The 52,449-nt window shown below is 36.7% G+C and carries 56 protein-coding genes and 1 other RNA gene; 50 read left to right on the forward strand and 7 right to left on the reverse strand.

The genetic code is table 11. From position 1 onward, the window contains the following. Positions 1-163 precede the first annotated feature (163 nt). The 42 genes from rny to V6C17_RS12830 all read left to right on the forward strand — a co-directional run bounded on the left by rny (position 164) and on the right by V6C17_RS12830 (position 38,157). A complete protein-coding gene (gene rny / locus V6C17_RS12625; RefSeq protein WP_442891496.1) occupies positions 164-1,690 on the forward strand; it encodes a ribonuclease Y in 1,527 nt (508 codons plus the stop codon). Positions 1,691-1,887: 197 nt separating this feature from the next. Continuing rightward, positions 1,888-2,406: a hypothetical protein gene (locus V6C17_RS12630; RefSeq protein ID WP_333522933.1), complete on the forward strand. Its 519-nt coding sequence runs from the start codon at positions 1,888-1,890 to the stop codon at positions 2,404-2,406. An 82-nt stretch (positions 2,407-2,488) separates the two neighbouring features. After that, positions 2,489-3,268: a TIGR00282 family metallophosphoesterase gene (locus tag V6C17_RS12635; protein WP_333522934.1), complete on the forward strand. Its 780-nt coding sequence runs from the start codon at positions 2,489-2,491 to the stop codon at positions 3,266-3,268. A 115-nt stretch (positions 3,269-3,383) separates the two neighbouring features. Then, entirely contained in the window at positions 3,384-3,644 is a 261-nt protein-coding gene (locus tag V6C17_RS12640; protein ID WP_054260323.1) for a stage V sporulation protein S, read from the forward strand. A gap of 93 nt (positions 3,645-3,737) precedes the next feature. Further along, a complete protein-coding gene (locus tag V6C17_RS12645) occupies positions 3,738-5,225 on the forward strand; it encodes a leucyl aminopeptidase (RefSeq protein WP_333522935.1) in 1,488 nt (495 codons plus the stop codon). A gap of 4 nt (positions 5,226-5,229) precedes the next feature. After that, positions 5,230-6,045, forward strand: a complete 816-nt coding sequence (locus V6C17_RS12650; protein ID WP_333522936.1) for a PHP domain-containing protein — start codon at positions 5,230-5,232, stop codon at positions 6,043-6,045. A gap of 67 nt (positions 6,046-6,112) precedes the next feature. Beyond that, positions 6,113-6,382: a translation initiation factor 2 gene (locus V6C17_RS12655; protein ID WP_333522937.1), complete on the forward strand. Its 270-nt coding sequence runs from the start codon at positions 6,113-6,115 to the stop codon at positions 6,380-6,382. 112 nt (positions 6,383-6,494) lie between these two features. Next, positions 6,495-7,325: an Asp23/Gls24 family envelope stress response protein gene (locus V6C17_RS12660; protein WP_333522938.1), complete on the forward strand. Its 831-nt coding sequence runs from the start codon at positions 6,495-6,497 to the stop codon at positions 7,323-7,325. A 13-nt stretch (positions 7,326-7,338) separates the two neighbouring features. Then, a complete protein-coding gene (locus V6C17_RS12665) occupies positions 7,339-7,695 on the forward strand; it encodes a DUF3870 domain-containing protein (RefSeq protein WP_333522939.1) in 357 nt (118 codons plus the stop codon). Then, the gene (locus V6C17_RS12670; protein WP_333522940.1) at positions 7,688-8,044 is read left to right on the forward strand and encodes a sulfite exporter TauE/SafE family protein; all 357 of its coding nucleotides are present in this window, start codon (positions 7,688-7,690) and stop codon (positions 8,042-8,044) included. The genes V6C17_RS12665 and V6C17_RS12670 overlap by 8 nt, the downstream gene beginning before the upstream one ends. Then, complete coding sequence (locus V6C17_RS12675; protein WP_333522941.1) at positions 8,041-8,436, forward strand: sulfite exporter TauE/SafE family protein; 396 nt, start codon at positions 8,041-8,043, stop codon at positions 8,434-8,436. Before V6C17_RS12670 ends, V6C17_RS12675 begins: the two co-directional genes overlap by 4 nt. A 67-nt stretch (positions 8,437-8,503) precedes the next feature. Continuing rightward, positions 8,504-8,671 (forward strand): hypothetical protein, encoded by a 168-nt coding sequence (locus tag V6C17_RS12680; RefSeq protein WP_333522942.1) that lies wholly within the window; start codon positions 8,504-8,506, stop codon positions 8,669-8,671. A gap of 115 nt (positions 8,672-8,786) precedes the next feature. Then, the gene (miaB, locus tag V6C17_RS12685) at positions 8,787-10,145 is read left to right on the forward strand and encodes a tRNA (N6-isopentenyl adenosine(37)-C2)-methylthiotransferase MiaB (RefSeq protein WP_333522943.1); all 1,359 of its coding nucleotides are present in this window, start codon (positions 8,787-8,789) and stop codon (positions 10,143-10,145) included. A 38-nt stretch (positions 10,146-10,183) separates the two neighbouring features. After that, positions 10,184-12,781: a DNA mismatch repair protein MutS gene (mutS, locus tag V6C17_RS12690; protein ID WP_333522944.1), complete on the forward strand. Its 2,598-nt coding sequence runs from the start codon at positions 10,184-10,186 to the stop codon at positions 12,779-12,781. Next, complete coding sequence (mutL, locus tag V6C17_RS12695; RefSeq protein WP_333522945.1) at positions 12,778-14,592, forward strand: DNA mismatch repair endonuclease MutL; 1,815 nt, start codon at positions 12,778-12,780, stop codon at positions 14,590-14,592. Before mutS ends, mutL begins: the two co-directional genes overlap by 4 nt. A gap of 27 nt (positions 14,593-14,619) precedes the next feature. Further along, on the forward strand, positions 14,620-15,417 hold the full coding sequence (locus V6C17_RS12700) for a class I SAM-dependent methyltransferase (protein ID WP_333522946.1): 798 nt from the start codon (positions 14,620-14,622) through the stop codon (positions 15,415-15,417). Further along, positions 15,405-16,343 carry a tRNA (adenosine(37)-N6)-dimethylallyltransferase MiaA gene (gene miaA, locus V6C17_RS12705; RefSeq protein ID WP_333522947.1) on the forward strand — a complete coding sequence of 313 codons (939 nt, stop codon included), beginning with the start codon at positions 15,405-15,407 and terminating at the stop codon, positions 16,341-16,343. The genes V6C17_RS12700 and miaA overlap by 13 nt, the downstream gene beginning before the upstream one ends. Before the next feature lie 45 nt (positions 16,344-16,388). Beyond that, positions 16,389-16,646 carry an RNA chaperone Hfq gene (gene hfq / locus V6C17_RS12710; RefSeq protein WP_333522948.1) on the forward strand — a complete coding sequence of 86 codons (258 nt, stop codon included), beginning with the start codon at positions 16,389-16,391 and terminating at the stop codon, positions 16,644-16,646. A gap of 110 nt (positions 16,647-16,756) precedes the next feature. Beyond that, positions 16,757-16,932, forward strand: a non-coding RNA gene (gene ssrS, locus V6C17_RS12715) — 6S RNA. A 113-nt stretch (positions 16,933-17,045) separates the two neighbouring features. Next, the gene (locus tag V6C17_RS12720; RefSeq protein WP_333522949.1) at positions 17,046-17,816 is read left to right on the forward strand and encodes a histidinol phosphate phosphatase; all 771 of its coding nucleotides are present in this window, start codon (positions 17,046-17,048) and stop codon (positions 17,814-17,816) included. 150 nt (positions 17,817-17,966) lie between these two features. Then, positions 17,967-18,578 (forward strand): AAA family ATPase, encoded by a 612-nt coding sequence (locus tag V6C17_RS12725; RefSeq protein ID WP_333522950.1) that lies wholly within the window; start codon positions 17,967-17,969, stop codon positions 18,576-18,578. A 62-nt stretch (positions 18,579-18,640) separates the two neighbouring features. Continuing rightward, entirely contained in the window at positions 18,641-18,883 is a 243-nt protein-coding gene (locus V6C17_RS12730) for a hypothetical protein (RefSeq protein ID WP_333522951.1), read from the forward strand. 254 nt (positions 18,884-19,137) lie between these two features. After that, positions 19,138-19,842, forward strand: a complete 705-nt coding sequence (locus V6C17_RS12735; protein WP_333522952.1) for a GntR family transcriptional regulator — start codon at positions 19,138-19,140, stop codon at positions 19,840-19,842. A 136-nt stretch (positions 19,843-19,978) separates the two neighbouring features. Then, entirely contained in the window at positions 19,979-20,401 is a 423-nt protein-coding gene (phnG, locus tag V6C17_RS12740) for a phosphonate C-P lyase system protein PhnG (protein ID WP_333522953.1), read from the forward strand. An 18-nt stretch (positions 20,402-20,419) separates the two neighbouring features. After that, entirely contained in the window at positions 20,420-21,013 is a 594-nt protein-coding gene (gene phnH, locus V6C17_RS12745; protein WP_333522954.1) for a phosphonate C-P lyase system protein PhnH, read from the forward strand. Positions 21,014-21,015: 2 nt separating this feature from the next. Beyond that, positions 21,016-22,134 (forward strand): carbon-phosphorus lyase complex subunit PhnI, encoded by a 1,119-nt coding sequence (locus V6C17_RS12750; RefSeq protein WP_333522955.1) that lies wholly within the window; start codon positions 21,016-21,018, stop codon positions 22,132-22,134. Next, positions 22,124-22,963 (forward strand): alpha-D-ribose 1-methylphosphonate 5-phosphate C-P-lyase PhnJ, encoded by an 840-nt coding sequence (locus V6C17_RS12755; RefSeq protein WP_333522956.1) that lies wholly within the window; start codon positions 22,124-22,126, stop codon positions 22,961-22,963. The genes V6C17_RS12750 and V6C17_RS12755 overlap by 11 nt, the downstream gene beginning before the upstream one ends. Then, positions 22,964-23,809: an ATP-binding cassette domain-containing protein gene (locus V6C17_RS12760; RefSeq protein WP_333522957.1), complete on the forward strand. Its 846-nt coding sequence runs from the start codon at positions 22,964-22,966 to the stop codon at positions 23,807-23,809. Between the two features lie 16 nt (positions 23,810-23,825). Continuing rightward, positions 23,826-25,004 carry a phosphonate metabolism protein PhnM gene (gene phnM, locus V6C17_RS12765; protein ID WP_333522958.1) on the forward strand — a complete coding sequence of 393 codons (1,179 nt, stop codon included), beginning with the start codon at positions 23,826-23,828 and terminating at the stop codon, positions 25,002-25,004. Between the two features lie 9 nt (positions 25,005-25,013). Continuing rightward, a complete protein-coding gene (locus V6C17_RS12770; RefSeq protein ID WP_333522959.1) occupies positions 25,014-25,625 on the forward strand; it encodes a hypothetical protein in 612 nt (203 codons plus the stop codon). A 4-nt stretch (positions 25,626-25,629) separates the two neighbouring features. Continuing rightward, complete coding sequence (gene phnL / locus V6C17_RS12775) at positions 25,630-26,325, forward strand: phosphonate C-P lyase system protein PhnL (protein WP_333522960.1); 696 nt, start codon at positions 25,630-25,632, stop codon at positions 26,323-26,325. 48 nt (positions 26,326-26,373) lie between these two features. Further along, complete coding sequence (locus tag V6C17_RS12780) at positions 26,374-27,420, forward strand: phosphate/phosphite/phosphonate ABC transporter substrate-binding protein (RefSeq protein ID WP_333522961.1); 1,047 nt, start codon at positions 26,374-26,376, stop codon at positions 27,418-27,420. Between the two features lie 31 nt (positions 27,421-27,451). Further along, positions 27,452-28,213, forward strand: coding sequence for a phosphonate ABC transporter ATP-binding protein (gene phnC / locus V6C17_RS12785; RefSeq protein ID WP_333522962.1), 762 nt, complete (start codon positions 27,452-27,454; stop codon positions 28,211-28,213). Positions 28,214-28,224: 11 nt separating this feature from the next. Then, positions 28,225-29,001 (forward strand): PhnE/PtxC family ABC transporter permease, encoded by a 777-nt coding sequence (locus tag V6C17_RS12790; protein ID WP_333522963.1) that lies wholly within the window; start codon positions 28,225-28,227, stop codon positions 28,999-29,001. Next, complete coding sequence (locus tag V6C17_RS12795) at positions 29,001-29,837, forward strand: PhnE/PtxC family ABC transporter permease (RefSeq protein ID WP_333522964.1); 837 nt, start codon at positions 29,001-29,003, stop codon at positions 29,835-29,837. Before V6C17_RS12790 ends, V6C17_RS12795 begins: the two co-directional genes overlap by 1 nt. A gap of 32 nt (positions 29,838-29,869) precedes the next feature. After that, positions 29,870-31,489: an inositol monophosphatase family protein gene (locus V6C17_RS12800; RefSeq protein WP_333522965.1), complete on the forward strand. Its 1,620-nt coding sequence runs from the start codon at positions 29,870-29,872 to the stop codon at positions 31,487-31,489. A 347-nt stretch (positions 31,490-31,836) separates the two neighbouring features. After that, positions 31,837-32,799 (forward strand): GNAT family N-acetyltransferase, encoded by a 963-nt coding sequence (locus V6C17_RS12805; RefSeq protein ID WP_333522986.1) that lies wholly within the window; start codon positions 31,837-31,839, stop codon positions 32,797-32,799. A gap of 317 nt (positions 32,800-33,116) precedes the next feature. Continuing rightward, positions 33,117-33,563 (forward strand): LysM peptidoglycan-binding domain-containing protein, encoded by a 447-nt coding sequence (locus tag V6C17_RS12810; protein WP_333522966.1) that lies wholly within the window; start codon positions 33,117-33,119, stop codon positions 33,561-33,563. Between the two features lie 290 nt (positions 33,564-33,853). Next, the gene (locus V6C17_RS12815) at positions 33,854-36,046 is read left to right on the forward strand and encodes a molybdopterin-containing oxidoreductase family protein (protein WP_333522967.1); all 2,193 of its coding nucleotides are present in this window, start codon (positions 33,854-33,856) and stop codon (positions 36,044-36,046) included. Beyond that, a complete protein-coding gene (locus V6C17_RS12820; protein ID WP_333522968.1) occupies positions 36,046-36,585 on the forward strand; it encodes a 4Fe-4S dicluster domain-containing protein in 540 nt (179 codons plus the stop codon). The genes V6C17_RS12815 and V6C17_RS12820 overlap by 1 nt, the downstream gene beginning before the upstream one ends. 9 nt (positions 36,586-36,594) lie before the next feature. Continuing rightward, complete coding sequence (nrfD, locus tag V6C17_RS12825) at positions 36,595-37,521, forward strand: NrfD/PsrC family molybdoenzyme membrane anchor subunit (protein WP_333522969.1); 927 nt, start codon at positions 36,595-36,597, stop codon at positions 37,519-37,521. 9 nt (positions 37,522-37,530) lie between these two features. Next, positions 37,531-38,157, forward strand: coding sequence for a TorD/DmsD family molecular chaperone (locus V6C17_RS12830; RefSeq protein WP_333522970.1), 627 nt, complete (start codon positions 37,531-37,533; stop codon positions 38,155-38,157). A gap of 75 nt (positions 38,158-38,232) precedes the next feature. Here V6C17_RS12830 and V6C17_RS12835 read toward each other — a convergent pair whose 3' ends face one another. Continuing rightward, positions 38,233-39,138 carry a hypothetical protein gene (locus V6C17_RS12835; RefSeq protein ID WP_333522971.1) on the reverse strand — a complete coding sequence of 302 codons (906 nt, stop codon included), beginning with the start codon at positions 39,136-39,138 and terminating at the stop codon, positions 38,233-38,235. A 311-nt stretch (positions 39,139-39,449) separates the two neighbouring features. Between V6C17_RS12835 and V6C17_RS12840 the strand changes: the two genes are divergently transcribed. Then, positions 39,450-40,037: a tyrosine-type recombinase/integrase gene (locus V6C17_RS12840; RefSeq protein WP_333522972.1), complete on the forward strand. Its 588-nt coding sequence runs from the start codon at positions 39,450-39,452 to the stop codon at positions 40,035-40,037. A gap of 81 nt (positions 40,038-40,118) precedes the next feature. Here the strand turns inward: V6C17_RS12840 and V6C17_RS12845 are convergent, their stop codons facing one another. From V6C17_RS12845 to V6C17_RS12860, 4 genes are all read right to left on the reverse strand, one after another. Further along, positions 40,119-41,645, reverse strand: coding sequence for a recombinase family protein (locus V6C17_RS12845; protein ID WP_333522973.1), 1,527 nt, complete (start codon positions 41,643-41,645; stop codon positions 40,119-40,121). A gap of 36 nt (positions 41,646-41,681) precedes the next feature. After that, a complete protein-coding gene (locus tag V6C17_RS12850) occupies positions 41,682-41,933 on the reverse strand; it encodes a hypothetical protein (protein ID WP_333522974.1) in 252 nt (83 codons plus the stop codon). Between the two features lie 406 nt (positions 41,934-42,339). Beyond that, positions 42,340-42,831, reverse strand: coding sequence for a relaxase/mobilization nuclease domain-containing protein (locus V6C17_RS12855; RefSeq protein ID WP_333522975.1), 492 nt, complete (start codon positions 42,829-42,831; stop codon positions 42,340-42,342). A gap of 6 nt (positions 42,832-42,837) precedes the next feature. Then, entirely contained in the window at positions 42,838-43,257 is a 420-nt protein-coding gene (locus V6C17_RS12860; protein WP_333522976.1) for a hypothetical protein, read from the reverse strand. Between the two features lie 725 nt (positions 43,258-43,982). Between V6C17_RS12860 and V6C17_RS12865 the strand changes: the two genes are divergently transcribed. Further along, complete coding sequence (locus V6C17_RS12865; RefSeq protein ID WP_333522977.1) at positions 43,983-45,989, forward strand: hypothetical protein; 2,007 nt, start codon at positions 43,983-43,985, stop codon at positions 45,987-45,989. An 80-nt stretch (positions 45,990-46,069) separates the two neighbouring features. On the opposite strand, the gene V6C17_RS12870 is transcribed toward V6C17_RS12865, so the two are convergent. Together V6C17_RS12870 and V6C17_RS12875 are read right to left on the reverse strand one after the other, a co-directional pair. Further along, the gene (locus tag V6C17_RS12870; protein ID WP_333522978.1) at positions 46,070-46,249 is read right to left on the reverse strand and encodes a helix-turn-helix domain-containing protein; all 180 of its coding nucleotides are present in this window, start codon (positions 46,247-46,249) and stop codon (positions 46,070-46,072) included. Between the two features lie 118 nt (positions 46,250-46,367). Beyond that, positions 46,368-46,547 (reverse strand): helix-turn-helix domain-containing protein, encoded by a 180-nt coding sequence (locus V6C17_RS12875; RefSeq protein WP_333522979.1) that lies wholly within the window; start codon positions 46,545-46,547, stop codon positions 46,368-46,370. A gap of 381 nt (positions 46,548-46,928) precedes the next feature. Between V6C17_RS12875 and radC the strand changes: the two genes are divergently transcribed. The 6 genes from radC to V6C17_RS12905 all read left to right on the forward strand — a co-directional run bounded on the left by radC (position 46,929) and on the right by V6C17_RS12905 (position 52,340). After that, a complete protein-coding gene (radC, locus tag V6C17_RS12880; protein WP_333522980.1) occupies positions 46,929-47,528 on the forward strand; it encodes a RadC family protein in 600 nt (199 codons plus the stop codon). Between the two features lie 402 nt (positions 47,529-47,930). After that, the gene (locus V6C17_RS12885) at positions 47,931-48,194 is read left to right on the forward strand and encodes a hypothetical protein (protein WP_333522981.1); all 264 of its coding nucleotides are present in this window, start codon (positions 47,931-47,933) and stop codon (positions 48,192-48,194) included. Positions 48,195-48,326: 132 nt separating this feature from the next. Further along, on the forward strand, positions 48,327-49,466 hold the full coding sequence (locus V6C17_RS12890; protein ID WP_333522982.1) for a hypothetical protein: 1,140 nt from the start codon (positions 48,327-48,329) through the stop codon (positions 49,464-49,466). A 269-nt stretch (positions 49,467-49,735) separates the two neighbouring features. Next, positions 49,736-49,888 (forward strand): DDE-type integrase/transposase/recombinase, encoded by a 153-nt coding sequence (locus tag V6C17_RS12895; RefSeq protein WP_442891495.1) that lies wholly within the window; start codon positions 49,736-49,738, stop codon positions 49,886-49,888. A 362-nt stretch (positions 49,889-50,250) separates the two neighbouring features. Next, complete coding sequence (locus V6C17_RS12900; RefSeq protein ID WP_333522983.1) at positions 50,251-51,501, forward strand: HNH endonuclease; 1,251 nt, start codon at positions 50,251-50,253, stop codon at positions 51,499-51,501. Between the two features lie 692 nt (positions 51,502-52,193). Beyond that, positions 52,194-52,340, forward strand: coding sequence for a hypothetical protein (locus V6C17_RS12905; RefSeq protein ID WP_333522984.1), 147 nt, complete (start codon positions 52,194-52,196; stop codon positions 52,338-52,340). Positions 52,341-52,449: the final 109 nt, after the last annotated feature.

Raw genomic sequence — 52,449 nt, forward strand, 5'->3', positions numbered from 1 at the left:
CCTTTAGGGGCTGACTGAAAAGGTTATGCGGTTGGTAGACTTTTTCAGAGAGTCTTGAGACTCAGCTAGTGTCATGCCCTTATAGGGCGTAATCAAGCCACCCGTTTTACGGGTGGGTACTGACTATAATATAAATAGAAGGAGGTGTAACATTATCTTTGAAATTATTTTAACTGCTATAGTTATTGGAATTTTGGGAGTGGGTATAGGTTACTGGATGCGTAAAAAAACTGCTGAAGCACAGATTATTTCAGCAGAAACAGCTGCTAAAAAGATAGTCGAAGAGGCTGAACGCGCAGGAGAAGCAAAAAAGAAAGAAGCTTTAGTTGAAGCAAAAGAAGATATTCATAAGCTTCGTATTGAATTAGATCGCGATACCAAAGAACGCCGTTCAGAGCTGCAACGTTTGGAACGACGTTTAGTCCAGAAAGAAGAGAACCTAGACCGAAAAATTGACTCCCTCGAGAAAAAGGAAGAAATTCTTAGCCGCAAAGAAGCTGAGTTAGATAGAAGCCAAGAAAAAATAAATGACCTTCACGCAAAACAGTTATCCGAGCTTGAAAGAATATCCGGCTTAACATCAGAAGATGCACGCAACATGCTTTTAGCAAGTGCTCAAGAAGAAATTAAACATGAGACTGCAATGATGATTAAGGAACTGGAACAGCAAGCCAAAGAGGAAGCTGATAAAAAGGCTCGTGAAATTATTTCATTGGCTATTCAACGCTGCGCAGCAGATCATGTTGCCGAGACTACCGTTTCTGTCGTAGCCTTACCTAACGACGAGATGAAAGGTAGGATAATCGGCCGCGAAGGTCGCAATATCCGTACTTTAGAAACACTTACCGGTATTGACTTAATTATTGATGATACTCCGGAAGCTGTTATCCTCTCAGGATTCGATCCTGTTCGCCGCGAAGTAGCTAGAATTGCATTAGAAAAACTAATCGCTGATGGCCGTATTCATCCAGCTCGAATCGAAGAGATGGTAGAAAAGGCCCAGAGAGAGGTAGATCAACGAATCAAGGAAGCCGGCGAACAAGCTACGTTCGAAACTGGAGTTCATGGGCTGCATCCTGAGATCATTAAACTTTTAGGGCGACTAAAATATCGCACTAGTTATGGTCAGAATGTTCTTAAACATTCTATAGAAGTAGCACATCTAGCAGGAGTAATGGCTGCTGAATTAGGTGTAGATGTTATGTTAGCCAAACGTGCTGGTTTATTGCATGATATTGGTAAAGCAGTCGATCATGAGGTCGAAGGGCCACACGTAACTATCGGTGCTGATTTAGCTAAAAAATATCGTGAATCTGCTGAAGTTATTAATGCTATCGGTGCACATCACGGGGATGAAGAGCCAAAAACCGTTCAAGCGGTGCTAGTAGCTGCGGCTGATGCTGTATCAGCGGCACGCCCTGGAGCTCGAAGAGAAAGTTTAGAAAGCTATCTTAAACGTCTAACACGATTGGAAGAAATTGCCGAATCATTTGATGGCGTAGATAAATCTTTTGCTATTCAAGCAGGTCGCGAAATACGTATAATGGTTAAGCCTGATAAAGTTGATGATTTAACTTCAGTGCGTTTAGCTCGCGATATTGTTAAAAAGATTGAAAGCGAGCTTGAATATCCTGGTCAAATTAGAGTTACTGTTATTCGAGAAACTCGCGCAGTAGACTACGCAAAATAAAAAGCTATTAGCGACCTTGTTACTTGCAAGGTCGCTTTTAATTTATTATAGATTTTATATCCAACTAAAAGCAATGAGTCATATTTATCTTCCAGTAATTTAAAAGAGGATTTATATAATATCTAGAGAATAAGTAACTTGAAATAGTACTTATCTATAATTATTATCGTTATTATTAAATTACGGATGGTGAACTCATGCCTAAATATCGACAAGACGATGACCAAGTCTCTGATGGTGTTAATTTGCTAATATCTATTCTTGTACGCTACCCTGAAATTGGAACCATCAGTTTCGATCCTAACAATGAATCACTAAAGTTAACTTTTATGCTGTCCGGAATTCCAACACAGCCTGAATTTCTCACAACTAAGAAGCTAATTTTAAGCAGTATTGCAGCTTACCATCAACTTGAAGGCTTAAACATACACATTACGGATGTTCAACTTAGTACTTATGAAAACGTTGCAATACTCAATATTTTTAGGGACGTAGCTACTCTATCTAAAAGTGAAATCGCTATGATTATCGCTCTTCTCCGTGATAAGTTTAAGGACCGGTTAGTTGCTGATCTTAATGATTCAATGTTAGAAGAAGATCTATTAATTCAGGAAGAACTTATTGATAACATGTTAGAAAACATCAAGAAACACCATGCTGCTCATTGCTTGATAGGTATTAGAGAAGATGGACGTGTACTTGTTTTTAATAAATAACTAACAAGATTTTCTAGTATAAACATTTCTAACCAGGGTAATTTAAAAATAATTACGCTGGTTTTTGTTATGGGAGGAAGTTATGAAAATATTAATTATCGGTGATATATGCGGCAGTCCAGGAAGAAAAGCTGCTGCTCATTTTATTCCATTACTTCAAAAAGAACATTCTGTGGATTTAACAATCGCAAATGGCGAGAACGCTGCTGGGGGAGTAGGAATTACAGCTTCAGTTTTTGATGAACTGCTAAGTTATAACATTGATATAGTAACATCAGGCAACCACATATGGGATAAAAAAGAGATCTTTAACTTTATTGACGGAGAATCTAGGCTTATTAGACCGGCAAACTATCCACCAGGCACTCCTGGATTAGGATATTGTTTTTTTGATAAGGATGGAATACGAATTGCTATTATTAATCTTGCTGGCAGAGCCTTTATGCCTCCGATTGATTGTCCATTCCGTGAAATTGATAACATTTTAGAAAAAGTAAAATCTCAAGCTGATATAATTATAGTTGATTTCCATGCTGAAGCAACATCTGAGAAGATGGCTTTAGGTTGGTATCTAGATGGACGAGTTTCTTGTATTGTTGGTACTCATACACATATACAAACATCCGACGAGCGTATTTTGCCTAATGGAACTGCATATATCACTGATTTAGGTATGGTTGGTCCATGGAATTCAGTGTTAGGCGTTGAGAAAGATTTAATTATAAAAAAATTTCTAACAGGCCTTCCTGTTAAATTTAACTTAGCAGATGGCCCGACTGTTTTTTCGGCAGTACTTTTGACAGTAAATGTAGATACAGGCAAAGCAGAAAGTATTACACGAATTTTTAAACATTTAAGTTGAAACTTTTTGAAATTTTTTTATATTAAAAAAAGGAATTTTTTAGGTAAATAAAGAATAACTGATACTGTAGGACTTTACGATTGCTTTTCTTAATTAAAGGAGGGTACAAAATTAAATGGAAGTCTTGAAAGTATCAGCAAAATCTAATCCTAACTCCGTAGCAGGCGCTTTGGCTGGAGTGCTAAGAGAACGCGGCGGCGCAGAAATCCAGGCCATCGGTGCAGGAGCACTTAACCAAGCGGTAAAAGCAGTAGCAATTGCAAGAGGATTTGTAGCACCACACGGTGTCGACTTAATCTGCATCCCCGCCTTTACTGACATTTTGATTGATGGCGAAGAACGAACAGCCATGAAATTAATAGTAGAACCACGATAAAACAACTAAAACCTGTTCTGAGAACAGGTTTACTTGTTTTATTTAGGTAAATATTGCATAATATATTATTAATAATATATTAGGAGTGACACTATGCTGATTGAAATATACGATGGATCAGTTTTTGAACTTTCTTGCGATACTATAATTATTGGTTTATCAGAGAAAGCTATCCACCCAGCTGATATTACTGGCATTATTGATAATAATTTAAGTGGTTTATTAAGTGAAATTAAATCTGAAAACCAAGATTATACAAATTATGGCGAAGTTAATATTCTCAGTGTTACTTCGCCTTTTAAATTTAAAAAGATACTACTAGTTGGATTAGGAAAAATTGAAGATCTTACTCTAGACAAGGTTCGTGCTTTATTTGGTCATGCTGCTCGCTTGGCCCGAAAGCAGCGTGCCCAGTCAGTCGCTGCCGTCTTACCTAATATTGAAAGCTTTGAATCTATTGATGTAGCGAAATGTGCAGTCGAAGGGATGATTCTAGGGCATTATAAGTTTCTTTACTATAAAACAACCAAAACCAACAATACAGATATTACCAAATTCACTATTATTAACACACAATCTAACGAAAATGAGCTTATGAACCAAGCCTTAGAAAACTCTAAAATAATTGCTGAAAGCGTCAATTTTGCACGAGACTTAGTAAATCATCCAGCTTGTTATATAACACCAACTAAACTTGCCAAATATGCGGCTGAAATTGCAGATGAGGATAACCTTGATTTGTCGATATTAGACCGCTCTCATATGAAACAGCTTGGCCTTGATGCGCTATTAGCTGTAGCACAGGGCAGTACCGAGAATCCACAGCTTATTGTCTTAAAGTATACCGGCGACGAAACTAGCAAAGAGTTTATCGCCTATGTTGGCAAGGGAGTGACTTTTGACAGCGGAGGCATATCTTTAAAACCAAGTGAGCGTATGGGGGAAATGAAAGGGGATATGGCAGGAGGAGCTGCTGTACTTGCTGCTATGAGAGCTATTGCTAAATTAAAGCCAATGGCAAACATAATTGCAGTTATACCGTGCGTGGAAAACATGCCTTCTGGCTGTGCCCTCAAACCTGGTGATGTTATTAAGTCAATGGCAGGTTATACTATTGAAATAATTACTACAGATGCTGAAGGTCGTCTGCTTTTAGCCGATGCTATTACTTATTGCAAAAAACTTGGCGCAACTAAAATAGTTGATGTCGCAACATTGACTGGAGCCTGTGTAGTAGCTTTAGGAAGTGTGGCTTCAGGGGTAATTACTAATAATGAAGCATGGTGCAATCAGATATTAAAATCAGCTTCATGTTGCGGCGAAAAAATGTGGCAATTACCGGCATACGATGAATATAAGGAACAAATTAAGAGCGATATAGCTGACTTGAAGAATTCGGGTGGAAGGATGGCTGGGGCGATAACTGCAGGCCTGTTTCTTGAGAAATTCGCTGATAATACTCCTTGGGCTCATATTGACATAGCCGGGACTTCTGACATTGAGTCAGATAAAGGTTATAATGTGAAAGGAGCAACTGGAGCGGCAGTTCGAACACTTATTCACCTTGCCGTTAATCAGTAAGATAATGATGAAAACAGATCTTCATATACATACAACTGCGTCCGATGGACGTTTAACTCCTTTGGAAATTTTAAACCACGCAATTGAGGTTGGCCTTAATCATATATCTATTACAGACCATGACACGGTAGATGGTCTCTTAGAGCTTCACGAACTTGGCTATTTAGCTAATAAAAAAATAACAATTATTACTGGTATAGAATTTAGTACAGATCTACCACTTAATGAAGTACATATTTTGGGCTACAATATTGATATCTTTAGTTGTGAGCTCCAGAAACAGCTTGATTTAATCATCAGAGATCGCTGGGATAGGGTCAATCGTACTATTGAAAAACTTACCGAACTCGGCTACGCTGTAGAATTTGACCGTATTGTAGAATTAGCTGGAAATACTACATCAATTGGGCGTCCGCATATAGCAAGAGCATTAGTCGAAAAAGGATATTTTCCAACTGTTACAGAAGTGTTTAATACACTTCTATATAAAAATGGTCCTGCTTATGTCCCACACTATAAACTTAGCTATACCTCAGTTATAAAACTTATCGAACAATCTGGTGGTATTTCTGTTCTAGCTCACCCGGGCTTAGTTGAGGATGATACTATTGTAGATGATATAATTAATTCAGGTATTAATGGGATTGAAGTATATCATCCACGCCATAACTCCACACAGATAGAGAAATATTTAGAATTGGCTAAAAGAAATAATCTAATAGTTACCGGCGGATCGGATTTTCACGGTATTCCATCACGTTTTCCGCATAAACTGGGTGTCTTCACATCATCTACTAATATCCTGGATTATATTGAATAATAGTTTAGTTATTTAATGCGTTAGATAAGAATATATTATGATACAGTAATTTTTCAGGAGGATGGTTATGGCAGAAGACATCAGCCTGATTACAGAACTTCGTACTCGGATAAGGGAACTAGAAGACAAAGTTGAAGCATTGCGGATTAGTCGTCGCGTACTAATGAATCTCATTGATACTTTAGAAAATGACAAACGGGAAACATTATCACAACTAGTAAATAAAAATGAAAAGTTGCAGAAGAATAATTGTAGATACGCGAAGGCAATAATGTGCCAGAATCTAAAAATTACAAAACTAGAACAAGAACTTAAAAATTTATCATCTTCTACTTGACAACACCTGCAAAGGTGTTTATTTTTATACTATTGGGAAATACAATATATGTTCGATAATTATTAATGAAGATAATAAATAACCTTTTGTAACAGGCTATAGGAGGCCAATAATGGAAGTTTTCGCATTAGTTGGACCAAGCGGCACTGGTAAAAGCCATCGGGCATTGATAGTAGCACACGAGCATAATATCGACAGTATCATTGACGATGGTATTTTAATTAAAGATAGTAAAATTATAGCTGGTCATTCTGCAAAAAAAGAGCCCAGTAAGATACAGGCTGTTAGGCGAGCAATTTTTATGCATCCTGAACATGCGGAAGAAGTAAGAGATGCAATACAAACAGTTAAACCTAATCGTATACTAGTTTTAGGTACTTCAGATAATATGGTTGAAAAAATTGTTAATATTCTTGAATTACCTCCAATAACAAAAATAATTAGAATTGAAGATATCGCAACTAAAGAGGAAATTGCCAAGGCTCGTGAAAGTAGACTTAAGGAAGGAAAACATATTATACCTGTTCCAACAATTGAATTGAAACCTCATTTCTCTGGCTATATGATTGATCCGTTAGAAATATTTTTTAAAAAGCCCCAAACGAAACGACGCAAAATTGGAGAGAAATCCATCGTCCGACCTACATTCAGTTATTATGGCAAGCTCTTAATTTCTGATGCTGCAATTGCAGCTATTGTTGATTACGTTGCGACGAATGAACTGTCTATAACTCGCACCTCTCAGATAAAAATAAAGAACTTTCAAGAAAAGGATAAGGAAAAAGGAATTTCTATAAGTTTAGACGTTACCATAAGATATGGAATTTCTATATGGGATATAGTTAGACAGACGCAAACTAGAGTCAAAGCAATGGTTGAACAAATGACTGGCTTAACCGTTAGAGAAGTAAATGTCGCAGTAAAAAGTCTAAGTATAGACTAACAGGAGGAAGGCAATGGTGGATCCCAACTTAGTATTATTCTCTGGTTATGCGAAGCTGCCTACAGGAATCACTGCGAGTGAGCTTTATAAAATTATTGGTGTAATTGTTTTAGTTAATATGGACACAGGAAAAATAGTTGAAGCTGATTGCACTTTAGCAACTCAACTTGCTAGAAAGCATGTTTCAGCTGCTTTGGTTGGTCATAATCTTACTGACGGTCCTGACCAATTGTCAAATCTTATCGATAAAATATATCAAGGCAATGCTAAAAAAGCAATAATAACAGCACTCAGAATAATTTATGATAAATATCGTAGCTACAATTCGGAAAACCACCCATATTTAGATATGGAAAAAAGCTATGAGTGAAAAGGTTAAACTATTGTTTATTGGTTTATCTGCCGGTATATTGAGTGGCTTACTTGGGGTAGGAGGAGGTATTATACTTGTACCTGCGATGACTCATTTTCTAAATCTTACTCAACATAAAGCTCACGCAACTTCGCTAGCTATAATTGTGCCTACCGCACTAATCAGTAGCATAATATACGGTCTTCATGGTAATATTCAGTTAAGAGAGGCAGTATATTTAGCTATAGGTAGTTCAGCAGGAGCGATGCTGGGTGCAAAGCTAATGACTAAGATATCGGCTAATCAGCTTAAATTAGTGTTTGGATTACTGCTCATTACTATTGGAATAAGGATGGTAATGCTTTGATTACTATACTTGTTATTATATTGACTGGACTAGCTGCTGGTGTATTGAGTGGTCTATTAGGAGTTGGCGGAGGAGTTATACTGATACCGGCAATGTACTTTATTTTAGGCATTGATCAGCATACCGCACAGGGTATTTCCTTGGTGGTGATTATTCCTACGGCATTAGCAGGAGTATGGCGCCTCCAAAAAGAAAACTTAATTGATTTTAAAATAGTAATTTATGTTTCAATTGGCGCAATCTTTGGAGCACTTATCAGTGCTAGTCTCGTTCAAACTGTTTCTACTTATTTTCTAAGAACAGGCTTTGGCCTTTTTATTATAGCTATTGGGATAAAAACATTAGTCGGTCTAATAAAATCAAAAAAGACTAGTGGCGAACAGGCGAAATAAATTACCACCAACGCATAAAATGTCTTACTTTTGATATTCTAACTCTATAACTTAATTGGAGGGCAAAATGCGCTATATAGTTATGGATACAGATGAAACTGTTTTAGTAAAAGATCTTATTTCCGGTAAATCCTTTGAATTTGACTACTTTGATGATGCAAGCGAATTCGCGCAGGCTCTAAACCAGCAATATCTTTCTAATAAACAGGATAACCACACTAGAAATACGCACTAAAGTGCGTATTTATTCATTTTCTGTATCTTATATGAACTATCGTTATTAGTCTAATATTTGTTTGTAATCCATATTTAAGATATAATACCAATAGATATTATTAGGAGAGATGATTATGACCGAAAATTTAGATACAAACAAAAAATCTAATCAATCAGAAAATAAAAAGTTTTTCACTACTATAACATACGGCTGTCAGATGAATGAAAATGATTCAGAAAGGTTATCCGGGCAGCTCAAAAGTATTGGATATGAATATTCCGATAAGTTAGATGAAGCTGATATAATACTAATTAACACTTGTTGTGTGAGAGAAAGTGCCGAAAAGAAAATATACGGCAAAATAGGTGAGCTTAAGCGCCTCAAGTCAGTAAATCCTAACCTTATAATTGGCATAACGGGCTGCATGGCTCAGAAGGATCGTGACGAACTTTTTAAAAAAGCTCCACATATTGATTTAGTTATGGGCACCCATAACGTCCATACATTAGTAGATCATATCAAAGAGATTGAAGAGTCTAAAGGTAAAGTTCTCGCAGTTTGGGACCAAGCGGAGCGTTTAGCGCCAAATGTTCCAACAGTCCGAAAAGGACAAATTTCTGCCTGGGTTCCAATTATGTACGGGTGTAATAATTTTTGCACTTACTGTATAGTTCCATATGTACGCGGTAGAGAACGCAGCCGTCCTATAAAAGATATCGTCGAGGAAATTAACCAATTAGGTGAAGAAGGATTTAAAGAAATAACACTTCTGGGTCAAAATGTAAACTCATATGGTAAAGATAGTGAAGAAGGCGATTTTGCTGACCTTCTAAAAGCTGTAGATAGTGTTAATAACATAGAACGGATTCGTTATATGACTTCACATCCAAGAGATATGAACGAAAAGGTTATCAATACCATTCGTAACAGCAAAAACATATGTGAGCAATTCCATCTTCCTATTCAATCAGGAAGCAACACGATACTAAGTCGAATGAATCGCGGCTACACCACTGAATACTATCTCGACTTAGTGCAAAAAATTCGAAGTCTAATGCCTGAAGCATCCATAACTACTGATATTATTGTAGGTTTTCCTGGGGAAACCGAAGAATTATTTGAAGAGACACTGGCATTTATCAAGAAAGTTAAGTATGATGCCGCTTATACATTTTTATACTCACAACGCTCAGGTACGCCTGCTGCAACAATGGAAGAACAAATACCTTTAGCTGTAAAGAAAGCACGTCTGCAGAAGCTAATGGAAGCGCAAAATGAAATTAGCTTGCACCTTAATAAACAGCTTGAACATCGCATTGTGGAAGTGCTCGTTGAGGGTGTTAGCAAGTCGGACGATAATAAACTAATGGGGCGGACACGCACAAACAAAATTGTAATCTGGGAAAAAGTCGGAATAGAAAAAATTGGACAACTAGTCCAGGTAGAAATAAAAACTGCCCAAACTTGGGTTCTTAAAGGTAGCTTGGTTTAGATATATAAATGTATTTTTCAGGAAGAGGAGAACAGACAATGGTTGCCAGCTGTACCCCAATGATGGCGCAATATAAAGAAATTAAAAGCAGCCACCCTAATGAAATTCTATTTTTTCGATTGGGTGACTTCTATGAAATGTTCTTTGATGATGCTGAAGTAGCATCTCGAGAGCTTGAAATTACATTAACTTCACGCGACGGCGGACAAAATAGCCGAGTACCAATGTGTGGAATACCCTATCATGCTGCTGAAAACTATATCGCAAAACTAATTAACAAGGGATTTAAAGTTGCTATCTGCGAGCAAGTGGAAGATCCTAAACAGACAAAAGGGATTGTACGCAGAGAAGTTGTAAAGGTAATTACTCCTGGCACAGTACTATCAGAAACACTCTTACCTGATAAACATAATAATTATCTGGTAGTTTTGTATGAACATAATAAAATAATTTCTATTGCGGCAACTGATATTTCAACAGGAGAATGTCTTTGGGCCCAATTTCAAGGCACTCACCGTATCCAAGCAGTCTGTGATCAGTTGTATTTACTAACACCGATTGAGCTTGTTATCGGTGGGGAGATTGAAAACATTGATGATATATATGCCTTTGTCGACAATAGACTTTCTAAATGCACAATAACTCCTTTTTCTGATTTTAACACTGAAATTATTTCCAGTTTATTAAATCAGCATTTTTCCTCGAATGTTTTGCCCGAAGAACTTAGTTCACGCACGGCTGTTGGTATATTACTGTACTATTTGCATCAGACAATCAAAACAGATTTATCACATGTAAACACTTTGGGATATATAAACTCTGCCGACAGCCTAGTATTAGACGCATCAACTCTTAGAAACTTAGAAATCACTCGAAATATGCGCGATGGCTCTAAAAAAGATACTCTATTAAGTGTTCTTGACTATACTAATACTGCAATGGGCGGACGTCTTCTACGAAAATGGCTTGAATATCCACTTCTTCAACATACCAAAATTATTAAACGACAAGAAGCGATAGCAGAGATGTTAGAAAAACCTTCTACGCGCCAAGCGTTACAAAACCTTTTGTCGTATGTGTACGACTTTGAACGAATTCTTACCAGAATAGAAGTAGGGACGGCTAACGCTCGCGATTTAATCGCTCTCAAGAACTCACTTGCTATAATACCGGCCTTACAGGATATGTTATGCCAATTTGATGCTCGCTTGACTTCTGAAATAAAGTCACTAATCAGTCCACATCAAAATATTGTTTCGTTGATTGATAGTTCAATTAACGAAACACCGCCAATTTCGCTGCGTGATGGCGGCCTAATTAAGCCTGAATATCATTCAGAATTAGATGAGCTAAGAAGTATAGCAAAAGATAGCAAACAATGGATTCAGGATTTAGAGGCAGCTGAAAGAGAGAGGACAGGAATAAAGTCCCTTAAAATTGGCTATAACAAAGTTTTTGGTTATTATATTGAGATTACTCATACTCATAGCACACTAGTTCCGAATAGCTATATTCGTAAGCAAACACTAGCAAATGCAGAGAGGTATATAATACCGGAACTAAAGGATTTTGAAACAAAAGTGTTAGGTGCACAAGAAAAAATAGTTTCTTTAGAATATCAGCTTTTCACTGATATAAGAAATATTATCAAAAGCAATATCAGAGAAATTCAATCGACTGGGCGTGGTATTGCTCATCTCGATATCATAATTAGCCTCGCTGAAGCAGCTTCACGGCATAATTACTGCAAGCCAAATATAGTGACTAATGGTCAGATATCCATTAAAGATGGCAAACACCCTGTTGTTGAACGCCTGTTAAAACGTGAATTATTTGTTCCAAATGATACATCGCTCAACCATACTGATAGTGAAATAATGATAATCACTGGACCTAATATGGCAGGAAAATCAACTTATATGCGACAAGTAGCTATATTGGTGCTAATGGCTCAAACCGGCAGTTTTATTCCGGCTCGAGAAGCAAGCATTTCACCAGTTGATCGTATTTTTACTAGAGTTGGAGCAAGTGATGATTTATCCTCTGGGCAGAGTACTTTTATGGTTGAAATGAACGAAGTCGCCCAAATATTAAAGCATGCTACGGATAGGAGTCTAATAATACTTGACGAGATTGGACGCGGCACCAGTACTTTTGATGGTATGAGTATTGCGCGCGCTGTATTGGAATATATAAAAGATCGAGTGAAAGCTAAAACACTTTTTGCAACTCATTATCACGAGCTAACAGTACTTGCAGATCACTATAAAGGTGTTCAAAATTTTAGCGTTGCAGTAAAAGAACGCGGTAAAGAGGTTGTCTTTTTGAGGCGCATCATTTCTGGAGGCGCTGATAAAAGCTATGGCATTCATGTTGCACAGTTAGCCGGTTTACCAAAAAAGCTGATTGAAAGGGCTACTGAAATTCTTGATGAATTAGAACAAACTCATTCGGTACAGCCTACTCCAAACGATGACATAAAAAACCCGAACAATGCATCTTCACTATCCTTGTTTGGATCATCATTAACTGATGAATTATTAGCAATTGATGTAATGTCTACCACACCACTTGAAGCAATAAATATATTGTTTCGTTTGCAAACCCAGGCAAAGAGGGAGGTTGGACAAGGTTGAGTATAATTAAAATTTTAGACGAGAATACCGCTAATAAGATTGCAGCCGGTGAAGTAGTCGAACGTCCGGCTTCAGTTGTTAAAGAGTTAATCGAAAATTCAATAGATGCTCATAGTGATAAAATCGAAATTGAAATAGCTGATGGCGGTATAAGCTATATACGCGTTACTGACAATGGAATTGGAATGAGCAGGGAAGACGCTAGTCGTTCTATATTACGTCATGCAACAAGTAAAATTCATAACATAGACGACTTATCTCGTATCCATACTTTAGGATTTAGAGGAGAGGCCCTCCCCACAATTGCATCGGTTTCACACTTTTCACTAACTACACGTTCTCATAATGAGAACCTTGCAGCATATGTCGAAGTCGAAGGCGGAGTAATCACTGATGAACGTGAGGCTGGCGGAAATATAGGTACTACAATAATTATCCAAAACTTATTTTTCAACACGCCAGCAAGAAAAAAATTTTTAAAAAAACCTGCATCAGAAAGTTCTCACATTCATGATATTATTGTTAAATTGGCGTTATCACATCCTAATATTGCCTTTAAACTAATTAACAATAGCCGGATCGTACTCTCTACTCCTGGAAATAACCAATTATTTGATACAATAACTAGCCTATACGGCAGCAAAGTTAGTTCAGAGCTTCTTCCAATTTATTTTTCGGAAGATGATATTGAAATATCAGGTTTTCTATCAAAACCAACAATATTAAAGAGCAGCCGTCAATGGCAAACTTATATTATTAATTCAAGAGTAGTTAATAGCCGTTCAATTGCAAAAGCCTTAGATAATGCCTATCATTCTTTGCTTCCGAAAAGCGGTTATCCTTTGGCAGTGCTTAATATTAGAGTTCCCGCCAATACTGTCGACGTCAATGTGCATCCGCAAAAAGCTGAGATAAAATTTGCCGACGAAAGTTCTGTGTTTAAAGCTGTTTATAGATCAGTTAAAGATTCACTAACTTTAACACAAACACCGAGTCAAATTGCAGCAACTGTTAGTTCTAATATTATTGCTCGTCCTATTCAGCAGCCGGCACCCAAGCCGCCCCAGGTAACTCCAAGTATTTATAGTTCTACACCGATGCAACAGCCGTTAACATCTTTTTTAGAGACTCCTATTTCGTTTACAAGTGCACAAACATTAATTAGCACTGATTCATTTGCAGATGCTTTCAATAGTCAACAAAACTCGGAGTGCAATAATGATATAGATATTGACGATTCAAATTTCGAGCTTTACCCATTAGGACAAATAAATAATTGTTATATCATTGCTTTTAATAATGACGGTCTCTACATAATCGATCAGCATGCCGCTCATGAAAGAATTCTCTATGATCGTTTATGTAAAACATCTGAACGTATTCCAGCCCAACAGCTGCTAGTTCCATTATTTTTGGATTTCGATGAGGCCGAATGTAATACTATAACTGATAACAATGAATTATTTTATGGCCTAGGATTCAGCATTGAGCTAATAGGTCCAAATACAATGAGACTAAATGAAGTTCCAGCAGACACACCTTTATCAGAAGCTGAAAGTATAGTTAGGCAAATATTAAAAGCTGTTAATGAGTTACATACACCATCAGCGCAAGAACTGCGCCATAGTTGTCTGCAGATAGCGTCTTGCCGCGCAGCTATTAAAGCTGGAGACTCTTTAAATATGAGACAAATTCAAGCATTAATTAGCGAACTATGCTCTACATCCCTTCCGTACACCTGCCCTCATGGTAGACCATCAATAGTAAAATTTAGTCCTCGCGATCTAGAAAAAATGTTTAAAAGAACTTAGAAATCTGTAATTTAATAAGGTGATTAAGTGAACTGCGTAGTTACAACAGCTAATAACCCAACCATCGAAGCCGAGTCGTTAGGTCGTAGTATTGCTGAAGAATTAGCATTACATTACGTATCCCGTAAAGGCTCTCTGGAAGCAATTAAATCTGAATATAAAACTGAAATAATCATAGTTGTAGCAAAAAACAAGATAATTGCTCATACTTCTGGCGGAGAGTTTTTTTTCCACCCCAGCATGGCAGAGCTGCGTATAAAAAATCTCATAAATGGTAAAGATGACCATATGGTAACTTCTATGGGGCTTGCTCCTGGATTATCACTACTTGACTGTACACTAGGGTTAGCAACTGATGCTATTGTTGCCAGTTACGTTTGTGGTAGCAAAGGAAAGGTCTTTGGATTAGAGGCTTCACCAATTGTTTCGTTAATTACTAGTCACGGACTTAAAAACTATTGCTTGGATAATGATGCCCTAAATTTAGCTTTACGGAGAATTAACGTAATCAACGCTGATTACCACAATTATCTTACTTCCCTGCCGGATAATTCCTTTGATATTGTCTATTTTGACCCAATGTTTCGACATCCTGTAAAAAGCAGCTCAAATATCAAGCCGCTGCGTTTTCTTGCAGATAACAGACCACTTGCGATTAAATCGCTCCAAGAAGCAAAACGTATTGCACGTAAGCGCGTAGTTATAAAGGAGACAAAGCACAGCAAGGTCTTTTCTGAATTGGGAATTAAAACCAGCATTGGTGGTAAATATAGTAGTGTACGTTATGGCGTCATTGAGACAGGGGGGGAACTATGGACAAGGTAATCTCCATACTAGGACCCACTGCTGTTGGAAAAACTAACCTTAGCATTGATTTGGCTAAAAGACTTAATACCGATATTATCTCAGGTGATTCGATGCTTGTTTACCGTGGAATGGACATTGGTACAGCCAAACCTAGTATCTTAGAACGCGCAGGCATAACACACCATTTAGTTGATATTTTAGAGCCTTATGAAGATTTTAGTGTAACTAAGTTTACGGCACTAGCCAGCAACAGCATATCTAAACTAAATTGTGACAATAAAATTCCAATACTAGCAGGTGGCACGGGTCTTTATGTAAAGGCGCTGCTAGAAGGATATAAATTCAATATCACTCCAGCAAATGATAGCTTTAGAAATAATTTGGAAAAGCTTTCTAAAGAATTTGGCAATGATCATTTACATAGCTTATTAAAGAAAGTGGATCCAATAACAGCCGAAAGACTCCACCCAAATGATACAAGACGGATTATTAGAGCTTTAGAGGTATACCATGTTGGCGGTGAAAATATATCTCAGGAGAAAACCGCTGATGATGAAAAGTTCATATATGATGCCATTGTTATTGGATTGAATATGGATCGCAAACTACTCTATGAGAGAATTAATAATAGAGTAGATATTATGGTTAATAATGGACTAATTGAAGAAGTTCAGAATCTGCTAGATAGTGGAGTCCCTGCAAGCTGTCAGGCAATGAAGGGAATTGGCTATAAAGAAATAGTGTCTTATATTAATGGGGAGGTGAATTTGACCACCGCAATTGACAATATTAAAAAAGCTACAAGACATTTTGCTAAACGTCAGCTTACCTGGTATCGCAGAATGGAATATATTGAGTGGTTTGATGTTAGTAATGTAGATCAATATGAAGATACTTTGGAAATTATTTACAGAAAGATTGCAGGAAAGTTTTGTCTTGAGTAGAATTAAAAATACAGAGAGAAGAAAATAACCGGAGGGGTTTCATTCATGACAACTAAAGTAATAAATCTACAAGATAGCTTTTTAAACCAAGTTCGCAAAGAAAATGTACCTGTAATAATTTACCTTGTTAACGGTTTCCAACTTCGCGGAGCTGTTAAGGGGTTCGATAATTTTACAGTAATTATTGAAAATGACGGCAAACAGCAGTTAGTATATAAGCACGCTATATCAACAATTACGCCCTTCCGAGCGTTAAATAATCATTACGAGAAAAGAGAAGATTCAAAAACTGAAAAGCAATAACAACTGTCCTAGGTTTAAAACCTAGGCAGTTTTACTTTGTGTTAAACTTGTTTAGAGAGTCTGTCTAACTTGATGTTTTAATACAGTTATGCTATCATAATATCACTGTAAAACTCCTGAGGGGTGCGTCATCTTTACAATGTTCAACCTACGCATTGATATAGGGAGTCCAATGTTAATGCAGCCGTCATGCCCTTTACAGGGAAGGCAAAAGCTTATCTAGGATGCCCACCTGCTCAGAGAAGCGGGTCTTGAACATTCGAAGAAACGGCACCTCGGGTCTATAATACAAACTACTTATTGTATTAACTCTCAAAGCACTCATTTTAAGTGAGTGCTTTATTGCATATAATCAAAATTAATTAAAATATGGGTAAATTAAACTAAGGAGGCTAATTTATGATTGTCGATACGCATATACACACTTTATTTTCATCCGATTCTAAAATGACAATTAATCAAGCACTACAAAAAGCTAATGAACTTGGGGTTGCTATAACTGTTACTGAGCATATGGATTTGGCCTACCCAGAACCAGACGCATTTGTCTTTGATATAACCGACTACTTTAATGAGTACGAAAAGTACCGTAGTGAGAATTTATACCTTGGTATAGAATTGGGAATGCGTCAGGATTGTATAGCTGATAATAGCACAATAGTTATGAATAATCAGTTCGACTACGTTATTGGCTCAATACACGTAATTGATAATATAGATATTTATAACGAAGATTTTTACCATATGCGAAGCAAGCAGGAAGTGTATCATCAATACTTTGACTCAATGATTTCCTGCTTAAAGACATATGATTTTATAGATTCGCTTGGTCATATTGACTATATAGCTCGTTATGCAAGATTCGAAAACCCTGAAATATATTACAATGAATATAGTGAAAAAATTGATAAAGTACTTAAAATCTTGGCACAAAACCAGAAAGCTATTGAAATAAATACACGGCGTATAGCTGACCCGGCTACACTAGAAGCCTTAATTCCGATATACAAGAGATTTTATGCTCTTGGGGGACGAATCGCTACAGCTGGTTCTGATGCTCATAAACCAGAGGATATAGGGAAAAATTTTAATATTGCTATGAACATTGCAGAAATGTGTAACCTTAAATTAGTATATTTTGAAAACCGAGTTCCACACTTTATAAAATAAAATCTTTTAGATCCGCATTGCTAAAATGCGGATTTTTCATGTTATATAGGAATTAAAAACCGTTTACTTATATTTATTCCTTTTAATAATCACCCCTCACTACACAAATGCGTATACTATATACCACCATAACCTTATGAGGTGAGAAAAATGGCTTATATTTGGCCTCAGGACGTCATTTCGGCACTAGAGCAAGGAGATATATCAGCAACTGAAGCTTTTAAAGCACTAAGAGAAATGGATAGCTTAGCTTTGCCAACTACAACTTCAGAAGGTTGTAATAACCAGAATAGAATCGATGAGATATTACGTGAATTAGATAGTTTAATCGGACTTAAGGAAGTAAAAAGGTTGGTTCGTGAGATCTATGCATTTATAGAAATCCAAAAACGACGAGAAAAAGAGCGTCTAGCAACAGAACCTCTTGTTTTGCACATGATTTTTAAAGGAAATCCAGGGACTGGTAAAACAACTGTAGCGAGAATATTAGGCAAAATACTTCGTGAAATGGGTGTATTATCTCATGGACATCTAATTGAAGTAGAAAGAGCAGATTTAGTTGGAGAATACATAGGACACACAGCACAAAAAACTCGCGAACAGTTAAAAAAGTCCTATGGGGGCATCTTGTTTATAGATGAGGCTTATTCATTAGCCCGAGGTGGCGAAAAAGATTTTGGAAAAGAATCTATTGACGTTTTGGTGATACTCTGTAAGCAAATCATTATAAAAAAAGATAAAGTTTTGAATAGAATATCTTAAACTACATACTATTATCAAGATATAAGAGATCAAGTTTAACTATGTAAGGAGTTGATGCTAACATGGAATCTTTGACTACGTTTATCACTGTTATCGACAAACTTACCGGAGAAGAGCTGCTAAACGAGGAAGACACTTCGTTTGCTTTACCTGAACACGATGAAATTAAAGAGCTTGAGGGAACTATTATTACAATCGCCGATAAAGAGTACACTATTATAGAAGCTACTACCGAGCCGAAGCTTAATAACGATTGCGATATGATCGGTGCTTATGTTTACTTACGCGTAGAGAACCATAGCTAATAGTATTTTAAAAAGCGAGTTATAGCAACTAGATTTTATAAGCAAAATTTAGTCTTGAGAAAAGAGCAAGGTTAATGTCTTGCTCTTTTTGTATCTTTAGAAATAGATCATATTATAAATAAAATATCATTAATTATTCAGTCTTTATACTAGTTAAGAATATCAACTATTTAACATTTCTATAACATTTAACCTTTAAAAAATATGATACAATTAAGACTAATATATTGCTGATTTTGTCGTGGAGGGAAATAATGATACCTGAGGATTTAATAGTCGATAAAATTATCAATGATATTACTAGAGGTACTTACAATGAGGACGAAAAACTTCCCTCTGAAAACACGCTAGCTGAAGTTATGCAGGTGCCGCGTATTATTGCTCGCAAAGCATATGAGAAGCTGGATGCAATGGGATATACTTATTCAGTTCAAGGCAAGGGACGGTATGTAAAAACTCGGCGACAGAAGATAGAGCTGGTTATATCAGGTAACGAGAGTTTTACAAGCAAAATGCTGGAAAACGGTTATGCTCTAATGACACAGCAAATTATGTTAAAAAAAATCAGCTACAATGAATATGTTTATAGAGAATTAAGGGTCGACGTAGATACTGATGTCTATAAAATTGGTAGACTGAGAATTATTGATGGTAAACCAGTAGCGCTACATATATCCTATGTATCTCAATGCCTGTTCAAAAATATTGCTACTGACGGCAAAGAGATTTTATCAATGTTTGCTTATTATAGAAAAGTTGGCTATACAAGCTTTGCTACTGGTAAAAGCATTTTAAGCATAACCTACCCTAATCATAAAGAGCGTAAACTATTACAGTGCGAGAGTCTTGTACCTTTACTGACGATTGAAACAAATTGCATGGATGATAATACCGGACAGATTTTAGAATATACAAGAATAAAATATCGTGGAGATTACTTTAAATATGTAATCTCTTGAATAAATAAGCCTTGAAGCTGTCTAATCCTCAGCTTTAAGGCTTATTTATTTAACCTGATCTTAACAAAACTTAACATATTCTTTACTTGTACTGACTTGGCAACAAGTTATACTGACATTGACAGGGGGGCAAGCCATGAACAGACGAGAAAGAACCCAAATTCTAGTAGACGGCTCACCGCAGTTAGCTAAAGAATTAGCAAGTGAGATTGAGGCAAGCTACGCCGTAAATGTTATTGAACAACCCAATAATGGCTTAGTTATGCTTAAGATGCGTGAAAATGCTAAGCGATCATTATTTTATCTAGGTGAGGTAATAGTAGTTGAAGCAAAAGTAGAAATAAACGGACACTTGGGTCTAGGGATAGTAATAGGCACAAATGAAAATCTAGCCTACTACCTGGCAGTGATTGATGCAGCCTATAATGCTGCTCTACCCGAAACGGCATGGTGGGCAAAAAAACTACAAACAGAGCGACAGCATATTAATGAAAATATTAAATTCCGTACAAGCAAAATACTCAAAACAAAAGTTAGTTTTGAGACTATGGATGAATAGAAAGTAGGTTATCGCTCAATGGAATTAGATATGACACATGACATACAAAGCGTATTTCGTAAATTACTTAACTGCATGTCAAGACCTGGTTTGATTGAGAATATCAGCACTGAAAGTCAAAAGATAGATATCAACATTGATATTAGCAGCCACTTGCTGACAGTTCTGTTTACAGTGTTGGACGGAGAGGTATCGTTTGACCTGATGGCGTTGAACGGTAACCAGCTAGTAAAAAAGATAAACCAGCTAACATATGCTAAGAACACTGCAATTCAGCAAGCTGACTATATAATAGTCACCAAGACGGCTGATCAATTAGAGCTGTTAAAAGCTTGTGGCAAAGCGAAGGTCGGTACATTAATTGATCCTCATAAATCTGCCACTTTAATTATGGAAGTCGAAGAAATTTTCGCAGCACAACAGCTTGTACTGACAGGCCCGGGAATTGAGCGGGAAAGTTACGTCAGTGTGTCAGGCAGCTTAGACTGGATTGGCAAGCGGATGGAGAAGAACATTGAGTTTCCTCTTGGCATAGACATGATTATCGTTGATGGAACAGGCAATATAATCTGCTTGCCCAGAACAACAAAGATTGCGTATCAGGGAGGGTAATAATGGGTTATGTTGCAGTAAAAGGCGGAACACTTGCCATTGATGAATCGATAAAAAGATTGAAGTTTGAACGTCTTAAGAACCAAACAGTTTTAAATGTTAAAGATATTGAAGGCGGCATGCGTGGCCTGATTGATACAGTTATGTCGGAAAGTAGTCTATATAATAGAGAAAGTGCTGCAATAGCGATTAAGCAAGCTGAAGGCAGTGTAGAAGAAGCTGTTTTCTTATTAAGGGCATATCGTTCCACTCTGCCGCGCAAACACTACTCAAACACTATTGATACACAAAATATGCATGTTGAACGACGGATATCCTCATGCTTCAAGGATATTCAAGGCGGCCAAATATTAGGAGCAGCTTACGACTATACTCATCGCTTAATAGATTTTTCACTAGATGATGAATATTTAGACGATGTAAAGGCTTGGCTGACTGAGTTTGAAGCAAGGCAGGGCGGCGTTGAACAAAGTGACATTTGCCTCAATCAATTACCTAAGGTAACGGAATATCTGCGCCAGGAAGGACTTATCAGCAGTTATGAAGATGATGACAATGAACCTGTGGATATAACAAAAAAGAATCTGGAGTTCCCGACTGTAAGGAGCGAGCGCTTGCAAATGCTGAGCCGCGGACAGACAGGTGCGGTAACATCGTTGGGATATGCTGCTTTGCGGGGCTACGGTGATTTGCATCCTACAGTTGGCGAGCTACGTGTTGGTAACGTCGAAGTATACATTGATAACCCATTAGGGGATGGCAATTATCATGATTGCTTTTATCTAGGTCAACTTCAAATAACCGAAGTCGAAACTTATGTTGCTAGAAGTACTAACAATAATACTGATAATAGTCAACTGCAATTAGAAATAGGCTATGGAGCTTGCTTCGGCCAAAATGAAACTAAGTCCATAGCCATGAGTATGTTGGATTTATGCTTGGAAACCGACAACCCTAAATATCCAACTCAGGATGAAGAGTTTGTTCTGTTCCATATTGATAGTGTTGAATCTACCGGTTTTATTTCACACTTAAAACTTCCTCATTATGTTACTTTCAAGTCAAAGCTTGATAGTGTGCGTAAAACTCGTGACAAAGAGGGAGCAGGTAATGAAGATTAAATACAACTATGCTTATTTTGACGAAGGATCAAAGCGCGAAATTCGTCGCGCAATGCTCAAGGCTGTTGCAATACCGGGATATCAGGTTCCATTTGCATCGCGTGAAATGCCAATTGGCCGTGGTTGGGGGACTGGCGGGCTGCAGTTAACTTTATCACTTATTGGCAAAGACGATACATTAAAAGTAATCGATCAAGGTTCTGATGAGTCGGTAAATGCTGTCAATATCAAAAATTTAATTGCTAAGACAACAGGTGTTGATTTAACTGATGATACTGAGTCGGCAAGTTTGATTCAATCGCGCCATCGCATACCAGAGATACCGCTTAATAGCGATCAGATTTTAATTTTGCAAGTACCTATTCCCGAACCGCTGCGCACGGTAGAAGCCAGTGAGTTTACTACCAAAAGGCTGCATGCCGAAAACGAATATAGCGGAGCTTGGCTTATGTTATTTGAGCAGATTATTAAATACGGTCAAATGTCCACAGGAGCCGATCATCCGGTAGTTGTGGCGGATAGATATGTAATGGCACCTAGTCCAATCCCTCGATTCGACAATCCTAAAATGAATCAAAGTAAAGCACTTATTCTACTTGGTGCTGGCCGAGAAAAAAAGGTGTATGCTATACCACCATATACAAGAGTTGTTTCCTTGGCTTTTAATGACTATCCTTTTCAAGTTGAAGGTTTTAAGGATAAAACATGCCGTCTGTGTGGAGCAGAGGGAGTTTATATGGACGAGATTATTGATGATAATTCCGAAACAGCCTCTTATCAATGCAATGATGCCAGTTTTTGCTTGATGAGATTGAACGGAGGTAACTAAGTGAATGACTTTGAAGCCCCAATATTAACTGTAAAAAGACTGCGCAAGCAATTTGGTAATGGCTGTGGCAAATGTCATGAACTAGATGAAAGCAAGCTGGAAAAAAACTATTGTCCTATGTGCGGTACTATTTATGCCTGTAGGGATATATCGTTTGATGTATATAAGGGCGAAATACTAGGTGTAGTCGGTGAAAGCGGTAGCGGCAAGTCGACCATGATGCAATGTTTGTACTTTGACCAACCGGTTACAAGTGGTGAAGTATTTCTGCAAGGCTATAAAGATGGTAGCGATAATCTTTTTAAGCAATCAGCGCAGCAACAACGTTATATTCGCAATCATTGGTTAGGCAAAGTGTATCAGAACCCCATTTACGGTTTAAAAATGAATTTTTCATCAATAGGCAATATTGCCGAGAAACTTATAGCCGCCGGAAATCGTGACGTTGAAAGCATGATTAACAGAGCAAAAGAGCTATTAACTCATGTAAATATTCCATTGTTTCGAATGAAAGAGCCTCCGCATAATTTTTCAGGCGGTATGCAGCAACGAGTTCAAATCGCCAAAGCATTAAGCAATAACCCGCCGATTCTACTACTAGATGAAATAACGACAGGCCTTGATTTATCAGTTCAAGCTAATGTCCTTGATTTAATTAAGCAAATACAGCGTGAACTTAATATAAGCATGATCGTTGTATCACATGATTTGGCAGTAATTAGAATGCTGGCAGATAGGACAATAGTTATGCTTAACGGACGGATTGTAGAAACTGGCTTGACTGATCAAATATTAGAAGACCCTCAGCACCCTTATACTCAACAACTAGTGTATTCCTTGCTGTAATATATGGGAGGTATATATGTACTTAATTACTAATGGCCAGGTAGTTACCGAAGATGCAATATTGGAAAGTCATGAAGTGCTTATCAGGGATGGGCTAATTGAAGGGATATTTCCAAGCGGGACAATTGGCCATGAACTTTGTCGAAATGTTATTGATGCTAATGGCGGTTATATATCACCAGGCTTTATTGATATCCATGCTGATTTTATTGAGACTATGGCTTCTCCGCGGCCTACCAGCGTAATGGACTTTGGTTTAAGCATACGCGAAACCGAGAAAGTATTAATTGGGCATGGCATAACTACAATGTTTCACTCACTGTCTTTGTATAAAGAGGATGAATTTGGCTTTAAACCAATTAGACAAGCGAAAAATGTCCGAAAGCTAATTGATTTAATTGATGCCAGTCACAACAGGCAGCATTTAATACGCCATCGTTTTCATGCTCGGTTTGAAATCGATAACTTTGATGAGATAGAAAATCTAAAACAGTATTTAGACCAGAATAAAGTTCATTTGGTTTCTTTTATGGATCATTCTCCCGGACAAGGTCAATATAGAGATCTGGAAGTTTTCCGCACTACCTTAAAGGGCTATAAAGATATAACTGACCAAGCGATCGATGGGATTATTGCTAAAAACCAACTTAAAGAAAAATTGACAATTCAGATGATTAAAGAAATCGCAGACTTGGCTAGCGAAAAGAATATCGCTATAGCATCCCATGATGATGATACCGTAGAAAAAGTTGAACTCGTACAACACTTTGGTGCTACTATCAGTGAATTTCCCATTACTTTAGATGTTGCTAAAGAAGCTAAGCGCCGGGGTATGTACACAATAGCAGGTGCACCTAATGTCCTATTAGGCGGATCACATTCTGGAAATTTATGTGCTGCTACAGCCACTAAACACCAGCTAATTGATATTTTATGCAGCGATTATTACCCAGCCTCACTGCTGCATGCAGTTTTTATTCTACATGAGAAACATGGTTTGGATTTAGGTGCTATGTTTAATCTTGTAAGTATTAATCCAGCTAAAGCAGTAAAGATGGACAATGAAATTGGCTCCATAAAGAAGGGTAAAAAAGCTGACATTATTGTAATTAATAAGATCGATGAAAACTATCCTGCCATTACCGCTGTTTTGGTTGACGGAAAACTAGTAACTCGGACGCATTACCGCGTGTAGGAGGAAGACATGGTATTAGGGATAGAACCGCAAATTGGTCAAGCCGTTACGATAATTAATACAACTTTTGGCCGCTATACGGAGGTTGGTAAGCACAGCTTTTTGGAAAACGTTATATTAGACGATTATTCATATGTCATGGAGTTTTGCTATCTCCAGAATGCTGAAGTTAAGAAGTTTGCCAATATCGCTGCTATGGTTCGTATTGGACCGACAGACCATCCGATGTACAGACCTACTATGCATCATTTTACATATCGACGCAGAATGTATGGCTTCGACGATGTGGATGACGTGGAGTTTTTTAAACAGCGCTCTAGCCGTAAAACATATATCGGCTATGATACCTGGATTGGTCACGGTGCAATAATAATGCCCGAAGTTAGTATAGGCAACGGAGCAGTTATCGGCAGTGGTGCAATTGTCACTAGAAATGTCGAGCCATATACAATTGTTGTAGGCTCACCAGCTAGAGTCGTGAGATCAAGGTTTTCACCTGATATTGTCGAGAAACTCGAAGCAATAAGATGGTGGGATTGGCCACATGACAAGATAAAGGCTAACTTTAATGACTTTTTGCTGGACGCAGCAAGTTTTGTCAAAAAACATTACAAAGGGTGAGGTAATGACAGCACTGCTTGAAATTGAGAACCTCGGTAAATCATTTACTATCCATAGTATAGACAAGCATATCCATGCTTCCCAGCAAATTAATATTTCACTAAATAACGGCGAGTTTGTTGGAATTGTAGGTAAAAGCGGCAGCGGTAAATCAACAATCCTCAAATGTATTTATCGGACTTATTCACCTAGCAACGGGGAAATATGGTACAATTCGCAAAAATTTGGCCGAATTAATATGGCTGCAGCCAGCGAAAGGCAGATTATCTATCTGCGACGCTATGAAATCGGTTATGTTTCACAGTTTCTGAGTGTAATGCCACGGACCACTGCTATTGAGATAGTGGAACAGGCTTTGCTTGATATGGGTTATGCCAAGGATTATTGTCGGCAACAGGCCGTTAAAATGCTTACCCACTTTGAATTAGATGAAGAACTCTGGGATAGTTATCCCACTAATTTTTCAGGCGGTGAAAAATTACGTCTCAACATTGCTCGAGCTATGGTGAAACGACCACGCTTACTGCTGCTTGATGAGCCTACTGCTAGTCTGGACAATGCTTCAAAAGTTAAAGTGAGAGAACTTATTGAGCAACTCAAAGCAGAAGGAACTACTATGTTGGGAATATTTCACGATATTGAATTTATGCAGGGGGTGTGTGATAAGCAATTTAATATTTCGGCAGGTCAGTTGGTTTAAAGTCCTTATATTGTTTAAAAAAAATAAAACGTAAGGGGTATAACTATAATGAAAAAACGTTTATTGGCTCTGGCTTTATTAGCAATCGTTGGATTAACATCATTAACTGGCTGTGGAAGTTCTAAAAATGCAGGTGTCACTGCTGAAAGTAAGGACATAGTCATGGTGTGGCTGCCTAATGAATCGAGTGAAGGACATAAGGGAGCACGGGAAGAAATCGGCAAGATTATCGAAAAGGCTACAGGCAAAAAGGTTGAGCATAAGCTAACAACTGACTACGCTATTACTGTTGAAACATTAGCTAATAATAAAGCCGCATTAGCATATTTGGGACCACAAGGTTATGTCGAAGCTCATAATAAAAATGCTGCAGTTCTGCCATTGGTAGTGTCGAGTGGTCCTTCAGGCACAATAAATGATGCTGTATATTATTCGTGGCTTACTGTAAATAAAGGTGCGGAAGATGAATATAAAAGCAACAACACTTATGCAATAGATAAAATTGAAGGTAAGACAATGTCTTTTGTCTCCAACAGTTCGACATCAGGTTTTAAAGTACCAAGCTCCGGTATTGTAAAAAAGTTTTCTGCTGCCGATAAATGGAAAAATATTAAAGCTGCTGACCTAATGGAAGGCGGAAAAGATAAATTCTTCAAAGAAGTAATGTTTGGAGGATCGCACCAAGGTGCAGCAGTAAACCTACTTACTGGCAAAGTTCAAGTGGCCGCATTCTGTGATGAGGTATTACGCCCTTATATTAAGCTAACAAGTGGGGAAGAAAATAAGGTAGGAGCAGTTTACGCCATTAAAGAAGGGGCAGGGGAGCCTTTCCAAAAATTAATTGGCAAAGAATACGTGGTTATTTCATCAACGCCAGTGCTAAACTCACCTCTTGTTATGAATACCAAAATGCTGTCGAAAGAAGACCAAGAAAAAATTCTAGCAGCCTTGACATCACCAGAGATAAATAACAATCCTAAAGTGTTTGTTCCAAAAGGCCAAAACTTTACTGGCATGTTTAGCAAGACTAAAAATGAGCAATTTGTAAAAATCGATGACGCCTGGTTTCAGCCGATACGCGATCTAACAAAATAATTGATGCTGGTAAACGTAAGGAGAGTAATTGATGACAGTACTAGAATGCAAGAACCTATATAAGGAATATAAAGATACAATCGCCCTAAGCAATATCAATTTTTCTGTAAATAGAGGAGAGTTAGTATCAATAATAGGACCATCTGGTGCTGGCAAGTCAACACTTCTTCGCTGCATTAACCGCATGATAGAGGCTACAAGCGGCCAGATTATATTTGATGGCGTTAATGTTTTAGAACTGAATAAAACAGAACTTAGAAAACAACGCACAAAAATCGGAATGATTTTTCAGCACTATAATCTTGTTAACCGTCTTAGTGTAATTGAGAATGTTTTACATGGACGATTGGGCTATAAATCAACTTTATCCGGAGTTCTTGGTCGTTATAGCGAGGCGGAAAAAGTGCAGGCTTTTGGCATTCTAGCAAGACTTGGTCTGCAGGAACATGCTTATAAACGTTGTGATGAGCTGAGTGGTGGTCAAAAACAGCGCGTGGGTATTGCCCGCGCGCTGATCCAAGACCCTAAGCTGGTGCTATGTGATGAACCGATAGCGTCACTTGATCCCAGTTCGGCGAAAGTTATTATGGATTATTTAAAAGATATTAATCGTGATATGGGCATAACATGTCTAGTCAACTTACATCAAGTTGATGTAGCCTTGCGGTATTCTGATAGAATTATTGGAATCCGCGGCGGCCGAATTATTTATGCTGGCGTGCCAGCTGAACTTAAAGAAGAAACAATTCATGAAATTTATGGCTCGAAGCAGGGCGAACTAATAATAGATTAGGAGTGTAAGAAATGGGAATAGAAATTGCCCAAAATCGTCAACGCAATATTACTCTCATGTTTATATTCTTGATTATTCTATCTGCCGCATCTATGCAGATAACTGAGTTTAACCTAGTAGATGCTATAACGGCTATCCCTAACGCTATGACCTGGATGATTGCTAACTTTTATCCTAATGCCCAATCCTTAGATAACCTTCCTTCAATACTATCTAAACTTAAAGAAACAGTACTCTTAGCAATAGTCACCACAACTACTGCCAGCATATTTGCTTTGTTGTTTGCTTTGATGAGCACACGATCAAATTTGATATTAACAATGACCTGTCGGTTAATCGCGTCATTTTTTCGTAATGTACCAGATACAGTTTGGGCCATAGTGCTGCTTTTGTCGTTCGGACAAAATATAGTTTCCGGTTATTTTGCCTTATTTTTTGCAACATTTGGCTTTTTGACAAGGTCCTTTATCGAAACAATTGAAGAAGTAAGTACAAGTTCAGTCGAAGCTTTAGAGGCGACAGGCGCAACCTATTTCCAAGTAGTATTTCAAGCTATAATGCCGTCGAGTATTACACAGATAATAAGCTGGGTTTTGTTTATGATAGAGACCAATATTCGCAGCTCTACTCTTGTCGGTATGCTTACAGGCACAGGTGTTGGACATTTATTCAACTTATACTATAAAAGCTTTGATTATAATAGTGCCAGCTTGGTAGTAGTGCTGATAATAATTGTAATAATCGCCATCGAATATATCTCTAATTACATAAGAAGGGTGATTTTATAATGGAATTATGTTTAGATAATCATGTAATTCGAGACCGGCAAGGCCAGATACGGACAAAGACGTTTGACAAAAGGCAGAATATAATTAGTTATACAATTGCCGTATTGACTTTGCTAACATTTTATGGAGTGCTAACTTTTGACTATAAACAGCTGGATTTTTGGAATGCTTTACAGCAGACTGCGGAAAATGTAATTATTATGTTTACGCAGCCACAAGCTACACACTTCACGTTAGCTGAAGCCGGCTATCAAGTCTTAGTAACTATAGGCTTGGCTTTTTTAACTACTATGATTGGAGCGGTTTTAGCAATTTTCTTTGGACTTCTAGCTGCAAGAAATTTGAGTAATAAGCTAATATCTGATTTAATAAAAGGGGTTGTAGCCTTTATTAGAGCCGTGCCAACAGTGCTATGGGTGCTAATTTTTGCAGTAGCTGCTGGCCTAGGTAGTGTCGCAGCTGTGCTTGGACTTAGTTTTCACAGTGTGGGATATTTGATAAAAACATATTCAGAGTCTTTTGAAGAACTTGATGAAGGTGTTATCGAAGCATTAAAGGCCAGCGGTGCAAACTGGTGGCAAATTGTGTTTCAGGCAGTTATTCCATCATCACAAACCTATTTAATGGCGTGGACCTTTATACGATTTGAAATTAATTTCGCCAACGCTGTAGCTATGGGGGCAGCAGCGGGAGCAGGCGGAATTGGTTACGAGCTGTTTATGGCTGGGAATTTTTATTTTAGTAGTCGTGAACTAGGGGTAATAACATATTTTATTTTAGCATTTGCAATAATTCTTGAAATTTGTTCAAGCAAGCTTAAAGCAAAACTTAAGTGATAAAAGGTGAGCGTATGTAAAGGAAGGTAATAATGAAAATAGATCTTCATATTCATACAGATATATCAGATGGTTCGTTAAACATTTTTGAGACACTAGTCCTTGCAAAGAAAAATGGGCTAACTCATATAGCTATAACTAATCATGATACAGTTGAAGGTCTGCAGCAAGCTATTTATATAGGTACCAAAATGGGTATAAAGGTAATACCTGGAGTGGAAATTTCAGCCGTAGATAAAATTACTAGGAAAAAAATTCATATACTTGGTTATAATTTTAATTTAAAAGCACCTAATATTACTAAATTGTGCCAACCTCTTTTAGAACAACGCCTGCAAAAATCATTATGGCAAATAGAGCAGCTCATAGCTCATGGCTACAATATAAATAAAGACGAAATAAATCGGGAACGTGCTGGCAGAGCTAGTTACAAACAACATATAATGTCCTATCTAGTAAAGCAGGGCTATACGGACAACATATACTCTCCCTTATATGAGGAATTGTTTAAGGGTAGAGGCATATGTGCTGGTGAGATTGAATATGTAGATGTTACAGAAGCTGTACGGGCTATAAAAGCAGATGGCGGTATAGCTGTTTTGGCTCATCCGGGTTATCAAAGCACTTATTGCATCGTTGAGCAGCTAATTAGCGCAGGACTCGACGGTATTGAGTTATATCATGAGATGCATACTGCCGATGATCACGAAAAAATTAAACAACTGGCCGATAAAAATAATCTCATTTTAACTGGCGGCAGTGACTTTCATGGCGACTACGGAACTACAACCGAGCTCGGACAATTGCTTTGCCCTATAGAAACACTGAGTTATTTTGAAAGCCAAGAAGATAAGTATGTTCATTTTATGAAGAGTTTGGCTTATCAGTCTGGCGAAAAATTGCGCCAGGTTGCAACCAGACAAAAGCAAATTTCTTTAAAAGAAGATGAACTATGTAACTTAGTTACTAATTTTGATATAGAAATAGAAAAATTTATTGTAGCTAAAATTAAGTCAGAATTTCCTGCTCATGGTTTTATAACAGAAGAAAATACTGTGGAAGCATCTAGCAATTGTAGTTACACCTGGATTATTGACCCTATTGATGGCACGACCAACTTCATAAGTTTTGGTCAGGATTTTGCTGTCTCTATTGCACTGTACAAGAACCAACAGCCATACATAGGAGTAGTATATGATGTAATGGCGGATGACTTATACTTGGGCATAACTCGTAAAGGGGCATGGATAAATGACCTCCCTTTAGAACGGAAGCCCCCGATCGAAAATTTATCTGAGGCAATAGTTGATTGCAGTCTTAATACAATTAACCGATTCATACTTGAACATAACATCAAATTTTCGGCATTAATTAACCATATACGTGGTCATCGATCATACGGTGTTGCTTCGATCGCAATCTGTAAATTAGCTACTGGACTCCTTAGTGCTTATATCTCAGCAAAACTTAGTATTTGGGACTATGCAGCTGCAGCCATTATACTCACCGAAATGCAAGGCAGTTATTCTATTCTCAGTAGCTATGGAAGGAATTTAGAGTCTCATCAAAAGCTTGTATTTATAGCTTGTGAAAACAGACTTTTATTACAGCAATTACAAGATAAGCTAATGCAATTGAGAGAAGAAAAGTGATAAAATTAAATGTACTATATTTTGATTTTGGGGAAATGAATTTTAAATACTATAAATGTCGAATAGGAACAAATAACGATTGTATGATCACTGGCGAGTGATGTGTAGTAATCTTTTAGTAATTATTATAATACTTACTAAAAGAGGAGCTGGTTCAGATAGATCCAAAAAGATATCTGAACCAGCTCCTCTTGCTTTTTGTTATAGTTTAAGTTTAAGCCTGAATTTTTATTTCTTCACGATAGGTTAGTCCATTTATATTTACAAGAATATCTATAATATATAATGTTAAGTAGTAAATTTCCAGTAAGAGGTGAACCAAAATTAAAACTATAAAGATAATTGCAATAGGGGATTCAATAACTTATGGTTTTCCATACTCACAAGATCAATCCTGGTTTAATATAGCGGCGAAAGAGTTTCGAATAGAGTATTACAATAAAGGAATCAACGGAGATACCACTTCTGGGATGCTGAATCGCTTTGCCAAGGAAGTTATTTTAAATAACCCATCGCATGTCATAATTATGGGCGGGACAAATGATGCATATTGCTGCACAAAAGCTGATTGTGTTCTTAGTAATATCAAAGAAATGGTAGAGTTAGCTTTGCAACATTCCATTATGCCAATTATAGGTCTCCCAATACCCTGTAACGATAGCTTTGAGGAAACATTACTTAGTCAGTATCGTGAAAAAATCCGGGAATTTGCAATAATCAATAATGTCGTCTACATTGATTTTCATAAGGAAATGGCAGATCGTACCGGGTCAAAGCTAAAGCCAGCATTGCATTGTGACGGCATACATCCTTCAGTAGCTGGATATCGAAAAATGGCTGATACTGCAATTAGTTCGCTTATAAAGATCACAAGTAATTTTACAATATACAAACCTTCTAAAGCTGACTATCCATGTCTTATCAAGATTTGGGAAGACTCTGTTCGAGCTACTCATAATTTTATTACGGAGGAAGATATAAACTATTATAAGCCTTTAATTTTAAACAATTATTTCGATGCAATAGATTTGTATTGTTATAAAGATAGAACAGGCAAAATTGTTGGCTTTATAGGCTTAGACGGAGATAAGGTAGAAATGCTGTTTATAGATCCCGCTATGCGAAATACAGGTATTGGGAAGAAACTGTTAACTTATGCAATCACAAAATACAATGTAATTAAAGTAGATGTTAACGAACAGAATGAACATGCGGTTGGATTTTACCAACGTATGGGTTTTCGTATTGTTAATCGCTCGGATACTGATGCATGTGGCAAAAATTATCCAATTTTATCTATGGAGCTCTAAAACAGCTAGATGCGAATAATTGTATAACTACCTAAAGATATAAAACACTAGCAGCTATCAGATATTTCTGGTAGCTGCTAGTATTTATTGGTTAAGAAATAAATAAAACCATAGATTAAATGATTTTCACCTGTACCTTAAAGTCATCATTAAACAGAATATAGCTTTTTATAGTCCTCTAGTCCTACATATAGGTAAAAAGTCTTGACTATTCATGTCGCAAAATGTAAAATTGTAGTAAATAATGAAATATTTTGGTAAGTCATATGCTATAAGAATACTAGATCTACCATTGTTAAAACAGGAGGCTTTTACATATGATCTTCTATAGAGTAGTAAATATCTTCTTAGATATCATTTATTATTGTCAGGAACAAATACGATTTGCGTCTAGACCGAAAGTTGCTAAATATGCCAATAGACCAAATCTTACAGCATTTCAGAAGAATAAAATGTCAAGTTATTATGAAAAAAAATATAATAAAATCAAGATCAATTATATTTCATCCGCTATTATTGGAATACTTTTTATTGGACTTCTGGGTACGGCTTTTGGAGCACAAGATAAACCCGCCAAAGCCTATATAAATGTGCAAGTAGAAAGTGGAGACACCGTATGGAGTATTGCTTCAAAGTATTCAACAAATAAAGAAGATATTAGAGAAATTATTTATGAAATTAAGACAATTAATGGACTTGATCAAAACGCACGCGTTAACGATGGGCAAATACTAAAAGTACCTGTTGTTGCGAACTCACAATAGTGTTTAGTTTTACTAATCAAATAAACCTAGAGTCTACCTCAATAGGCTCTAGGTTTATTTTTAATTTATAGCACTTATCATGTGCTTATATTAGTGCCAGTACATTTAAAAGACCTTCATAAACCAATAAACCTAGATGAATAAAAAAGAAAATGCCTATTCGGAGAAATAATGAATTCAAAGGAACTGTATATTAACAGGAATGCCATTTCGCTGATTTTTAATGAAGATAGTTAAATGCTATGCTATAATCATAATTATGTTTAATATTTATGTAAGGAGTGGAGTCGTTGGTTTGGGATAAAAAGTTTACTAGACGATCATTTCTAAAAGCCGTGACCGTTGCAGGTTCTGCCGTAGCTGCTAGTGAATTATTCAGCTTTGATAACTGGTTACAAGCCGCTGAGTCAGCACCTACTGTGACTAAAATAAGCTTATGTGGCTCGTGTTCTAATGAATGTGGTATGGTTGTCCATTTGAAGAACAGCAGAGTCTGGAAGGTAGAAGGACATCCTGATCATCCTTACTCAAAAGGCAAACTATGTGCTCGCGGCCATTCCAGCATTGCTTGGCCGTATAGTCCAGATAGGCTGACTAAACCCTTAAAAAGAGTAGGCGAAGGCAAATATGAGCCTATTAGTTGGGAGCAGGCCTACTCAGAAATAGGTGACCAACTAAAGAATATTGCGGCAGCCGCCGGTCCTGGCAGTATCTTTTTTGCTCATAATCCCCGTCCAACTAACAGCTTTTATGGGCCAAGATTGATGCATGCATTAGGCTCTCCTAACGTAATGACTCACGGTACATCTTGCCGCTCAGGAAGGGATGTAGGATACGCTTACACAATGGGAGATGTTCCAAGTGCAGATATCTCTGGTGCTAAATATATTGTATTTTTAGGCCGTAACTACGCCGAAGGTATTCGTCCTTCTTCATTGGCTTCGCTAACTTCATCTGCTGATAAAAAGGCGAAAATTGTAATTGTTGATCCTAGGCTTAATAATACCATGCCTTTAGCTAGTGAATGGGTGCCGATACGCCCTGGAACCGACTTAGCACTTTTACTAGCCATTAGTAATGTTTTGATTAGCGAAAATCTTTATGATGCTGATTTCGTAGCAAAAAACACTGTAGGTTTTGAAGAACTTAAAAAAGGCGTAGAGTTTAATACTCCCGAATGGGCCGAAGAAATCACCGGTATTTCGTCAGCAACTATTAAACGTATTGCACGCGAGTTAGCTGCGGCCAAGCCTAAAGCATTACTGGAACCGTCGTGGAAAGGCGCTTATGGATGCAGTTATCAAAATAGCAGTCAGACTGCGCGAGCTGCTGCATGTGTTAATGGTCTGCTAGGTAACCTTGGCAAACCAGGCGGCTTGTTTTTTGGCGTCAACGTAAAATTTGGCTCCTTGAATAAAAATATATTTCCTGAACCGCCGAAATCAAAAATTGAACGAGCTGATGGTTCCGGAGTAAAAGGGAAGTTCCCACTATCGCTGCCAAAAGACGGTATTCCTCAGTTAATGGCTCAAAAAGCTGCCGAAGGAACTGTTAAGGCTGGTATTGTTTATAGGCATAATATGGTAAGAAATTATCCAGATCCTCAGTTCATGGCAGATGGCCTTAAAAAACTTGAATTATTAGTTGTAGTTGATATCCAAATGTCAGAAATGGCTGAAATCGCCCATTATATATTACCTGAGACAAGTTTTCTTGAAAGGGATGAAGTAGTTGGTTCGTACGCTGGCAAAAAGCCGTGCGTAATGGTACGCTCTAAAGTTATTGATGTTTTACACTCAGAAACACGCCCTTTCCATGAAATTATTACTAATATTGCCCATAAGTCTGGGGTCGGCAAGTATTTTAACTTTACCCTAGATGAACTAAATACAGCTATGTTGGAACCATTAGGTATAAAATGGTCAGATTTTAAGAACAAAGGTATTGTTATGGCAAAAGAAGAGTGGAAAGAAGGTTTCCCTGCTTTAAAAACTGCCTCAAAGAAAGTGGAGTTTTACTCTCAAGCTTTTGTTGATGCCGGTTTTCCTGGTATTCCCGTCTGGGAATCACCGCTGGCAGTGCCGGCAAAAGGCGAGTTTTATTTAATCCATGGCAAGCAAGCACATATATCTCATACTTCTACTGCAAACAATCCTTATTTACTTCAAATTGCAAAAGATTATAATTTAGAACGTTTATGGATTAATACATCGAAAGCGGCCGAGCTTGGTATAAAAGATGGCGATAACGTAACAGTTGAATCTGATTTAGCACAGCGATCCATTAAAGTCAAAGTTACTGAACGTATACATCCTGACGCTGTGTTTTTACCTATGGGTTACGGAAGCTTTGCTAAAGGATTAAAGACTGCAGCAAACTTTGGCGTAAGCATGAATGACTTTGCTCCATTCCGCTTAGAGCCTATTTCTGGACACTGTATGATGGCAGAGGCTGTTGTCCGAGTACGTAAGGGGGTTAAATAATGCCGCGCTACGGAATGCTTATTGATACTAATAAATGTGTTGGCTGTTTTGCTTGCAGGGTTGCCTGTCAAATGCAAAATAGTCTTACACCTGAGAATAGTTTCATTAGATATGAAGAAAAAGAAACTGGTAAATATCCAAATGTAAAATGGAAGGTGTACCCTATTCAATGCCATCATTGTGAAACTGCTCCTTGCGCACCTGTATGTCCCACTAAAGCTAGGCAGATTAGACCAGATGGTGTTGTAGTTGTTAATTCTAAAAAATGCATTGGCTGTAAATATTGTGTTGCCGTTTGCCCTTATCAGGCTAATACAGTAAACAGTAAAACAGGCGAAGTTGATAAGTGCCGATTTTGCATAGAAATAGTAGAGCAGGGTGGGACTCCGGCTTGTGTATCCACCTGCCTTACTCACGCTCGAATTTTTGGTGATTTAGATGATCCTAACAGTAAAATTGCCAAAGCTATTGCAGCTAAGAAACCAAAGGCCTTAGCTGCAAATTTAGGTACAAAGCCCAAAATTTATTACGTAGAGTGAGGTGGCAATATGGTTTGGGGTACACTCGTTGCCATATACTTATTTATGGCTGGTATCGCTGCTGGTACTTACTTGCTCGGTACTATAATTGAAACATTTTGGTCTAATAGAGGCTTAGAAATGATACGGAAATATAGCCTTATTTTAAGCTTTCCGCTTGTGGCTATCAGTTCCATTTTTCTTGTAGTAGATGCAGAGGCTGGTCTGCATAATCCTTTGCGCCTTATTTATATACTGGCGAATTTTCCGAACTCAATGATGTCGGTGGGAACTTTAATAATTGCATCTTTTCAAATAATTACTTTATATGCTGCATGGCGGGCGTTGTACTCAAAAAATCAGTCTGCCGTCATGCGCATTATCGGAAGCGTAATGGCGGTTGGACTTACAGTTTATACCGGCTTATTGCTGCAAGTATCTCAGGCTATCCCGTTCTGGCATAATGATATTTTGCCTATTTTATTTACAGTTTCCGGCATATCTACTGGCTTTGCAGCTGCGATAATAATAGGTGTTTACGCTGACAGACGACAGTTGGCAAACCTAATGCCAATCAAGAAGGTGCATATACTATGCTTACTTGCAGAAGGCTTACTTTTAATAGCGTTACTATCAAACGCTGGCAAAATTGATGGTGGCGCCCAATCAGTTGCAAAATTATTGACAGGTTCGCTGTCACCGCTTTTTTGGGGTGGCCTTGTAACAGTTGGTTTGGTATTGCCAATCATTATCGAAGCATATGAGCTTTTCAAAAATCACAACGTAATTGCTATAAACAATGGCTTGCACCCAGCAGATGAGACGGCAGCCACAATTGACAGTGAACTTAATTCCGGATTTAGCCTGCTATTGGTTAGCGAAGGTGCAGTACTGCTCGGTGGTTTTATTTTACGATATTTGGTTTTAGCAGCCGCAACATTTATCAGTTTAATTTAGGAGAAATCTATGAGTAAACTAAATCACCGTATAGGCTTGTACAATTTGTTCGCCGAGTTCTTCAAGGAACCAACTGCAGAGTTGCTAAATGAACTGCCAGATATAGTTGGTTTTTTGCAAGATTCTTTTGCCATACTTCATTACGACATTCCATATGAACGATACGCCCATTGGAAATTAAACTTTGCTGATTTTTCTGAACTGAAGCAATCATACACTGAAAGTTTTCAGTATCCCAATACTAATAGAATAGTGCCTGTTGAGTCCATATATCGCCAGTGGACTTACGATAAAGGGGCGGAAGTAGCTTTTGCAAAAGAAAAGGGCTACCTAATGAGTGATGCTGCACTTCACATGCAAGCACTATATACTGAATTTGGTATTGAAATACCCGATGAGTATGTCATTATGCCAGATCACATTTGTCTTGAACTGGAATTTGCAGCTTTATTGTTGGAACACAATGCTGAAGACAGCTACGCAGTTTTTATTAGCGAGCATCTCACTTGGTTAAAAGAAATGTCAGAAGATGCACAAAAAAAGAGAATTCCAAAATTTTATCAAGAAGTAATAGCTGTTTTAAGTCAGTTTGTTGATTGCGAACTTAAGCAGCTTGAAAAACCTCAACAATATTAGACGAATAAGATTATAAAAAAACTACCCTTAGCCTAACGAAAGAGGTTAAGGGTAGTTTTTTTATTACAGCATAGATTACTTTTTGAGTTTTTGAAGTTCGATTTCTAGAAGAGAAGACTTTTGTATTTCAGACTGTTCACTTAGTCTAAGTCTATTTACTTCTTGTTGAAGTAGTTCGATCTTTTCGGTAGCCGCTACAAGCTGGGGTTCTAGAATCTGCATACGTTCCTCTAGTCGATTGCGGGCAATAGTTTCGATAGTTAGTTTTTCACTAGTTAATTGATAGTTTTGTCTTTCTGATGCTAATTCTTCTTGTGCTCGATTAATTGCTAATAAGTTTGACTCAACTTTAGACTGCAGTTCTTGATTTGCGGCCTCTAAAAGAGCTGCTTTATTTTTAGCATCTGCAACAACCTTCAAGGATACTTTTAAATCTGTTTCAGCTTTTTCCTTAAGTCCAAATGCTTCGTCGGCATGCTGCTGTATCCGACTAATCATACCCTCAATGCCTTTTTTGCGATCCATTTCACTATTCAATTCAGCCTTAAGTGACTTAGCTTCAGCTTGCGCTGTTACTAGGTCCTTTTTTGTTAAAGATAGTTCTCTTTCAAGTTCTGATATTCTCTCTGATATCTGCAATGCATTATCTTCAGAATTCTGCGCACGCTGTTTGTAGTCCGCTATTGTCTTAAACTTATCTGATTCAATCACTTGCATAGCATATAATAGACTTTCGGTAGTTGTGATTATGTCAGTAACAGCTTTTTTAATAACCTGCATTTGTGGTGGTTCAGCATCTTGTTTATTCTCGCGGTAAATATTTAACATATCATTCATGAAGTCAGAAAATTTCTTTTGACCTGATGATTTTTGTGCTTCCTTAAGCATATGCATTAAGTTTTCATCTACTTTACCACCGTAGGTGAACCATTTTGATTTATCCTGACTAGAAGTTTCTAATATATTTTCAAATTCACTCATTTTATTCGCTCCTAATTACAACATTATCCCACCCTCAATAATGTTAACATATTTTAGTGTAAATTGAAAGATGTTAACATTATATAAATGGCTATGTTAACACATGTCAACATAGCCATTTATATAACCAGGTCAATCTGATAGGCGATATTACAATCTCACATAATGTTATTATGTGAGATTACATGCATTTGTTATAAACCCAGTATCTATAAGGGCTTATAGCCACTTTTGAACAAGTGAGCGACTTGACAGATTAGCAAACTAAGGGTACAATCTCACATAATGGTTGTTTGTGAGGAGCAGTTTATATGAAGTTTGTAGAACCTTTTAGAAATAAAAAAGAGGTAGAGGCAGTTAGACTATATCTTAGGGGTAAATCAATTAAACACGGGTTATGGTTTTGGATTGGTGTTAATTCCGCACTTCGTATCTCTGACTTATTAGCATTACGAGTGGGCAATGTAACTAAAGAAGATGGCACTATTGTAAATAAAATTACACTAAAAGAACAAAAGACGGGGAAGACAAAAGAGTTCCCTATATCCGATAAGATACGTAACGAGATTCAGACCGTTATTAAGCATTACGGACTTGAAAAAGAGGATGATCCATTGTTCCCAAGTCATAAAAAGGGAGAAAAGGGAACACTTAAACCTATCGGTCGTTCTTATGCTAATCAACTAATTACCGAGGCAGCAGCAATGTGCAATATTAGAGGGAACTATGGCAGTCATTCCATGCGAAAGAGTTTCGCGTATTTCGCTTGGCAGCAAGGAACCGATGTTTTATTGTTAATGGACTTACTCAATCATTCATCACCAAAAGATTTACGACGTTACATTGGTATTACCCAAGATCAATTAAACGAAGTTTACCTAAGTGTAGATCTAGGATAAAATTTAATTTAATTTCCTGGAAATAATTGTAATTACACAAAAAGAATAAACCCCAGTTCACTTATCAAAGTAGAACTGGGGTTATTTTAGTTTTATTTGAACGTGTATTTCAGGTCGGCTACCTCGACCACGAGTGTCATCAACCCGTTCAACAATCACTTTGTCCAAAACGGCCTGTAACGCAACTCTTTTTTCATGTATTGTAAAACTATCTTTATTAAGATTCATTTTAATAGTATCTGCGATTTCTGTTGCGGATCGGGCAGGGGAGACCGCGTCTAATTCTGATTCGTAAGTGTTCTTCATTTGCGCAATATCAGCTAACTGCTTACGTATGTCTTTCAACTGAATTTCAGCTTCACTTTCACTCAACATCTTTTGCCTAAACCAACGCATTACAGTATCTCTTTGTTGCAGAATTTCTTTCTCAACTTTTATCATTTGGTCGATTACTGCCTTATGTTTATGAGTATCTTTTTTAGGAGAAATTGCTTGAATATATTCAGCAATCCGGTCAGGATTATGACATAATTCTAGTAGATACTCAAAAACATGCGCATCAAGTATCTTTGTGGGTACTTGTCTTGCTATACAAGGCTGCTGGCCTGAGTAAACATACGACGAACTTTTCTGACTTAAGCAAGCGTAATAACTAATAGCTTTATTGCAACCCGAGTGAGAAATTACCATAGCCCGCCCACACTTAGCGCATACGACGTAGCCATTCAAAAGATAGTCTCGCTTCAAATTACGCTTAGCACGATCTTTGTTTTCCTGAAGTTGTCTCTGAGCCGCTTGCCAGGTAAACTCATCAATAATTGCTGGAACTTTGATTGTAATCCACTCTGACTCCGGTCGTTGTGTCCGTTTTTTCTTATTTAACCCAATTTTTTCATAACGATATTTCATCGAATTTATAATACCTTTATAAATCGTATTAGTTATTATCCTATGTACGCTAGAAACAATCCAGCTTTTCTTAGCGCGCGGGGAAGGAATACCACGAGCATTGAGTTCCTTACATATTCTTGCTGTGCCCATTTTTTCTTTGACAATAAAATCAAATATCATTTTTATAATCTCAGCTTCCGCATCGTTAATTATATATGTACTTTTTTCTTTATCAAAATCATATCCAAATGGCTTAGCATTACTAATTACAAATCCTTTGGACGCTTTACCACGTTTACCACGCATGGTACGTTCTTTAATTTTTTCTTTTTCATATTCCGCTACTATGCCTTGAAACTTGTACATTAGCTCGCCTTCGGATGTGGCTTCGAAATTTACTGATGCAAACCTTCGCAACGCTCCGGCTTTATTTATCTCTTCCGATATAATTAGAAGATGAATTGTCTTTCTAGCTAGTCGATCTGGCGCATAAGCAATCACCAAATCAAAATGCTTATTCATCAGTTTTTCTCTCATTGATGTCAGGGCAGGGCGATCAATGAATTCTCCTGAATATCCATCATCAATAAATTCTTCTATGCTAGTTGCACCTAACTCAAAAGCGCATTTACGACAAGCTTCTAACTGGGTATCAATAGAATATCCTTTTTCAGCCTGTTGGTCAGTAGATACACGCACGTATATTGCTGCATTCATATAATTAACACTTCCTTAAATCTATTTCAATAATTATTACTTAGCCTGAGCGAGCTGTGTTCGCTTTAAAAGCCCTTCGATTAGCGGTGTCATAAATTTCTTGCTATACGTAGCTTGCATTTCAGCTGTATGATTTACAAGAGTAATTCTAACTACCGGAGTATAGTCTTGCTTAGCCTTATTTCCACTAGTCATCACACCATCACCTCGATTAATCGTATGCCGATGATGGTTGTCTAATTGTTCATTTTTTTTAGGAAAGTCTATTATATTTTTCATTATATTCATATCGAAACTTTCTCCTCACTTTATAAATAAGAAAAGAGCATAGGAAAATGCTCTCAATAATAAATACTCTGGAACGAAAAAAGACATAAATGTCTTAAAACACTTACGTCTCTAATTAAAGTTAATACTATTGTTTATTTGAATTATCATCTGATTGGCTCTATTATTCACCTTCTTATTAATATTTTTATTAATTTGTTAGATATCTTGTATTTTTTTACTGAATGCTTCATTTATATAATATATATTTGAATTTGACGAAAATCACCACATATACAGGTTGTAGTTATAACCGATTTTACTTCTCTTTAACTCAATAAAAGCGGGCCGCTGTACGTTTTTGTATTAAACATTTTGCGACACGCCTTTAAACTTCAAAGTTAAATATAGCATGCCCAAGTCTACGCTACACTGGCGCATCATAGACTTTTATCAGCGATACATTGTACTCATTTAAAACATTATTGATTTGACGCTTTATTTCATCTAGTTTAGCCAGATTAAAATCCATTCGCTTTCCTGTTGTAAAGTCGATATTATTGCTTGCAAAATGGGTATGCAAATTATCCGTATTAATATGAACTGCCATTAATACCTGATAGTTTCCATAAAAGTTAGCAATCAAATCACACACTCTTACAGAAAGCATTTTAAAATCTGACAAATTAATCGGGTCATTTTCCTCCAGACTCAAAACGATATGGAAACATGCTCTGCCGTTCTCTTGATGAAACACTTTTTTTACTAGTTCCATGTCTTCAGCAGGATAAAACATACTTACATTACTCCCATAAATCAAATCACGACGTGTCGAGTTGGAGTTTGCCACATAATTACATATGGCATATAAATCATTTAAAGCATAATGTTGCTGTGTTGTTATATTAAGAACTGTCATACATACCTACCTCCAGCATTTCATATAGTCACTGATGCGATAGATCTCTTCTTGATATTTTCTAGATAGTTGGTCAATAAATAACTCAGCTTTTGCTACATAAACTGGCAGGATTGAATTGGTAGTACCTTCCTGAAGTAACATGTGTTTTATCTGGTTAATATCAGTTTGTACATTCTCTATTTCACGAGACAACTGAAGGTTGTGCTGATTTATCGTATTGTTAAATTTATTTATACATTTTATTAGTTGACTACCATTAGTAATCACATTAACTGTTCCATGGTGAATCAGTGAACGAACTACATTGCTTATCGTATCATCTGAAATCTCACATAACTTATCCAGTTTACTATTGGTTTCTTCATCCAATCGAACATTTAGTCGTTTTTGGTCCTTTGAGCCGTCTTGTTGTTTTCTAGTCATAAACTGCACTCCTTCTAACATTATATAAATTTCTAAAGCTTAGAAGCTTTGATTTACTTTTTTGTTAGATGGTTTGTAACTTTTAAAATTCAACTTGTATTACAAGTTCTATCTTGTAATTAATATTGTCTATACATAGTTTAGTAATAAATTATCTCTATTGCTGTAATAGTTCAACCAATAATCTATAGAGTATACATTAACTAGTTATATATGTCATATGATACGTTTTATATAAAAATGAGGTGGTATAGTTCTTTAACTATATGTTAGTATGTTTATCTTTAATTAATATGCTTTAAATCGGTTTCCACGTATGTTCATCAAATTAGGCACAGTGCTTTTAACAAACACACTAATTTCATCTATTGAATTTTTCGAATAATATTTTAAAGTATGAGAGTTTATTCAAAGTTTGAAAGAATTAGTGGACCCAGTTACATGTTAACAGTAAAAAAGTCATAGAAAAAATCACCTTTAGCGCTGACTGAAAAAGCAGTTGCCACAAGCGGACTTTAAGAGGGACTTGAGAATCGGCTAGTATAATGAACTTGTAGGGCATAATCAAACCGCCCGTTTTACGTGTGGTTATGACTATTATTTAAATGTACTAATGATCATAAATTTTTAAAATTTGATTGCGGAGCACTCTATAACGCTATAAAATGTTGATAATAAAACAATAAAAAATGACACATTTTAAATTTTGACACACGGGGTTAATGATGACTAATGTAAATGATAATTGCGGTACTATTGGACATGTATCGCTTAGACGGACCGAAAAAGCAGTGCGACGACATGCAAAACATGAAAAAGTAATTGCTATCTGGAATGAATATCTATCCACCTTCGCAGAGTATAGGCACAATGTTATTGAGATGATTAGCACGCAAATTTTGAATAATGCAGCATCAAATGTAGGAGTGCGGCACAATGAAGCATCGATCTATGCTAGAGATAGTTTTGATGCTAAGTACAGTGTTTTTTTGGTTACTTCTCAATTCTTTCTTGGTAAAGATAAAACTGTGTATAGCAGATGGAATAAAGATTTCTTTTTTACTAAAGATAATTATTGCGAGATTTTTAATCGGCATGGTTATCATTATCCTCCTATGCGTTTAATTGATCTGCTTTATCAATTATTATCATTGACTAGGGATGAGCATATATTTTGGCAATATGAAAGATATAAACGGGCAAATAATGCTATAGATTGTATATTTGATAACCCGGATTTTTTTGTTTGCTACGAAGATAATATATATTTGAATACGGGTACGAAAAAGACTCTACTTAATGTACATACTTATCAGGACCCTGTTAAATTTAATAATTTCTTAAAAGATGGATTCATTTTTCATGGTAAAGTATATAGATCTTTTGATAAGCTGCAACGGCCGTCATTGAAACAGTTTAGAAGTATAATGTCAATGATCAGACCCTATGCTACTAAACATAATAATTTGGAAATCAATCGTAATAGCAAACAGGGTTTTCTGCAACTTATAGTTCAGTATTTACACCAAAGGCATGGGATGTTTACAAACTATTCTAGTAGATCAAACTTAATAATTAGTAATGAGGCTAGAGAACTTTGGCAGTTTGTTCCTGGATATATGAATGCGTCAAGTGCTTTAGATGATATCCCTATTAGTTTCATAAAATACTTATTAATGTTAACAGAAGGAAATTTAGCCAATATCGATCAAATAGCTAAACTGATTGCAAGAATTAATTTAGAAAAGACATATACGGAAAAAAATGAAAAAAGCTTACAACAATTCATCAGTCCAAAGTTAATTATTGCTATTACACCAAATATAAATTTATTGCAAAAATTGCTATCTGAGATCTACTTTTTTGAGCAAACGATCGTAAAGAATATGTCGTATCTGTGCAGTGATAAGGGCGTGATAGAAAGTACAAACTTTAAAATATGTGAGGGAATACTACAGGTTATAGAGAAAAGTTCAGATATCAGTGAAAAGGATTTAAAAAGACTTAGCAAATTCATACAATCTATTCCAGTAAAGATAAAAGATAATGCTGTTGGGCAAATAAGGTATACTAGTAACAGCCAATATCTAATGGTTGTAGAAAAATTCGATGATTTGAATATGTACTCTAACTTTCTTTCAAATTTTGTTGAAATACTCCCTTTGCAGGGGAGAAAAGTAGAAGAAATGATTAATAATGAAGAATTGAGAAGTGGCAAAAAGAAGAATAACACGCCTGCATATTTGAACATAACAAACTTTCCGCAGTTATCTCAAGAAGCTGTCTTTTGGCTGATTACCGTATTTACTATTTATGGTTTGATATTACTATGGGAAGAAGATCTATCTGCTTCGAAGAGTAGTGCGAAAATGATCGATAATAAACAGATTGTTGAGGCCTTCATCGAAGAGTGTTGTACTCAATCCGAGCTAGTAGATTGTTATGCTGACGAACTGTACAATGCTTATAAGCAGTTTTTTTCATATAATTATAAGGCTACTTCAATGAAGCGAACACACCTGGTTAATATGCTAAAACTTAACACTCAGTATAGATACTGCCGTCTACGTCATAGTGCGAATGATAATAAATGGGGATTTAGAGGAATAACAGTGAATAAGGAAAAAATGCAAAAATATAATTTATATGAGAGTAATGATGAGCAAAATTTTAGTAAGATTAAGGATTATTTAAAAGGTATAAATAAGAAAATCATTCCACTTTTCACCTAATCTGCATAAAATTGCTATTTTGTGGATAAAACCTAAAAAGTAATAGAAGACTTGGCAATTACCAAGTCTTCTATTACTTTTTATTTGCTTTGAATAAAAATATAATCAATCACGCTTTGTTTAGGAATTTTCCAGATACGACCTTGCTGAAAAGCTTTGATGTCTTTAGAGGATAGTAGGGTATATGCTGCATTTTTACCGATGGATAGCATTTCACAAAGTTCTTCTACAGTTACTAAATCATTATATTGCTCAAACATGATTATGGTACTCCTTTTCATTTTTTGCACAGTATGTTGTAAACAACTTATTGGACATTAAGAAAAAAAATTTAACTGCTAAAGCCGATTAATTCAAGCTTACTATGAAAAAATCATCTTACTTCTTAAGGCGTAATCGGATATAATTTTCAAGCGAAGCAGCATCAATCTTCCAAGCCTTTCCGGCTTTATAGGCACATAATTCCCGATTTTGGATCATTTCACATACTTTTTGGGAGCTAACTCCTAGTAGGTTAGCAGCTTCAGAAACATGTAATACTAGCTTTTCAATCACCATGATGATTCACCACCTTGTTTTATTTTTTACTATTATGTTAGTTGGTTCAGGATTTGTTTAGATGATTTACATGAGATATTGTTCTATTTTAGTATCTATTGTAAAAAAAATAAGAAATAGTCGATCATTTGAATGATATATTATAATAATGAACTTGTAGGTCTTACTGATATACAGTAAAGCCCCTGCACGGAACATAGGAACATAACAAATCACCCATGAGTCAAGTGGATCAGACACTTGGCTCTTTTTGTCGTATCCAAAAAACTAAAAAGAAATGAGGAATGAACATGAAAATAGGAAAATAAAATTAGCCCGTTGCGAATGTGATTCAAACGCAACAGGCTAATGATTTTACAAAAAAGGAGGTTATTAATAAAATTGAAGGATGATTTTCAATATATATTAGCAGAATGCTTACGTGAAACTAGCGAAGGGTATACAATACAAGCCCTTTTAAAAGAATTTTCGAGTATTCAGGATTTGATGAATGCTAGTGAAGAAGATATGAAAGGTATAAAAGGGATTGGAGCAGTTAAAGCAAAACAATTATCTGCTATATTAAGATTTGTGCGTTATGTACAGAGTAATCCTAGTAATAATCGGATTGTGATTCGTAGTCCACAGGATGTTTATAGTTTTGTTCGAGGCGAGCTAGAATATTTAACTGTGGAGCATTTTATGGTAATCGGATTAAATACAAAGAATCATATTGTTTTCGAACAAACTATATCGGTTGGCAGTCTAAATGCTAGTATCGTACATCCTAGAGAAACCTTTAAATTATTAATTCGCAAAGCTTGTGCTTCGGCTGTAGTAGTACATAACCATCCAAGCGGAGATCCAACGCCAAGTCAAGAGGATATTGATTTGACTAAAAAACTAGTGCAAGCTGGAACGATTATTGATATTCCCATTCTAGATCATCTAATTGTCGGACAAGGAAGGTATGTAAGCCTAAAGGAAAAAGGTATTATTTAAGCGGAATATGCTATCGGTAAATATAAAAAAATAATATAGATGTTAGAAACGTCTCTATTATTTTTTGAAATTCTATAATTATGGAAATAAAAACGATACTGTATAGTAAGTAATTTTATGGTCAAAAAGAAAATGAGTAGCTTCTTGAAGTTACAGGAAGCGCTGCAAAGAACTGGTTTTGAAGGAGTTTTGCAGATGGGCTATAAAGAAATATTATAAAGAATTGACCAAAAGAAAAAGGCTCTAGACAGCAAGAAGCCCCTTCCACAGCATACACTTGCTAGCTTACGGAAAAAACTGCTAGTCGAATGGACTTATCATTCGAACGCGATTGAAGGCAATACACTGACATTTTCGGAAACAAAGGTTGTTTTAGAAGGGATTACTGTCAGTGGTAAAACATTGCGAGAGCATCTAGAAGTTATAAATCATAGGGAAGCTATTATATATAGAGGATATTATACATCGGCTAGAAAAGCTAAGCGAATGGCAGATAAAGAATTTCCACGCTATCGTGCAGAAGGGGATTCTTCCTTCAGCGGAGCAGAGCATGTACGGCCTGACTTTATGCAGGACCTGATGAAGTTGTACCAAGGAGACGGTCAGAATGTGCATCCAGTAGAACGTGCTATGTTTTGTCTTAAATGGCAGGATAAAGTCGAATAGGCAAAGAAAATAGTCATAATTTACTACTGAGTAAATTATGGCTATTTTTACATAAGCGCTATTATCGTACAATCGCGTAAAGAGAGATAACTTATTGGCATAATTAATAATTTTGATTGAGGTATAAGTTTTATGGGGTATAAGGAAAGGTTCTACTCAGACCTAGAGAAACATAAACCTGCTGAAGAGTGCATTGGGAAGACTTTCGAAGAGTATAAACAATATGAAACTCATGATAAAGGGGAAATATCCAGAGATGCCTATGCAGGTTTGGCGGAATTACTTTCTCCAGAGCAATTTGAAGCTAATTTAAAGATACTTTACTATTATGATTGCTTCAACGACTTAACACAGCAAAAGGAGAATATTAGAAAGCTGTGGGATGAGTTCCTACAAGTAAACTTTCAGGAAACTCCGGCTAAACTAGCACCTGACATATATCTATTGTTGAAAATTTCTGTCTTGGCAAATTTGACCCAGGAGGATTTGAGTAAAATTTTATTAGGTGTTTGCCTAAATGCACTTGAAAAGTTTCCAGAGCGCGAAGTATCAAATTTAGAATCTACATTAAAAGACATTTTTAAATGGTACGATTTTCGTGCAAATATAGAAAAAATAGTTCCTGTTTACTATGTAGAAGCTGATGTACTACAGTTTATGAATTTATATTATAGTAATCAAGCGAAATTTAGTGTCGTAAAATCAGAAACTCCGAGTACTTTTTTGCATTTTACAGCTTGTATACATTATCTGTATTCTCGTTTAGCCGTTGATCGCCGTTTTCAGTATAAAGATTTTTTTCGCCAGATAATGTTGGAAAGGATCTCTGTATTAAAAAACATGGGCGCTTTTAATGAAATGAGTGAAAGTATAGTTCTATATCATGAGGAATTCCAAAAGTCTATAACAGACAAATCAAAGTTCCTAGTTTCTTGGGCGATGGGTTTCTTCACAGGATATGGCGAAAAGCCATTTAGGTTACTGTGGGTTTTATTGGGGTTACTTTTTTCTTTTACAATTTTATATTATCCAAATCCTTTCGGGTGGGGATACTTTGTAATCAAGGGGGTTGGCGAACCAGGCCAGGGAATGATTGATACCCTTATCGCTTTACTTTATTTCAACAGTACAACTATGCTGACAGCGGCTTACGGTGATATGTATGCTTTAAACTCGGTTACTCGAATAGCAGTAGTTTTTGAACAAATATTAGGTTTTGTAGTGATAGGTAGCTTAATTAGTCTTGTTTTACGAAAAATGTTTAGATATTAGTTGGTTTTCTAACCTTATAACTCATATGGGGATAGTGTAACTGCCAATTATCCAAGGTGCAGTCAAACGTTTCATCGAGGCTGAAATTCAGGATTACAAAACTGCCGCAAGGTTGAGTGCAAACGGTAGGATCACTTTTCTCAAAATCCAGCCATCCAAGTACTATCCAACAAGCTCCAGGCCTGGGGCCTGACGCGATCCGGTCTTTCAATTATGTCCAACTTGACTCAAATTATCTTCTTCAGACCATAAAAGGTTGCTGTCTGTCAATGAGTGATCGAATGAGTAAAGAACAGGTTATATCTGCCTTGATCAACGCTTGCAAGCGTTATGGCAAAAGCCCAGGCGGTATACTCCACTCAGATCGAGGAAGCCAATATTGTTCTAAGGATATCAGAAATCGATCAAAAAGCATGGGTTGATTTGCAGCATGTCCCGCAAGGAAATTGCTGGGACAAAGCTCTTATGACGGCTTTCTAGTGCAAGATGACATATGAGTGGCTGCACAACTATTCATTTCGGACGCGCGCTGAGGCTAGAAGTGCCATATTTGAATGTGCTGAGATTTTTCTAACGGAAGGCGATTGCATGCATCCAATGGATATTTAACACCGGATGAATATTACTCAAAAAATCGATCTACATAGCTTTTTTTGTAAAATATTATGCTATCCTATGAAAACTGAAGCAATCCGTCCATTTTAACTGTCTACTGAACGGGTAACGCCGCATTAGATTTGTATACTGTTTTTGGTAGTTATTAAATTTTTAGGGGGAAATAATAATGAATAAACCTAACTGTTTTTATTGTGGTTCAGATGGGCCTTTTAATAAAGAGCATGTCTTTCCTTATTCTTTAGGTGGCGGTGGAGATGACTGGACATTGATCAATTGTGTATGTGCGCAATGTAATAATATTTTTTCTTCAATAGAGAGAGCTTTTGCCAGACATTCATTAGAAGCTTTGTCTAGAACTGCTTATGGACCTGCAGGTCGGAAAAGAAAAGGAAATTCATCGCGAGCGGTTCCATTATATTCAGATGGAGCGTTCTTGTTAGCGACGGATCGTGATTTGGCATATGAGGCAGGTTTAGAATTAGGGTTAAAGCCATATTTAAGAGCACAAATAATAGAAGATAATTATCCAGAATATATTATTACTGGTTCTGACCGAGATGAATTAGAAAGCTTATTTGCAGCAATTTCAAAGTTTGATGAAAATAAATATCTTACGCTTGAAGTTCCAACAAAAAAGGATCAGCTTTTTAAAGTTGCGCAACTATTTATGGATGAAAACAATGGATTAAAGATTGAAAAAGTTTTCGATTCTCCCCGTCCTATGGGGGCATGGTATGAAGAATTCTTTGAAATGAATGAACGTAGATTAACTCCAAGAATATTTTTGGACGATGAAAAACGTTTGGTTTTAAGGGCAGAATCACCAGAATATGGAGTTAAGTTTATTGGTCATATATTAAAAGTATTACCTAATAAAATGAGCGAAATGGTTGATGGTGTTAGAACGTCCGAAATGGAGGTGCACGACGGTAGTTCAGAGGGGAATAGATTGGTAATACGTACGAAAATTCTTCCCGTGCTAAGTGCGCGGGCTGTTGCTAAAATTGGAATGAATTTTTTGGCAAAGGTTCATGGAGTTGGTATTACGAATGATAGTGCTTTTGATGAGATTAAGTCATTCATAAAAGGTGAGATTCACGATAGTTTGGAAGAAATGAGTTTTCATGTAAATTTGATTAGTGATAAAGACCCATTTGAATTTGTAAAAGTTAATCCTGAAAAGCACTGGGCTGCCTTGCTGAATATAAACGGAGTATTATTATTTGCGCTAAAACTTTATGGAGTAGGCGGCTACATGGCTAAACTAGGGCATATTAGTTTGCCTGAAATGAATACGCTTCCTAATGCAGATATATTTTCGATTGATTATTCATGTAGAACAATTAAAATGCTAAAGCCAATGGATATTGTTGCAGAGTTCAATGCTAAATATAGTATTGACAATAAATCTTTATAATCATTACCTCAAAAAAGAAAAGGGTGTCGAACCATTCGTGAATATCCAATTTCGCGTATTAGTATCGTCTTTCTATTAAAACTCAGGACGAGTCACGCGCGATCTCAGAAAACTCGACGTGGAGGATACGCCGCTGTTTTGAACAAGGTAAGCTCCATATCAACCACACCAAGTTTTTAGGCTATGATAAAGATAAAGACGACAACCTCGTTGTAAATGAAAAGCAGGCCAAAAGAGTCAGGCGTATCTACAATGAATTCCTTGACGATAAAGGAGCAACCGGATAGTGAGAGACCTAGAAAATGACTAGTTCAAGTTGCTAATTCAATCAGAGAATTTGATGTTGACCTATACTTTGCATTGGCAAAAAAATGATAGTTTATGATGGCGGCAGGGTGATTGTACATTTGCTTGATGGTGCAGAAGTTGAATGAATATGGACCCCCGCCTTTCAGAAATCTTCAGTAATATATGCGTCATGAATCTAAATAAATCACTGAACTGATACTATGAGGATCGGATGATTAGCTTAACTTAAATACATGTAGTATAAAACTGCATTTGTTAGTTATAAATTGCAGGATAAAGTCGAATAGGTAGTGAAAAATAACCATAATTTACTCTAAGAGTAAATTATGGTTATTTTTCATAAGGCGCTATTATCGGACTTGTGATCAAAAGGAGGTATTGTCATGATTCAAGAATTCGAAGACTATCTGCTAGAGCTAAGACGCCTTTATAAGCAGGCAACTTTTAAACAGCGGTATAATGTTGGCTGCCAACGAATTGAAAACCCTGATTTCTGGCCGAATCAGCTGTGTAATGTTTTTAGCAACTAAAAAGTTGACCACTTTGATAGCGTAAAAGTTGACCACCATATACTAAGCTAATTATTCTGTGACCGTTGTTTAAAACGGTAAGACTCACCTTCAAACAGTAGTATATGGG

The sequence above is a fragment of the Dendrosporobacter sp. 1207_IL3150 genome (assembly GCF_036763085.1).
In the GTDB taxonomy this organism is placed as follows: Bacteria; Bacillota; Negativicutes; order DSM-1736; family Dendrosporobacteraceae; genus JBAIYU01.

Coding starts and splice junctions, on each gene's coding strand:
- V6C17_RS12630 (WP_333522933.1), top strand. CDS start 1,888: ATGCCTAAATATCGACAAGACGATGACCAAGTCTCTGATGGTGTTAAT.
- V6C17_RS12635 (WP_333522934.1), top strand. CDS start 2,489: ATGAAAATATTAATTATCGGTGATATATGCGGCAGTCCAGGAAGAAAA.
- V6C17_RS12640 (WP_054260323.1), top strand. CDS start 3,384: ATGGAAGTCTTGAAAGTATCAGCAAAATCTAATCCTAACTCCGTAGCA.
- V6C17_RS12645 (WP_333522935.1), top strand. CDS start 3,738: ATGCTGATTGAAATATACGATGGATCAGTTTTTGAACTTTCTTGCGAT.
- V6C17_RS12650 (WP_333522936.1), top strand. CDS start 5,230: ATGATGAAAACAGATCTTCATATACATACAACTGCGTCCGATGGACGT.
- V6C17_RS12655 (WP_333522937.1), top strand. CDS start 6,113: ATGGCAGAAGACATCAGCCTGATTACAGAACTTCGTACTCGGATAAGG.
- V6C17_RS12660 (WP_333522938.1), top strand. CDS start 6,495: ATGGAAGTTTTCGCATTAGTTGGACCAAGCGGCACTGGTAAAAGCCAT.
- V6C17_RS12665 (WP_333522939.1), top strand. CDS start 7,339: ATGGTGGATCCCAACTTAGTATTATTCTCTGGTTATGCGAAGCTGCCT.
- V6C17_RS12670 (WP_333522940.1), top strand. CDS start 7,688: ATGAGTGAAAAGGTTAAACTATTGTTTATTGGTTTATCTGCCGGTATA.
- V6C17_RS12680 (WP_333522942.1), top strand. CDS start 8,504: ATGCGCTATATAGTTATGGATACAGATGAAACTGTTTTAGTAAAAGAT.
- miaB (WP_333522943.1), top strand. CDS start 8,787: ATGACCGAAAATTTAGATACAAACAAAAAATCTAATCAATCAGAAAAT.
- mutS (WP_333522944.1), top strand. CDS start 10,184: ATGGTTGCCAGCTGTACCCCAATGATGGCGCAATATAAAGAAATTAAA.
- miaA (WP_333522947.1), top strand. CDS start 15,405: ATGGACAAGGTAATCTCCATACTAGGACCCACTGCTGTTGGAAAAACT.
- hfq (WP_333522948.1), top strand. CDS start 16,389: ATGACAACTAAAGTAATAAATCTACAAGATAGCTTTTTAAACCAAGTT.
- V6C17_RS12720 (WP_333522949.1), top strand. CDS start 17,046: ATGATTGTCGATACGCATATACACACTTTATTTTCATCCGATTCTAAA.
- V6C17_RS12725 (WP_333522950.1), top strand. CDS start 17,967: ATGGCTTATATTTGGCCTCAGGACGTCATTTCGGCACTAGAGCAAGGA.
- V6C17_RS12730 (WP_333522951.1), top strand. CDS start 18,641: ATGGAATCTTTGACTACGTTTATCACTGTTATCGACAAACTTACCGGA.
- V6C17_RS12735 (WP_333522952.1), top strand. CDS start 19,138: ATGATACCTGAGGATTTAATAGTCGATAAAATTATCAATGATATTACT.
- phnG (WP_333522953.1), top strand. CDS start 19,979: ATGAACAGACGAGAAAGAACCCAAATTCTAGTAGACGGCTCACCGCAG.
- phnH (WP_333522954.1), top strand. CDS start 20,420: ATGGAATTAGATATGACACATGACATACAAAGCGTATTTCGTAAATTA.
- V6C17_RS12750 (WP_333522955.1), top strand. CDS start 21,016: ATGGGTTATGTTGCAGTAAAAGGCGGAACACTTGCCATTGATGAATCG.
- V6C17_RS12755 (WP_333522956.1), top strand. CDS start 22,124: ATGAAGATTAAATACAACTATGCTTATTTTGACGAAGGATCAAAGCGC.
- phnM (WP_333522958.1), top strand. CDS start 23,826: ATGTACTTAATTACTAATGGCCAGGTAGTTACCGAAGATGCAATATTG.
- V6C17_RS12770 (WP_333522959.1), top strand. CDS start 25,014: ATGGTATTAGGGATAGAACCGCAAATTGGTCAAGCCGTTACGATAATT.
- phnL (WP_333522960.1), top strand. CDS start 25,630: ATGACAGCACTGCTTGAAATTGAGAACCTCGGTAAATCATTTACTATC.
- V6C17_RS12780 (WP_333522961.1), top strand. CDS start 26,374: ATGAAAAAACGTTTATTGGCTCTGGCTTTATTAGCAATCGTTGGATTA.
- phnC (WP_333522962.1), top strand. CDS start 27,452: ATGACAGTACTAGAATGCAAGAACCTATATAAGGAATATAAAGATACA.
- V6C17_RS12790 (WP_333522963.1), top strand. CDS start 28,225: ATGGGAATAGAAATTGCCCAAAATCGTCAACGCAATATTACTCTCATG.
- V6C17_RS12795 (WP_333522964.1), top strand. CDS start 29,001: ATGGAATTATGTTTAGATAATCATGTAATTCGAGACCGGCAAGGCCAG.
- V6C17_RS12800 (WP_333522965.1), top strand. CDS start 29,870: ATGAAAATAGATCTTCATATTCATACAGATATATCAGATGGTTCGTTA.
- V6C17_RS12810 (WP_333522966.1), top strand. CDS start 33,117: ATGATCTTCTATAGAGTAGTAAATATCTTCTTAGATATCATTTATTAT.
- V6C17_RS12820 (WP_333522968.1), top strand. CDS start 36,046: ATGCCGCGCTACGGAATGCTTATTGATACTAATAAATGTGTTGGCTGT.
- nrfD (WP_333522969.1), top strand. CDS start 36,595: ATGGTTTGGGGTACACTCGTTGCCATATACTTATTTATGGCTGGTATC.
- V6C17_RS12830 (WP_333522970.1), top strand. CDS start 37,531: ATGAGTAAACTAAATCACCGTATAGGCTTGTACAATTTGTTCGCCGAG.
- V6C17_RS12835 (WP_333522971.1), bottom strand. CDS start 39,138: ATGAGTGAATTTGAAAATATATTAGAAACTTCTAGTCAGGATAAATCA.
- V6C17_RS12840 (WP_333522972.1), top strand. CDS start 39,450: ATGAAGTTTGTAGAACCTTTTAGAAATAAAAAAGAGGTAGAGGCAGTT.
- V6C17_RS12845 (WP_333522973.1), bottom strand. CDS start 41,645: ATGAATGCAGCAATATACGTGCGTGTATCTACTGACCAACAGGCTGAA.
- V6C17_RS12850 (WP_333522974.1), bottom strand. CDS start 41,933: ATGAATATAATGAAAAATATAATAGACTTTCCTAAAAAAAATGAACAA.
- V6C17_RS12855 (WP_333522975.1), bottom strand. CDS start 42,831: ATGACAGTTCTTAATATAACAACACAGCAACATTATGCTTTAAATGAT.
- V6C17_RS12860 (WP_333522976.1), bottom strand. CDS start 43,257: ATGACTAGAAAACAACAAGACGGCTCAAAGGACCAAAAACGACTAAAT.
- V6C17_RS12865 (WP_333522977.1), top strand. CDS start 43,983: ATGACTAATGTAAATGATAATTGCGGTACTATTGGACATGTATCGCTT.
- V6C17_RS12870 (WP_333522978.1), bottom strand. CDS start 46,249: ATGTTTGAGCAATATAATGATTTAGTAACTGTAGAAGAACTTTGTGAA.
- V6C17_RS12875 (WP_333522979.1), bottom strand. CDS start 46,547: ATGGTGATTGAAAAGCTAGTATTACATGTTTCTGAAGCTGCTAACCTA.
- V6C17_RS12890 (WP_333522982.1), top strand. CDS start 48,327: ATGGGGTATAAGGAAAGGTTCTACTCAGACCTAGAGAAACATAAACCT.
- V6C17_RS12895 (WP_442891495.1), top strand. CDS start 49,736: ATGAGTGATCGAATGAGTAAAGAACAGGTTATATCTGCCTTGATCAAC.
- V6C17_RS12900 (WP_333522983.1), top strand. CDS start 50,251: ATGAATAAACCTAACTGTTTTTATTGTGGTTCAGATGGGCCTTTTAAT.
- V6C17_RS12905 (WP_333522984.1), top strand. CDS start 52,194: ATGATTCAAGAATTCGAAGACTATCTGCTAGAGCTAAGACGCCTTTAT.